Origin of the sequence: Streptosporangium sp. NBC_01755 (assembly GCF_035917995.1) — a bacterium.
GTDB lineage: Bacteria > Actinomycetota > Actinomycetes > Streptosporangiales > Streptosporangiaceae > Streptosporangium.
This window is the reverse complement of record NZ_CP109131.1, coordinates 1-57,671: the sequence shown is the minus strand read 5'-3', so window position 1 is coordinate 57,671 and position 57,671 is coordinate 1. Positions and strand designations below refer to the sequence as shown.

Below are 57,671 nucleotides of genomic sequence, written 5' to 3'. Positions count from 1 at the left end.
GAAATCCGACCGATCTACTTTGTAAAGGTGTCGGATCAGTTCAAAACTGTCCCGCAGCGGCAGATCCCACCACAGGGTCGTCCGCTGGCCGAACACCACCCCGATCCTGCGCGCCAGCGCGGTGCGGCGGCGCGTCGGGTCGAGCCCGGCCACCCGGATGCTGCCGGAGGTCGGCGCCAGGATGCCGGTGAGCATCTTGATGGTGGTGGACTTGCCCGCGCCGTTGGGGCCGAGGTAGCCGACGAACTCCCCGGCCTTCACGCTGAACGACAGATCCCGTACGGCGTGCACGGTCTTTCTGGCCCTGCGGCGGCCCGCGGTGAACGAGCGGCCGACCCGGTCAACTTCGATCATGTGTCAACTCCCCGTCGAGCGGTAGCGGCGGATGCCCGTCCGCCAGGCGAGGGCGGCGAGGGCGGCCAGGGCGACGGCCGCCAGGGGCGAGGCGAAGCGGAGCCAGTACGGCAGGCCGAAGGGGTCCTCACGGTCGAGCACGAACAGTGCGGGCTGCCAGTTCACGAACGCCAGCGGTACGACGAAGGTGACGCCCTTGACGAGTTCGGAGCCGTAGACGCTCAGCGGGTACTGGGTGAGGGTGCTGCCGCCGTAGGTGAAGGCGTTGGCCACCTCGGGGGCGTTGATCAGCAGGAACTGCATGGCCCTGCCAAGGGTGAAGACCGAGGCGAAGATGACGATCCCGCACAGGACCATCAGCGGGATCATCCAGATCCTGCCCTGGTCGAGGCCGAGCCGGGGTAGCGCGACGGCGAGCACGACGGCGGCCTGTGCCGTCCTGCCGAAGCGGTGCACGCTGAAGCGGTCGACGGCCATCTGCGTGAACGCGCTCGCCGGACGGATCAGCATGGTGTCGAAGCTGCCGCTCCTGATGTGCTGGCTGAGCCGGTCGACGTTGCCGAAGAGCATGTCGGCCAGGGCGAAGGACAGGCCGGCGGTGCCGTACAGGAACATCACCTCGGCCAGGCCGAAGCCGCCCAGTGACCCGGTGTGCTCGAAGATCACCCAGATCGCCGCCACGTCCAGCGCGTTGACCGCGAACGAACCCAGCAGCATCATGATCAGCGGCCCCGGGTACTGTGCCGAGGCTCGTAGCCAGGTCCAGGCCAGCAGGAGGTACGTCCTCACCATCGGCTGTCCCGCCCGGCAGCCTTCCGCGCGTCGTCACCCACCCTGGATCACGACCTTTCTGCGGGCGGCGCCGGTGGCCAGGGCTCCCAGGATCAGCAGCGCCACCGCCCAGGCGGCCTGGAACCCCAGGGCCTCCAGGACCTCTCGCTTGCCGAGGTAGAGGTCGGCGGGGACCTGGACCATGGCCGACCAGGGGAGCGCCTCGGCCAGGGTGCCGAGCCAGCCGGGGAAGAGGTTGAGTGGCAGGACCATGCCGCTGAAGAAGAGCGTTGTCACCAGCGACAGCGACTGCACGCCCCGGTCGTCGACCACCCAGCAGGCGGACAGTGCGACCAGATAGCGCAGGGCGAAGCTGACGACCACCCCGAGGCCGAGGCCGGCGGTGAACGACACCCAGGTCATCGGGTCGACCGGCACGACGAGGCCGAACAGCATGGCGCCGATGGCCGTCGGAGGCAGGCTGCGCAGCAGGAGGAGGTAGGCGGCCCGGCCGAGATCGTCGGCGAGGCTCCACATCTGCAGGGACGCGGGGCGGACCAGGTCCAGGGCCACGTCTCCGCTGCGTACGCGTTCGGAGAGCTCCAGGCCGCCGCCGAAGACCTGCATCGGGCCGATGAAGGCCTGGCTGAGGAAGCAGAAGGTGACGGCGTCGGCGAGGTCGTATCCGGCGAGGCCGGGGCGGGCCTGCCAGAGGGCGATCAGGACGTAGGCGCGGAGGATGCCGAAGACGGTGTTGGTGAAGGCTCCGGCGATGGCGGCGGCGCGGTAGGTGGAGTGGCGGCGGAAGCCGTACCCGGCGATACGCGCGTAGAGCAGGAAGGCTGCCTCCCGGTGGGTGTCAGGACAACCCTCCCATCTTCCTGGGTGGCATGGGGAGGGGCAATGGATTTTCGGCGCATCGGATGCGGGCCCGTCGCGGGATCCGGGTGGCGTGCGGTGGTCGGGTCCGATGTCGGGCTTCGGCGGGGGTGCCGCCTGGATCCGGTCGTGTTTCCAGGGGGGACATCTGTTCGATACATGTTTGCAATCTTCTTGATATGTGTATCGCCACTAAAAGTGTGTTATGAGGGGAATGTCCTTTTGTGGAGGTCCCCCATGCGCTATGAGATAAATACGGACGTCAGCCCGGCCTACCCCTTCAGCTGGCAGGCGGCGACCCTCAACGCGATCATGCGCGGCACCTTCAAACCCGCCTCCCAGTTTCTGCTGAGAACCGACATCGGTTTCGTCGCGGCCTCCCGCATCGCCGCTCTGGCGGGCAGGGTCCCGCTCCGCCTGCCGGTCCACGTACGCGTGACACCTGACGAGGCCGGGCCGTGCCCGGGGGAGTGGGTCCGCGCGGGCGAGGAGCTCGACGAGCGCAAGGTCCTGCTCTACTTCCACGGCGGGGGCTATTTCGCCGGCTCCCCGGCCACCCATCGGCCGATCACCTGGCGCCTGTCGGCCGCGACCCGGCGGCCGGTGCTGGCGGTCGACTACCGTCAGGGCCCGGTCCACACGCCGGCCGAGGCCCTTGCGGACGCGATCGCCGCCTACCGGTGCCTCCTGGAGCACGGTTACCACCCCGCCGACATCGTCTTCGGCGGGGACTCAGCCGGCGGCCACCTCACCCTGGCCACGCTCCTGGCGCTCCGCGACCAGGACATGCCGTTGCCGGCCGCCGCCGTGTGTCTGTCGCCGTGGACGGATCTCACCGACGTGCCCCGCAGGGTCAACCGGACGCTCGACCCGATGATCCCGGCCGGCAGCGTCGAATGGCTCGCCCGCCGCTGGACCGCGGGTCTCGACCCCCACGACCCTTTGCTCTCCCCGGTCCTCGGCGACTACACCGGCCTGCCGCCGCTGATGGTCGTCACCGGCTCCACCGAGGTCCTGCGCGACGAGGGCCGCCGGGTGGCCGAGCGGGCCCGCGCGGCCGGGGTGTCGGTCATGTACGAGGAGTGGCCCCGCATGCCTCACGTCTTCGCCATCCTCGCCGACGTCGTCCCCGAGGCCCGCGAGGTCTATCCGCACATCGCCCGCTTCCTCGACGCCGCGCAGGACCTCCTGCCCGACCAAGAGGTCGCCGCGCAGGACCTTCTCGCCCGAGACGTACCCGACCAGGGCCTCGCCGCCCAGGATCTCGTGGCCTCGGATCTTGCCGTGTCCGACCTTCCGGCGCCAGGCCTTCCCGGCGAGGACGTCTCCGCTCTCCGGATCCCGCCCGTACAGTCCGGTTCCACGGCCGCCTGATCGCCGCGATCGCTTGATCGCCGCGATCGCTTGAGCGCCGCGATCGCCTGAGCGCGCCACGGCCGCTTGAGCGCGCCGAGACTGCGGGCTCGCCGCGGCCCGGGTTCCCGATGTCCGGCGGCGACTCGTCCGGCCGTGCTCGGCAGCGCGGGCCTTTCCCGCTGGTCACGCCGTCCCGTCCAGGCTCAAAGGCATCCTGTGCACCACGGATTTCTTACCCCCGGGGATCATTCGCCTTACCTCTCATATCCCTTCTGGCCTGTCGGGAGCGAAGAGCGCTCGAATCCCGTCACAGTGTGCTTGCCGTAGCCCGCGCACGAGAGGCTCAACGAGGATGGCACGTGGGGGAACAGATCCCATGAACGGTATGCCGGCCGGTGTGCGGCCGCTGACCGTCGGGGACCCGGTCATCATCGGCCGTTATCTTCTGCTCGGCCGCCTCGGAACAGGCGGCATGGGCATCGTCTATCTGGCCGAACATCCGCAGGGCGGAGTGGTGGCGATCAAGACCCCGCATCCGATGCACCTCAACGATGCCACGCTCCGCGCCCGTTTCGCCGAGGAAGTGAGATTCTCCCGGAGAGTGGTGCCTTTCTGTACCGCCGCGGTCATCGAGGACGGTACGGACAAGGACCGCCCATATCTGGTGTCGGAGTACGTTCCGGGCCCCGCGCTCTCCCAGGTGGTCTCCGCGCACGGCCCGCTCACCCCCGATCTGGCCTACGGCGTCGCCCTGGGGGTGGCCGCCGCGCTGGTCGCGGTGCACGAGGCGGGGTTGGTTCACCGAGATCTGAAACCGGGCAACGTGCTGCTGTCGGACACCGGTCCCCGGGTGATCGACTTCGGCATCGCCAGGGACATCGACGTCCTCGCCGCGCACACGCAGGCGGGGCAGGTCATGGGCAGTCCCGGCTGGGTCGCCCCGGAGCGGCTCACCGGCGGGCTCGCGCTGCCCGCCTCCGACATCTTCGCCTGGGGCTGCCTGGTGGCCTACGCGGCCGGTGGCCACCACCCCTTCGGCACGGGCGAGGTGGACGTGCTGACCCGGCGCATCATGGTCGAGCCGCCGAGGGTGGCCTCGGTGCCCGCGCTGCTGCGCCCGGCCGTCGAGGCCTCCCTGGCCAAGAACCCCGCCGACCGGCCGGGGGCCGCCGACCTGCTCGGCGCGCTGCTCGCCGCGGGTGGTGTGGGTGATCCGTGGGACCTGCGCGAGGCGGTCGCGGAGGTGCTGGCGGAGATCTGGACGCCGGTGCCCCACACGCCGGGAGCCGGGAGGGTGCGACTCGCGGTTCCGTCCTCGTTCCATGACGAGCCCTCGGTTCCGGTGGAGGCCTCCGCCAGGGCTTCGCGCAGGGCCAGGCCGAGCAAGGGCGCGCACCTGTCGCAGGCCGGCTTCGCGGCGCTGGCCACGGTCTCCATGGCGGCGGTCACCGTGGCCGCCGCGGCCGGCGGCGGGATCGGCTCCGGCGGCACCGGTTCGGGGATGCCCGAGCCGGTGCCGCCGGTCCTGCCCGCCGACGGCACGCCCTCCGGCTCCGTCTTCCACGGTGGCACCCGGCCGTCCGCCGGCAGGCCGCGGACAGCCCTTCCGGTCACCCCCTCCACGGTCCAGATCACCACCACCCGGACCGTCTCGCTGCCCATCGCCGGCCACGACGGCCGAGGCGGCCGAGGCGGCCATGACGGCCGTGACGGCCGCGAGGAACCGATGCCGGAGCGTCCGCGCGGCTCAGGCGGCTCTCCCGGCGGCGGTGACGACGGGCAGGACTGCGCGGACACGACCGCGAAGGGCAGGGGCAGGAACAGGGACTGCCCGACGGCATCGGGTGGTCCCAAGCCCTCCTTCACCCAGATCCCGCAGACCGGGGACGGGGAGAGTCCGTCCCCGACGCCCACCGCTCCCGCTCCCTCGGGGACGACCATCACTCCGCCCATTCCCAGCCCTTCTGTGCAGATGGGCTGAATAGCCTGTTTCGGGTGATTTACGGGAAAATATTGCTGGATCGGGTAAAGCGGGCGCCGCGAACCGAGGCGGAGGGGAGACCGATGGGCGAGCCTGTGCCCGGTGCGGTGGAGTTGAGCGGCGTCGGTCCGGGTGGTCGGCCGGACCCTGCTGGACGGCATCGGAAGCACGGATCCACACCGGCCCGGGAGGCCGGGGAGGCCGTCCTGACGGCCTCAGGTTTTCGGCCGCGCGTTCGCGCCCTCCGGTGAGGAGCGGAGCAGTAGCGGGTTCCGTGAGGTGTTTGCCCCAGTCATCGCGGCAATCTACCCAATAGGCCTCCTTCAAGAGGCGGCCGGCCGGGGGAGAGAAAGCCGCGTCGTATGCATCCACTCGCGGCGAGGAGGGCGAAACCATGACCGATGCCCGGGAAGTGCGCGACAGGTACACCGCCGCGTTCAACGCCCATGACATGGATGCGCTGCTGCGCACCGTCAGTCCGATCGGGGTGACCGTCAGCCCAGAAGGCCTGTCCCAAGGGCACGAAGAACTCGCCTCATACCTAGAACAGTTTTGGGAAGCCTTTCCGGACGTTCGCGCAGTGGTCGTGGAGTCGTTCGACGTCGAGGATGTGACGATCGACGAGCTGTTGATGGTGGGCACCCATATGGGACCGTACATGTTGCCCGATGGCCAAGTGATCACGGCGACGGGTCGCTCCGTGTCGATACGCTGCTGCTATATCTGCACGATTGAGAACAGGCTCATCGTGAGCCTGCGCCTCTACTTCGATCAGTCAGAGTTGCGCGCCCAACTCGGTCTCCCATGTGAGTGACCTCCTACTCGACGGCCGCCGGTCCGCACGCGCGGTACGCGACTGAGAGCCCGCACACGTCGAAGCGGAGCGGCTCCCTCCGGAAACGCCGGATCAGCGGGTGATGCGGATTCGCACGATGTCGGTGCGGTGCAGGGCGACGCCGTAGACGAGCGGCACGTCACCGTGTCCGAAAACGGTCTGCAGCGTCCGGGCCAGGGGATAGCCCACGGGGACGCGCAACGCGTCGGCCCCCTGATCGGAGGCGAGCACGGCTTCGAGGTCGGTGATCACCTGGGCGGCCGGGCGCAGGACGACCCGGTCGAGGAACATGAACAGGTCGGTGTCGATACCGAGCATCGGACTCGGGTCGATCTCGTTGGCGCCGATCTTCAGCGGTACGTAGTCCCGCATGTACGCGGCCCGCACGTCGTCGACGCTGAAGATCCGCGTCACCTGCCACACGGGCGACCGCGCCGGTAGGCCCAGCGCCTCGGCCGCCGCGGGCGGGCTCGGCACGGTGTCGCACGACGACGTGACCAGCTCGGCCGTGTGCCCCGCCATCTGGATACGGTCACGGTAGGCGAGGATCTTCGACATGCTCAGCGGCGCCAGGTCGCGGGTGCCGGCGAGGAACGTGCCGATTCCCCAGCGCCGGACCACCGCGCCCTCGATGGCCAGGACGCCCAGCGCCTCGCGGACGGTGCCGCGGCTCACGTCCAGCATCTCGGAGAGATCCTGCTCGGTCGGCAGCCGGTCTCCTGGCTGGACCTTAAACGTCTGAGGTGCAACCTTCCTTGGGAGACGTCTGGGCTACAAGAAGCTCGATGTGACATTCGGGTCACGGCGGCCAGGTGTACGGCACGGGTCCCGGGGGTGTCCGGTGGCGAAATACGGGGCGGGGGCGGAGTTTTCGCGCGGGTCGCCGGGATGACGGAGATCTGTGGGCGTGAGTGAGATCACACTTGGTGGACCGGACGGGAGCTCGCACGGTGGTCGTATCCGCGCGGACCATGACCCACAGGACCGTGCCCCGCGGGGTCGTGACCTAAGGGTGTCAGTCCTTCTTACGCTGGCGGATCAGGCCCATGAACCCCGGGCTGGGCTTGAACTTCGCCGTCCAGGTCTCCGCGATCTCCAGTGGCTCGCCGGTCTGCGGGTTGCGCCCGGTCCGTGCGGGTTTGTGGACGATCTCGAAGGATCCGAACCCGGGGATCGCCACCTTGTCCTCGGCCGCCACCGCCGTCTGGATCGTCCCCAGGATGGCGTCGAGAGCCGCGGCCGTCTGCCGTCGGGTGAGCCCGGCCTCTGCGGCGGCCTTCTCGATCAGCTCGCGCTTGTTCATGGGGACAGTTAACGCCATCACCGCCCGGTGAATCGAGCCCCGTCCTTCATCGGTCGCCGGTGGGACGGGTGCCCGCCCGGTTCGTGGGACGGGCACCCGCCCCCGTTCAGCGGTCGGGCTGGGCGGCCAGCCGTTCCGCCTCGGTGTGCAGTGCCTCGACGAGGATGAGCTCCAGGCGGAGATCTTCGTCAACGAGGCCGACCAGAACATCCATCGAGCCTCCCTGACCATTCTGACGCCCCAGCGGTCGCAGAAGTTGACAGCCGTACCGGACTGGACTCGGCTGTGTGCCGACCCTGAGCGTTCGCATAGGTGGGGTCCGCTACGCCGGGACGAGCTCCGCCAGATCGACGTGCTCTCCAACCTCGCGGATGCTCATGCAGTACGCCACGAGAACCCGCCGCCCGTCGATCCGGCGGGTGACCAGCAGACAGGGGCCGTCGTGAACCACGATGGCCTCAACCTCTATGCCCTGAGGGCTTCGCCAGATACCCATGAGCCCGAGGCTACGGAGGGCCGGGTAAGGGCGGGGTAACCAAACAGGCATATCGTGATGCACAGTACGGACCTTATGGATCTATCCGTAGGCTCTCCGATGATTAACCCAGTCGCTTTGGGTAACAGGACGCTGGAATTACCGTCATCAGGGAGAAAACACCATGGCTTTGCCCAAGCTCACCCCCGAACAGCGTCAGGCCGCCCTGGTCAAGGCCGCCGAGACCCGCACGGCCCGTGCCAAGCTTCTCGCCGAGGTCAAGAACGGCGCCCTCAGCCTGGAGCAGCTGCTTGGCCGCGATGACGACATCGCCAGGCGGATCAAGGTGTCGCAGGCTCTCCGGGCGCTGCCCGGAGTTGGAACGGTCAAGGCCGCGCAGCTGATGGCGCAGGCCGACGTGGACGAGGCACGCCGCCTGGGCGGCCTCGGCGCTCAGCAGCGCCGCAAGCTCATCGAGGCCGTCGGCCGCTGAGGCGCTGCCCCTCCCCCCGCGATCGCGCGCGGGGCACGCCGCCCTCACACCGGTCATGCCGCGGAGCGCGGGACGGATACGGGGAGGCCCCGCCGTACGGATTCGGGGGAGATCCGTACGGCGGGGCCTCATCCGACGACCTGATCATCGCGCTCGCCCGGGGAACCGTTCCATGCCCCGGAAGTCGTCTGGGCGAGCTCGGTCCGGAGAGTCAGTGAGCCTCTGCGAACTGCTCCTCCTCCGTCGACCCCTTCAGGGCCGTGGTGGAGGAATCCGGCGCGATGGCCGTGCTGACCAGGTCGAAGTATCCGGTGCCGACCTCGCGCTGGTGGCGGGTGGCGGTGTAGCCGCGAGCCTCGGCGGCGAACTCGGCCTCCTGGAGCTCGACGTAGGAGGTCATGCCGTCCTCGGCGTAGCCTCGGGCGAGGTTGAACATCGAGTGGTTCAGCGAGTGGAAGCCCGCCAGCGTGATGAACTGGAACTTGTAGCCCATGTGACCGAGTTCGCGCTGGAACTTGGCGATGGTGGAGTCGTCCAGGTGCTTCTTCCAGTTGAACGAGGGCGAGCAGTTGTAGGACAGCATCTGGTTGGGGTACTCGGCCTTGATGGCCTCGGCGAACTCGCGGGCCACGTCCAGGTCCGGGGTGGAGGTCTCCATCCAGAGCAGGTCGGAGTGGGGCGCGTAGGCCAGGCCGCGGGCGATGCAGGCGTCCACGCCGTTGCGGACCCGGTAGAAGCCCTCCGCGGTGCGGTCGCCGGTGGTGAACGCCTGGTCACGGGGGTCGACGTCGGTGGTCAGGAGCGTCGCGGCCTGGGCGTCGGTCCGCGCGATGACCAGGGTCGGCACGCCCAGCACGTCCGCGGCCAGGCGGGCGGCGCTGAGGGTCTTGATGTGCTGGCCGGTGGGGATGAGCACCTTGCCGCCCAGGTGGCCGCACTTCTTCTCCGAGGCGAGCTGGTCCTCCCAGTGCACGCCCGCGGCACCCGCGGCGATCATGCCCTTCATCAGCTCGAAGGCGTTCAGCACGCCGCCGAAGCCGGCCTCCGCGTCGGCCACGATCGGCGCCAGCCAGTGCGGCGCGTCGTGGTCGCCCTCCGACCAGGTGATCTGGTCCGCGCGGAGCAGCGCGTTGTTGATCCGGCGGACCACGGCCGGAACCGAGTTGGCCGGGTAGAGGCTCTGGTCGGGGTAGGTCTGCGCGCCGAGGTTGGCGTCCGCGGCGACCTGCCAGCCTGACAGGTAGATCGCCTTCAGGCCGGCCTTGACCTGCTGCACGGCCTGGTTGCCGGTCAGTGCGCCCAGGGCGTGCACGTAGTCCTCGTTGTTCAGCAGGTCCCACAGCCGCTCGGCGCCGAGCCGGGCGAGAGTGTGCTCCTCCTGGACGGACCCCCTGAGTCGAACCACGTCCTCGGCCGTGTACGTCCGCTCGGTGCCCTTCCAGCGAGGGTTGTTCTCCCACTCGCGCCGCAGCTCGTCTGCGGCTCCCTTGAGGCGATCACTCATGGTGTAACTCCTTTTCGTCCCCTGGGTGCCTTACTTCGAGTGTGTGCCCCGACGAAACGGTCAAACAAGGCCGGTTCTCGCGAAAAAATGAAGATTCTTCTCCTGTTGTCAATACTCGCCGGTATTCAGATGGGAAGAACTTCATAGTTTTCGCTATGGACTAGACCAATTCCGGTGGCGCGCTTTGCGGCTTGCCGGCTGCGAGCCGCAGGAGGTCGTCGCTCCGGGATTTCGCCCCCCGGCACCCTTCGGCGCCGACCTTCGCGTCGCCTTGAAGATCACGGTCTCGCCTCCCCGCCCTGAGGAGCCGACCGGCACTCCCGGCGCGGGTACGGCGGCGCTCTCTCAGGTGGCAGGTGAGGTGGTGAAATTTCCCGGGAAATTTCGTTTAGCATCGTGCTATGGCATCTTTGGTGGGTGAAGAACCGCTTTCCTTGACGCAGGAGCTCGATCTCATCGCGTTCGGCCAGCGCCTCCGGCACTTGCGCAAGCAGCGCGGCCTCACCCTGTCCGACCTGGGAGAACGCGTGAACCGCGCGCCCAGCCAGCTTTCCCTGCTGGAGAACGGCAAACGCGAGCCGAAGTTGTCGCTGCTGAAGTCCCTGGCCGCCGCGCTCGGCGTGCCGATCGAGGAACTGCTCCGCAGGCAGGCCCCGAACCGCCGGGCACAGCTGGAGATGGCCCTGGAGGAGGCGCAGCGTGACCCCCTGTACGCCGGGCTCGGCCTGGCCAGGCTGAAGGTCTCCGCTCGCGTCCCCAACGACGTGCTCGAACACATCCTCGGCCTCTACGGGGAGCTGCGCTCACGCCAGGCCAGAGGGACCGCCACCCCCGAGGAGGCCCGTGCCGCGAACGCCGAGCTCCGCCGCAAGCAGCGTGAGCAGGGCAACTACTTCGCGGAGATCGAGCAGGCCGCCGCCGAGGCGCTCGCCGCGGTCGGCTACCGTTCCGGAGCGCTGTCGCAGAGCACCGTCCAGGCGCTGGTCGGCCACTTCGGTTACACCGTGCAGACGGTCCAGGACCTGCCGCTCACCGTGCGCTCCATCTCCGACCTGCGCAACCGGCGGATCTACGTCAAGCACGAGCAGGTCGGCATGCACACCCCCCGCACGATCCTGCTGCAGACCCTCGGACATCTCTCCCTCGGCCACCACAAGCCCCGCGACTTCGCGGACTTCCTGCGTCAGCGGACCGAGGCCAACTATTTCGCCGCCGCCATCCTGGTGCCCGAGGCGGCCGCCGTGCCGTACCTGAGGGAGGCCAAGAAGGACCGGGCGCTGAGCGTGGAGGACCTGCGCGACGTGTTCGCCGTCTCCTACGAGATGGCCGCGCACCGTTTCACCAACCTGGCCACCCACTTCCTCGACCTGAGCTGCCACTTCGTCCGCAACAACGCCGGCGGGATCATCTACAAGGCGTACGAGAACGACGGCATCGTCTTCCCCGCCGACGAGCAGGGCGCGATCGAGGGCCAGCGCATGTGCCTGCAGTGGTCCGGACGCCAGGTCTTCCTGTCACCCGACCGCTTCTCCGTCTACTACCAGTACTCCGACTCGCCCACCGGCACCTATTTCTGCGTCGCCCACGTCGACCCGTCGCGCGAGCGCGACTTCGCCATCACCCTGGGCGTCCCGTACCGGGAGTCGCGCTGGTTTCGCGGGCGCGAGACCACCAGCCGTACCAAGTCGGACTGCCCCACCGGAGACTGCTGCCGCCGCCCGCCCGCCGAGTTGACCCAGCGCTGGGAGGGCTACGCCTGGCCCTCGGCCCGGGGCAACTCCCACATCCTGGCCGCGCTGCCGCCCGGATCCTTCCCCGGTGTCGACGAGGCCGATGTCTACACCTTCCTGGAGCGCCACGCCATCAGCTGAGCACGCGGTCCGGGCACGGTGTGTCATCCCGAGGGCGGGGCCGTCCGGCGCAGCGTCAGGGACGGGTGGCCGTGGAACCGGTAGGCGCCCGCGCTGTCGGGGTCCTGCCCGCGCATGGACCGCAGCACCTCGGCCGGGGGCTCACCGGTGAAGCAGCGCCGGTAGAACTCCCGCGCCAGGCCCCCGCCGACCGGCCAGAGCGGTTCGACGACCCCGCTCGCGCCCGCGAGCAGGAACGCCTGGGCGTCCCCCGGTTCCTCCAGGAAGACGAACGGGGCACCGGTCAGGTCACGGCCCAGCGCCTCGGCCGCGGATCCGCCGGCCGTGAGGTGGACGATGTCCGGCCCCTGGCCGAGTACGCCCAGGATGTCGCCGAGCGCGGGGGAGACCTGCACGGCGCCGTACTCGGTCACCAGCGGATGTGCCTGTGCCTCGTCGTACACCACCGCGACATGATCCGCCCGTGCGCTCACCGGGGGAGGCAGTTCGGGGCGCCGGCCGCCGAGGGGCCAGCGGCCGGTCACCGTCTGGCAGTTCAGATAGCGGGGGAGCGACGGGTCGTACGGGTGCTCCAGTGCGGCCAGTTCCCAGGGCACGTGCGGTTCCTGGGAGAGGATCAGCACGCTCGGCCGGCGCGGTGCCACCCGGCCGGCCACCGCGTTCAGCAGTTCCCAGAACCCCCGAGGCACACGCGAGCCGACCTTCCGTCCCAGTTCCTCGGAGAGGCGGCCCTGCCCGGTCAGGTTCCGGCCGAACTCCGAGGCCCGCATGCCGAGGTCGCAGAACTCGGCCCGGTCGGGGGTGACGAAGTGCGGCGACCGGTAGGTCCACCACAGCCGCCCCGGCTCATCACCGTGGACGATGACCGCCGTGACGTCCGCCGGCTCGCCCAGGAGGGCCGGACGGATACGGGTGCCGGAGACCGGCTCCGGCGCCTCCTCCAGGCCGAGCCTGCCGGGCGAGCCGTGGACCGTGATCGCACGCAGGCCGAACCCGACCACCTGGCCGCGCACCGAGTGGATCGTCTGGATCTGCCGGGCGACCTCGGGCCCCTCCTGCGCGAGGGCGATGAGGTTGACCGCCGCGCGGGGGTACGGTGACGCCGCGTCTGCGCGCAGCCGCACCCGCCACCCAGCCGGTGCGTCGAAGCCCTCGGCGACGAGCTGGATGTCCAGCTCGACCGGCTCGCGCGGTGCCGCGGTGCCGTCCCGCCCCTGGCCGGGGGCGACGCCGATCGACACCTCCGTGCCCCAGCCCGAGACCGACTCGGTGGGTGCCTCGATCAGCGGGACCCCCTCCCACTCGGACCCGGGCGCCGGGGCGGGCGCATCCCCGCGCCGCCTGCGGAAGGCCCCGGTCAGCCGGTCGAGCACCGAGGGGCCTCGGTTCCCGGCGGGAACCCGTGAGGCGGCGAGCGGCTCGGGCGGCGTCGGTGGTGCCTGTGCCTGCGGTGCCTGCGGTGCCTGCGGTGCCTGCGATGCCTGCGATGACGCGGGGCCCGCCGCATGGCCGGGGGGTATCCAGTCGACGCTCATGGCGCCGGTGGAGGGTATGTCGTCGTATCCACCGTCGTACGCGTCCCCGCCCCGGTCCTGCGGCGGGTGCGTCTGCCCGCCCGTGTCGGCGAGCATGGGGATCACCTGCTCGGCGGCGAGGCCGTGCTCCAGGTTCAGCAGTGCGGAGAGCCGGTTCCAGGCGGGGCCGTACTGGGCGATCAGCATGACGATCGCGTCGGCCAGTTGCCCGGGAGGACGGCTGCCGGCCTCGGCCAGCAGAGGATCCAGCCGGTCGCGAAGCTCAGCGGAGGCACCGCCCATCAAGCTGTCAAGCTCGTCGCGGACAGCGCGCGCCGCCCGCATCACGGCTACCGGGTCCATGCCTTCCCTCCTCGTGCCGGACTGGACTGATCTTCCCACCTGTGGGGCGAGGACGGGAGCCGGTACTTGTACGGAATCAGCGCCACATAAGGTGATACCCGTAAGTACCGAGGTGATGGGAAGGGTGGGCTGTGCTGCCTGAGGTCGAGGCATGGCTGAGCGGGCGCACCTCATCCTCGGGCGACTGGTCGCTGCCGGAGCTGCTGAGAGCCAAGGGTGAGACGACGATCAGCGTCGTGTTGCCCGCACGCGACGAGGAGGAGACGGTCGGGGAGATCGTTACCGCGATCCGCCACGATCTCATGGAGGCCGCGCCGCTCGTCGACGAGCTCGTGGTCATCGACTCCCGCTCCGTCGACGACACCGCCGGAAGCGCCGCGCGTGCCGGGGCGACGGTGATCGCGCAGGACGAGGTCCTGCCCGACCTCAAGCCGTTGGACGGCAAGGGCGAGGCACTGTGGAAGTCCCTCGCTGTGACCTCCGGTGACCTGATCGTGTTCATCGACGCCGACCTGCGCGAGTTCCGTACGTCCTTCGTGACCGGGCTGCTCGGCCCGCTGCTGGCCGATCCGGCGGTGGTCTACGTCAAGGGCTGCTACGACCGGCCCCTGCAGAACGTGCAGAGCGGCGGCGGCCGGGTCACCGAGCTCGTCGCGCGCCCCCTGCTCAACCTGCACTGGCCGCTGCTGGCCGGATTCGTGCAACCCCTCGCCGGAGAGTACGCCGGGCGCAGGTCCGTGCTGGAGAGCGTTCCCTTCGTCACCGGCTACGGCGTGGAGCTCGGCTTGCTGATCGATCTGCTCGACCTCGCCGGGCTCGACGCCCTGGCCCAGGTCGACCTGGGCCGCCGGGTCCACTCCCATCAGTCGACGGAGGCGCTTGGCGGGATGGCCGCCCAGATCCTGCAGACCTCCTGGTCGCGCCTGGAGCGCCAGAACATGATGGTGTCCCTGCACAGCCCCTCTCCCCGCCTGGCCCAGTTCCGCCGGGGCGCGAGCGGCCACCAGGTGAGCGTCCGGGACGTCGCCGTTGCCGAACGCCCGCCGATGATCACTGTTCCCGCCTATCGCTCCGCTCGCTGACCACGCCGTACGAGCGTGCTTCCGGGCGGTGCACGGAGCCCTCGACGCGGGCGATGGCCGTTTGGCCGGTGGGGCGGCAGAGGCGCCGTTAACAGCCTTCGCGCCGAGATCGGGCGCGGCGATCGTCGGTCAGCCGCAACCGCCCGCGTGGCCGGCGTCTCCGGCTGCGGCCGGCGGCACCACCGTCTCGATCGGCTCGGGCTGCGGCGCCCATGTGCCACGGACCGATGCCACGAAGTCCAGTACCCGGTCGGCGCCCCAGAACTTGTCGCGCCCGTTCATGAACATGGGCACTCCGAACACGCCGTCCTTCTCGATATTCTTCAGGTAGGCAACGCTCCGCGCCTGCATCAATGGATCCTCATGGGCACCCGCGATGCGGACCGGGTCGAGGCCGATCTCCTTGGCGACAGCGGCGACAACGTCAGGATCGGAGATGTTGAGGCCGTTCTCCCAGCGGGCGCGGTAGGTCGCCGCGACGAACTCCTCGCCCTTGCCCTCGTCCAGCGCCGCCAGGTAGCCGAGGTGTGCCACGTCCCATTCCGGGTCCTTGTCGACAGGCCAGGTCATGGTCAGCCCTCTGGCCCGGGCCAGCCGACGTACGTCCTGGAGGATGTAGAGGTGTTTTGCCTTGGACATGACCGTGTAGGGCAGTTCGATCCCCTGCTCGGCCACCAGACGCGAGCACTCCTCACCGGGTTCCCACATCGGTAGCCACTCTACGGCGGCCAGAACGTCCGGGTGGTGCGCGAGCAGGTCACGATAGGCGATCCAGGAATACGGGCTACGCAGTGAGAAGTACCACTTCAGCCGCTTGGGTTTGGCCATCGAATCATCAGTCCGTTTCTATCGCGTTCATTGACTGCACAACGTCTCCTGCGGCAAGAAGATTGGACCGAGGCCGGCTTCTACGCGGGCGCCCCACTCCCGCACGGCCGATACCCCGAGAGCCGCCGCTGACAATGGCGACCCTGGACTCAATGGTCATGTCCGCCTGTCGCTGCACGCAGTTGTTCGGCGGGGCGGTAGGCCACCACCATTTTGGACACGGTGAACACGAGCTCGCCGCGCACGACGCATTCACCTTCAAAGATCACGGTCTCGCCCGCCTCCGCCGGCGCCGTGAGAAGCGCTCCGCGATGCACCACCTCCACCACGCACATGCCGGGGAAGATCGGGAATCCGGGGTAGTGACCGGCGAACACCGGCTCGTCCGGGCTGATCGTGATCGCCACCTCGTTGCCGGACAACAGGTGTATCTGTCCGGTAACCGGGCTGATCGTGATCGTCACCTCGTTGCCGGACAACGGGTGTATCTGTCCGGTAACCGGGCTGATCGCACTACGATTCACCGGCGGCGTCATGTCATCTCGCCAATCGGAGCAGGGCGCAGGCCACAACGCCGTGGTTGTCGACGGCTGTGACGACCGCGAGTTTTCCGGCGGCCTCCGGCGAACGCCTGGCCACACTGAGCACCGTCGCGATGCGAAACGCCGACGACGCTGCGCCGGTGTCGCCCAATAGGTCTGTCGCCGGCAGCCGCTGCACGGCGTCATCACCGAACATTCGCCGCAGGACCGCCTGCTCGTGGTCGCCCTCGATGCCCGTCATCGAGCCCGATGCAGCCCAAACGTCACCCGGCGCGGCCGGCACGCTGGACAGTGCGCCGCGGACAAGCGACTCGAGTGTGGCCCGCGGGTCTTGGTCCAGGTAGACCCGCGACCCGATGGCCAGCACCTCGGCCAGCGGCTCACGGCCCTCGCCGATGCCGGCCAGCGGCTCTACGAGGAAGAACGCGCAGCCCTCGCCGAGGGTGGAGGTTCCACCGTAATGGTGGTGCAGCCAGGCCCGTACGCTGGAGTACTCCTCCGCCGCGCCGACAAGGACCTTGCGTGCCCGGTTGTTGTCGAGCAGTCGGCGGGCGTAGTCCATCGCGAGCAGACCCGCGGTGTCACCGCCGGCGAGCGTGGCGTTGGGTCCGCGTAATTGGTGCCAGATAGCGCATTGGCCCGCGGCGCTGTTCATCACCGTGTTCAGCATCCGGCCCGGGTCCACTTGGTAGGGCAGTTCGGCGGCGGAGGACTCCCGGGCGAAATCCATCGCAGACTGCGCGCTGCCCATTGTGGTGCCCAGCACCAGTGCTGTGTCGGTGCCCGTCTCTACGACCTGATTGCCCTCGGCGTCGCTCAACACCAACCTGACCGTGCTCACCGCCAGGCCCGTCACCCGATCCATCGAACGGGTTCCCTTGCGCCCCAAGACGTCCTTCGCGGAGAAGTCCGGGACCAGGCAGGCGGTGGTCGCAGGTCCCGGCCACAGCTCGCGGTCGAGCGGAGCCACGGTGGGCTTGGCCGTGGAAACACCGTCCACGAAGGACTGCCGGCCGAGGCCGAACGGCGACACCGCGGACCATGCCGTGATCACAGGCCGGGCGGAGAGCAGAGGTGGGGCGTTCACCGGCCATCCTCTTTGACGTATTTGCCGAGGATCACGCTGGCGTTGTTGCCGCCGAACGCCAGCCCGTTGTTTTGCACCACGCGCAAGTCGGCGGCGACCGACGTGTTGGGCACGCAGTCGATCTCGCACCCGGGGTCGGTGACTCGATGGTTGATGGTCGGCGGGATGAATCCATGCGTGATGGCCAGTGCGCACGCGATGGAGCCCAGCGCGCTCGCGGCGCCCATGGTGTGGCCCAGCATGGACTTGATCGAGACGGTGCGCGGCGGCTTGTCGCCGTAGACCTGGCGGACGGCCCGAGATTCGGTGATGTCGTTGGCCTGCGTGCCGGTGCCGTGCGCGGAGACCAGGTCCACCTCGTGGGGCTTGACTCCTGCGTCGTCCAGCGCCAGCCTCATGCAGCGCTCGATGCTGGATTGGTTCGGCGCCACCTGATGGTATGCGTCGCAGTTCAGGCCGTAGCCAAGCACCTCGGCGTAGATGCGGGCACCACGTGCCAGCGCGGAGTCCAGGCTCTCCATCACCAGCACGCCCGCGCCCTCACCGGTCAGGATGCCTCTACGATCAGCGTCAAAGGGTTGGCAGACCTGCGGTGCGATGGCGCCCAGCCGGTAGAACGAGGCAAAGGTCTTGCGGCACATGGCGTCCGCGCCACCGCACAAGGCGAACTCGACGTCACCCGAGCGCACGGCATCGAAGCCGTCGCCGATGGCGTAGTTGCCCGCAGCGCAGGCCGTGCCGATGGTGTATGCGCTGACGTTGCTCATACGCAGCTCGCGAGCGATGGAGATGGACAACATTAGAGGGGGGACCCAGCGGCTCGTCGCCGGGGCCGTTGCCCTCACCCCCTCAGCGATCCGTGGCTCCATCAACACGTCGAGGTCGAACGGCTCTCCGTTGGTGGTGCCGACGGTGACCAGTCCACGCTTGCCGGCCAGTTCTTTCTCGTCCAGTCCCGCGTCGGTGACCGCCATCCTCGCCGCGGCGGCGGAGAACTGACTTGCCCTGCCCAACGTGGCCGGATCGATGTTGCGCAGCCAGACGGTCGGGTCGAATCCCATGACCTGGCAACCGTTGGCGTGCTCGAAGCCCGAGGTGTCGAACACGGAGATCGGCCTGGCGCCGCTACGGCCGGCCCGTAGTCCCTTCGCGAACTCCGCGCTCCCCAAGCCGATGCTGGATACCACCCCAAACCCGGTAAGCACCACCCTGTTCACGGGGCTTCCTCCTGCTTTCGCGGTTTCGGGCCTACCAGCCGGCAGCTTCGGCGGTTACCTCGTAGACGCCGTTGATGTTGATCATTCTGGGCAGTTCGGACTGCTCGATGACGATCCGGAACTCCTTCTCCAGCGCGGCGAGGATCTCGATCGCCCGCAGTGAGTCGGCCTCGTGGTCCTCGATGAACAGACTGGATTCGGTAACCTCGTCCTCTTCAAGCTCCAGGACCTCGCAGACGATCTCCCTGATCCTGGCGGCACGCTCGTTGGTTATGGCGGTCATCTTGTGCTCCTTGATCTCTGCCGGAAGGAAACGCGGTTCGTTCAGGTGTTGTGCAGGGCTATCAGTGACAGGGGCCGCATGTCGGTCCAGTTCTCGGTGACGAACCTCAGCGCCTGCTCCCGGCTGCCCGGCCCGAACACCTGACGCCAGCCGTCGGGCACGGCTGCGAACTCCGGCCACAAACTGTGCTGGCCCTCGGCGTTGACCAACACCAGGTACGTGCCGGCCTCGTCATCAAAAGGATTGGTCATCCAAGTGCTCCCTATCTCTCAGTGGACGGCAAAGTCGCGGGTGACGGCGACCACCGAATCGGTGACGTCCCTTGACTCATCAGAAGCCGGCCACAGCACGGCCCGCGCGACGTCACGCGCCCGCGTCGGCCGGTTAGTTGATTGGCTCGCTGTGAACACCCGCTCACTGACGTCCACTGCGTCTGCGATAGTTACTAGTTGCCGCCGACGCCGGCTCGGGTAGCCGCCGCGCGTCCAGCCTTCCGTGGGGCTGGTACCGCCGTGCCGGACATGAACGACTCCCTAGGCTCACGACGAAAGTGACTATATCGAGGACCAATCAAGGAAATCACTAGTGATTCCCTTAGAAGCGACCGGATATCGTACGCTTCGGTGAGTCAAGCCTCCGTTGAGGGCCACTTTCTGTGATTGAGGGTCGTCTATGTCCGGTAAGGCGGCGGCGCCGACTTTCTCCGTTATATCCGGCACTCAGGTAAGTCATGCGCTGGTTCGACGAGATCGGTGTGCACGGCGGACTTGTGGCGGTCGACGGGTTCTTCCATGAGTTGACGCGTTACGGCAAGGGCTGAGGCTGCAGAAGAGGACCATGGCGTGCCAATCATTTCCGCTCCACAGGACTTTCACGTCGAAGATCTTTACGTTGCGTTGGAGGGGCTGCTCGGCCGGGCACTTCATCTGAAGTGCGAGGGGTTCAACTTCGCGGGCTCCGGGAAGCTCAAGGCCGCTTCGGAAATGATCTCGGCCGCCGAGCACAGTGGTTTGCTCGATCACAGCTCGGTGCTCATCGAGTCGTCGTCGGGCAACATGGGTGTGGCGCTGAGCATGATCGCGGCGAGCAGGGGTTACACGTTCGTGTGTGTCACCGATCCTCGGTGCAACCTGACCACCAAGCGGCTGATGGAGTCTTTGGGCAGTCAGGTGCATACGATTACCGAGCCGGACGACGACGGGGGCTTTCTTGGCGCACGGTTGTCCTATATCCGTACGTTATGTGCGTCTGATGATCGTTACCTCTGGCTTGACCAGTACCGCAACCCCAATAACTGGCAAGCGCATTATCGGCGGACGGCGCCTGCGATCAGTCGCCGGTTCCCGGAGTTGGACGTGCTGTTTGTCGGTGCGGGTACGACCGGGACGTTGATGGGCTGTGCGCGCTGGTTTGGTGAGTTCGCGCCGCAGGTGCGGGTGGTTGCTGTGGACAGTGTCGGTTCGGTGACGTTCGGCGGGCCGCCCGGTCGGCGTATGATCCCTGGTCTTGGTACCAGCGAGCGGCAGGTCCAGGTCGACGAGTCCTATCTGTGCGATGTGGTGTATGTGTCCGAGCCGGACACGGTCCGGATGTGCCATCGGCTCGCGAAGAAGGGGTTTTTGTTCGGGGGGTCGACCGGGACCGTGTGCAGCGGTGCGTTGCAGTGGCTCCAGGTGCACGATCCTGGTCATCACCTGTCCTCGGTGGCGGTTTCACCTGACCTTGGTGAGCGCTATCTGGACACGGTTTACCAGGAGAGCTGGGTGCGTGACGTCTACGGCGATGACGTGCTCGCGGGGGACCGGCGCGAGCCGGTTGGGTGAGTCCAGGGTTTCTACGCGTGTCGAGGAGCTTGTGGAAGATGAATGAGCTGCAGGGGTCAGGTTCTAGTTTGCCGTTGTCGGCTGCTCAGCTGGAGGTTTGGTTTGCCCAGCAGTTTGATCCTGATAATCCGATCTGGAATATCGCGGAGTATTACGTTATTGAGGGTGAGCTTGATGTAGCGCTGTTGGAGCGGGCTGTGCGGGTGGCCGTGGGGGAGGCGGAGTGCCTGCGGGTCCGGTTCGGCATTGTTGGTGATGAAGTGCGGCAGACGGTGGTTCCTTGTGAGGATTGGGAGTTCTCGGTCGTTGATTTCACGGGCGAGGTTGATCCTGATGGGGCGGCGCTGGGGTGGATGCGGGCTGATGCCGGGACTGCGGTGGCGTTGGATGCGCCGGTGTTGTTCCGGTTCGCGTTGCTGAGGGTTGGCCCGGATCGTGCGGTGTTGTATCAGCGTGCTCATCATTTGTTGTGGGATGGTTTTAGTGAGGCTTTGTTTGTCGCTCGTGTGGCGGGGATTTATACCGCGGTTCAGGAGGGCCGGTCGTACGGGGATGGTGTGTTTCCGCCGTTGGCGGGTTTGATCGAGGAGGAGCTGGCCTACCGGGAATCGGCGCGGTTCGAGAAGGATCGCGGGTTCTGGGCGGGGAGGTTCGCGGGGCCGGTGGAGTTGACGAGCATGTCGAGTCGGCCGATCACCGCGGTGCGCACCTTCGTGCGTCGTGGTGTGACTTTGGGGGTGGGGGTTGCGGAGCGGATGCGGGCGGTGGCGTGGGGGCATCGTGTCGCGTGGCCGACGTATCTGATCGCGGCGACGGCGTGTTATGTGCAGCGGGTTACCGGGGTTCGTGATGTGGTGTTGTCGTTGCCGGTGACCGCGCGTACGTCGGCTGTCGCCAAGGCGACTCCTGGCATGCGTGCGAATTTGGTGCCGTTGGTGTTGGCTGTTCGGCCGGGGATGGGCCGGGGTGATGTGCTGGCGCACGCGTCGCGGGAGGTGGGTCTCGTTGTGCGTCATCAGCGTTTCCGCACCCGGGAGATCCGGCAGATGATGGGACTGGGCCGCCACCGGATCGGCCCTGAGCTTAACGTGGCGAATATCTTCGGCCAGATGAGCTTCGGCACCGCGACGGTGAAGGTGTTCGACCTGACAACCGCGCCCAGCGACGATCTCACGATCATGGTGCACGACAGTGAGGACGGCGGCCTGCGCGTAGAGATAAATGCGAACACCGACCTGTATGACGAGGCTGATGTGGAGGCGCACCTCGCGCGTTTCACCGCCTTTCTGGACACGTTTACCGCTGCGCCTGCGGACCAGCCGCTGAGCGCCATTGATGTGCTCGGGCCGCAGGAGCGTCGCCGGTTGTTGGTGGAGTGGAATCCGCCTGCGGTCGAGGGTGGTTTCGCGGGTGTGGTGGAGCGGGTTCGTGAGCGGGCTGTGGCTGCCCCGGATGGTGTCGCGGTGTCGGATGATGCGGGTTCGGTGACGTATCGGGAGTTGGTGGGTCGGGCGAACGCGGTGGCCAAGAGGTTGCCGGCGGGTGCGTTGGTGGGGTTGCTGGGCGATCCGGGTGTCCGGTATGTGTCGGCGGTGCTGGGGGTGCTCGGTGCTGGGGGTGCGTATGTGCCGTTCGATCCGGATGCGCCGGTGGCCCGCACCGCGGCCCTGGTCGCCGACAGCGGCATCGGGGTGCTGATCGCGGCGCCGGAGTATTTGGATCTGGCCCGCGAGGCCGTCGGGGCCGGTGGTGTGCGGGTGCTGGTGTTCGACGATGCGGTGGACGGTGATCTGGCCCCGGCGCGCGGGGCTGAGGATGATCTGGCGTATGTGATGTTCACCTCGGGGTCGACGGGCCGGCCCAAGGGGGCGATGGTGCACCGGCGCGGGATGGTCAATCATCTGCTGGCCCAGGTGGAGAATCTTGGGCTGGACTCCTCGGATGTGGTGGTGCAGAACGCGCCGCTGACCTTCGTCGTCTCGGTGTGGCAGATGCTGGCCGCTCTGATCGTGGGGGGGCGGGTGCGGGTGGTCTCCCGGGAGACCGCGATGGATCCGCAACGGTTGTTCGGTGTTCCGGGTGTGACGGTGCTGGAGGTGGTGCCGTCCCTGTTGCGGGCTGCCCTGGATGTCGGGGTGACGGTGCCCGGGCCGGGGTTGCGGTGGCTGCTGGTCACCGGGGAGGCGTTGCCGGCGGAGTTGTGCCACCGGTGGCTCCAGCGTTTCCCGGCCGTTCCGGTGATGAACGCCTACGGCTCGACCGAGTGCTCCGATGATGTCACCCATGCGGTGATCCGTCACGCTGATGACGCCACGGGGTCGCGTACCCCGATCGGGCGGCCCATCCGCAACACCCAGCTCTATGTACTCGGTGATGACCTGCAGCCGGTTCCGGTGGGGGTGCCGGGTGAGTTGTATGTGGGCGGTGTGGGTGTCGGCCGCGGGTATCTGAACGACCCGGCCCGGACCGCGGCGGTGTTCGTGGCCAGCCCGTTCGGCCAGGGCCGGCTGTATCGGACCGGTGACCGGGTGGTGTATCGGCCGGACGGCCGGCTGGAGTTCCTGGAGCGCCGCGACTTCCAGGTGAAGATCCGCGGGCATCGGATCGAACTGGGTGAGATCGAGACCGCGATCCGGTCGGCCGACGGGGTGCGGAACGCGGTGGTGACCGCCGGTGAGCAGCATCTGGTCGCCTATGTGGTGGGCCAGGTCGAGCCTGACGCGCTCCAGGCACACGTCGCCACTCTGCTGCCGGACTACATGGTTCCCGCGGTGGTCATGGTCCTCGACGCATTACCGCTGAGCCCGAACGGCAAACTGGATCGTAAAGCGTTGCCGGCGCCGGACTTCACGGCCCTGTCTTCGGGTCGTGCCCCGCGCAACCCGCGGGAGGAGGCCCTGTGTTCGGTGTTCGCCGAGGTCCTCGATGTGGACTCGGTGGGCGTCGACGACAGTTTCTTCGACCTGGGTGGGCATTCACTGCTCGCGGTGAGGTTGATCAGCCGGATCCGTGGCGCGTTGGGTGTTGAGCTGTCGGTGCGGGATGTGTTCGACGCGCCGACGGTGGCGGGCCTGGCCGGGCGGATGGGTGATGAGGGTCGGCGCCGGCCGGTGCTGGTGGCCGGACCGCGGCCGGGCGAGTTGCCGTTGTCGTTCGGCCAGCGGCGGTTGTGGTTCCTCAACCTGCTCGAAGGGGCCTCGGCGACCTACACCATCCCGATGCTGCTCCGGCTGAGGGGCAGCCTGGACCGGGACGCCTTGGCCGCCGCCCTGGCCGATGTGGTGGAGCGGCACGAGGTGCTGCGCACGGTGTATCCGGAGGTCGACGGCCGGCCGGTGCAGGTCATCAGGAGCGACCGGCCTGAACTCGTGGTCAGGTCTGCCACCGAGACGGACCTCCCGGCCGCGATCGAGGCCGCATGCTTGGCCGGGTTCGATCTCACCGGCGAGTTGCCGATCCGCTCTCAGCTGTTCATCCTCGGTCCGACCGAGTCCGTGTTGCTGTTGGTGTTGCACCACATCGCCGGTGACGGCTGGTCGATGGCGCCGCTGGCGCGGGATTTCGCCGCGGCGTATGAGGCGCGTTGTTCGGGGACGGTGCCGGGGTGGAAGTCGTTGCCGGTGCAGTATGTGGATTACGCGTTGTGGCAGCGGGAGCTGCTGGGCGGTGAGGATGACGAGCGGAGTCTGATCTGCGAGCAGCTGGGGTTCTGGACCAAGGCGCTGGAGGGTCTGCCGGAGGAGATCGCGCTGCCGGCCGATCGGCCGCGTCCGGCGATCGCCAGCTACCGGGGTGACGCGTTTGAGTTCGTGCTCACTTCGGAACTCACGTCCGGGCTGGGCGTGCTGGCCAGGGAGAACAACGCGAGTCTGTTCATGGTGTTGCAGGCCGGGTTGTCTGCGTTGTTGAGCAAGCTGGGTGCGGGCACCGACGTCCCGCTGGGCAGCCCGGTCGCGGGCCGGACCGATGACGCCCTGGATGATCTTGTCGGGTTCTTCGTCAACACGCTGGTGTTGCGCACCGACTTGTCCGGTGATCCGACGGTTCGGGAGTTGCTGGGCCGGGTGCGAGATGCCGATTTGGCGGCGTTCGCGCATCAGGATGTGCCGTTCGAGCGGCTGGTCGATGTGCTCAACCCGGCCCGGTCCAGGTCGCGGCACCCGTTGTTCCAGGTGATGATGGTGCTGCAGAACAACGCGGCCGCACGGATCGAGCTGGCCGGCCTGGACGCCGGTGTCGACCCGCTCCGCCCCTCGGTTACGGACTTCGACCTGAATTTCGATTTCACCGAGCACGGTGATGGCAGCATCGGTGTGCTGGTCACGTATGCCACCGACCTGTTCGACCGCCCGACGGTTCAGCGGATGTCGGAGCAACTGGTCCGCGTTCTCGACAGCATGGCGTTTGATGCGGATGCGCCGTTGAGTGCGATCGATGTGCTCGGGCAGGAGGAGCGTCGCCGGTTGTTGGTGGAGTGGAATCCGCCGGCGGTCGAGGGTGGTTTCGCGGGTGTGGTGGAGCGGGTCCGTGAGCGGGCTGTGGCTGCTCCGGATGGTGTCGCGGTCACCGATGATGCGGGGTCGGTGTCGTATCGGGAGCTGGTCGCTCGGGCGAACGCGGTGGCCAAGAGGTTGCCGGCGGGTGCGTTGGTGGGGTTGCTGGGCGATCCGGGGGTCCGGTATGTGTCGGCGGTGCTGGGGGTGCTCGGCGCCGGGGGTGCGTATGTGCCCTTCGACCCGGGCGCGCCGGTGGCCCGCATAGCGGATCTGATCGCCGACAGCGGCATCGAGGTGTTGATCGCGGCGCCGGAGTATCTGGACTTGGCCCGTGAGGCCGTCGGGGCCGGTGGCGTGCGGGTGCTGGTGTTCGACGATGCGGTGGACGATGATCTGGCTCCGGTGCGGGGGGTTGGGGACGATCTGGCGTATGTGATCTACACGTCGGGGTCGACGGGCCGGCCCAAGGGGGCGATGGTGCACCGGCGGGGGATGGTCAATCATCTGCTGGCCAAGGTGGAGGATCTCGGGCTGGATTCGTCGGATGTGGTGGTGCAGAGCGCGCCGTTGACGTTCGACATCTCGGTGTGGCAGATGCTGGCCGCTCTGATCGTGGGGGGGCGGGTGCGGGTGGTCTCCCGGGAGAGCGCGATGGATCCGCAACGGTTGTTCGGTGTTTCGGGTGTGACGGTGCTGGAGGTGGTGCCCTCTCTGCTGCGGGCTGCTCTGGATGTGTGGGATGGGGGTGTCTCGGTTCCTGAGTTGGGGTTGCGGTGGCTGGTGTCGGCTGGGGAGGCGTTGCCGGCGGAGTTGTGCCGCCGCTGGCTTCAGCGTTACCCGGCCGTCCCGGTGATGAACGCCTATGGCCCGACCGAGTGCTCCATCGACGTCACCCACGCGGTGATCGCCAACCCCGATGACGTCGCGGGGCTGCGTACCCCGATCGGCCGGCCCATCCGCAACACCCAGGTCTATGTGCTGGGTGATGACCTGCAGCCGGTTCCGGTGGGGGTGCCGGGTGAGTTGTATGTGGGCGGTGTGGGTGTCGGCCGCGGGTATCTGAACGATGCCGCCCGGACTGCGGCGGTGTTCGTGGCCAGCCCGTTCGGTGGGGGCCGGTTGTATCGGACCGGTGACCGGGTGGTGTATCGGCCGGACGGCCGGCTGGAGTTCCTGGAGCGCCGCGACTTCCAGGTGAAGATTCGTGGGCACCGGATCGAGCTGGGTGAGATCGAGACCGCGATCCGGTCGGCCGACGGGGTGCGGAACACGGTGGTGACCGCCGATCGGCAGCGCCTGGTCGCCTACGTGGTACCGGCGGCCGGGCCGCTGGATACCGCTGTGTTGAGGGAGTATCTGACCGGTTTGCTGCCGGAATACATGCTGCCTTCGGTCTATGTCACGCTGGATGAGCTGCCCTTGTCGTCGAACGGCAAGCTGGATCGTAAAGCGTTGCCGGCGCCGGACTTCACGGCCCTGTCTTCGGGGCGTGGCCCGCGCAACCCGCGGGAAGAGGCCCTGTGTGCGGTGTTCGCCGAGGTCCTCGATGTGGACTCGGTGGGCGTCGACGACAACTTCTTCGATCTGGGTGGGCATTCGCTGATCGCGGTGAGGTTGACCAGCCGGATCCGTGGCGTGTTGGGTGTTGAGCTGTCGGTGCGGGATGTGTTCGACGCGCCGACGGTGGCGGGTCTGGCCGGGCGGATGGGTGATGAGGGTCGGCGCCGGCCGGTGCTGGTGGCCGGGCCGCGGCCGGGTGAGTTGCCGTTGTCGTTCGGTCAGCGGCGGTTGTGGTTCCTCAACCTGCTCGAAGGGGCCTCGGCGACCTACAACATCCCGATGCTGCTCCGGCTGAGGGGCAGCCTGGACCAGGACGCATTGGCGCAGGCCCTGGCCGATGTGGTAGAGCGGCACGAGGTGCTGCGCACGGTATATCCGGAGGTCGACGGCCGGCCGGTGCAGGTCATCAGGAGCGACAGGCCCGAACTCGTGGTCAGGTCTGCCACCGAGGCGGAACTCCCGGCCGCGATCGAGACTGCTTGCTCGACGGGTTTTGACCTGACCGCGGAGTTGCCGGTGCGGGCCGAGCTGTTGGTGCTCGGCAAGTCTGAGTATGTGCTGCTTGTCGTGTTGCACCACATCGCCAGTGACGGCTGGTCGATGGCGCCGCTGGCGCGGGATTTCGCCGCGGCGTATGAGGCGCGCTGTTCGGGGATGGCGCCGGGGTGGAAGTCGTTGCCGGTGCAGTATGTGGATTACGCGTTGTGGCAGCGGGAGCTGCTGGGCAGCGAGGATGACGAGCGGAGCCTGATCTCCGAGCAGCTGGCCTTCTGGACCAAGACGCTGGAGGGGTTGCCGGAGGAGATCGCGCTGCCGGCCGATCGGCCGCGTCCGGCGATCGCCAGCTACCGGGGTGACGCGTTTGAGTTCGTGCTCACTTCGGAACTCACGTCCGGGCTGGGCGTGCTGGCCAGGGAGAACAACGCGAGTCTGTTCATGGTGTTGCAGGCCGGGTTGTCTGCGTTGTTGAGCAAGCTGGGTGCGGGCACCGACGTCCCGCTGGGCAGCCCGGTCGCGGGCCGGACCGATGACGCCCTGGATGATCTTGTCGGGTTCTTCGTCAACACGCTGGTGTTGCGTACCGACTTGTCCGGTGATCCGACGGTTCGGGAGTTGCTGGGCCGGGTGCGGGATGCCGATTTGGCGGCGTTCGCGCATCAGGATGTGCCGTTCGAGCGGCTGGTCGATGTGCTCAACCCGGCCCGGTCCAGGTCGCGGCACCCGTTGTTCCAGGTGATGATGGTGCTGCAGAACAACGCGGCCGCACGGATCGAGCTGGCCGGCCTGGACGCCGGTGTCGACCCGCTCCGCCCCTCGGTTTCGGACTTCGACCTGACTTTCGGTTTCACCGAGCACGGTGATGGCGGTGTCGGTGTGCTGGTCACGTATGCCACCGACCTGTTCGACCGCGCGACCGTTCAGGAGATTTCAGCCCGGCTGGAGCGGGTGTTGAACGGCATGGCATCTGGCGTGGACGCGCCGTTGAGTGCGATCGATGTGCTCGGGCAGGAGGAGCGTCGCCGGTTGTTGGTGGAGTGGAATCCGCCGGCGGTCGAGGGTGGTTTCGCGGGTGTGGTGGAGCGGGTTCGTGAGCGGGCTGTGGCTGCTCCGGATGGTGTCGCGGTCACCGATGATGCGGGGTCGGTGTCGTATCGGGAGCTGGTGGGTCGGGCGAACGCGGTGGCCAAGAGGTTGCCGGCGGGTGCGTTGGTGGGGTTGCTGGGCGATCCGGGGGTCCGGTATGTGTCGGCGGTGCTGGGGGTGCTCGGCGCCGGGGGTGCGTATGTGCCCTTCGACCCGGGCGCGCCGGTGGCCCGCATAGCGGATCTGATCGCCGACAGCGGCATCGAGGTGTTGATCGCGGCGCCGGAGTATCTGGACTTGGCCCGTGAGGCCGTCGGGGCCGGTGGCGTGCGGGTGCTGGTGTTCGACGATGCGGTGGACGATGATCTGGCTCCGGTGCGGGGGGTTGGGGACGATCTGGCGTATGTGATCTACACGTCGGGGTCGACGGGCCGGCCCAAGGGGGCGATGGTGCACCGGCGGGGGATGGTCAATCATCTGCTGGCCAAGGTGGAGGATCTCGGGCTGGATTCGTCGGATGTGGTGGTGCAGAGCGCGCCGTTGACGTTCGACATCTCGGTGTGGCAGATGCTGGCCGCTCTGATCGTGGGGGCGGGTGCGGGTGGTCTCCCGGGAGAGCGCGATGGATCCGCAACGGTTGTTCGGTGTTTCGGGTGTGACGGTGCTGGAGGTGGTGCCCTCTCTGCTGCGGGCTGCTTTGGATGTGTGGGATGGGGGTGTCTCGGTTCCTGAGTTGGGGTTGCGGTGGCTGGTGTCGGCTGGGGAGGCGTTGCCGGCGGAGTTGTGCCGCCGCTGGCTTCAGCGTTACCCGGCCGTCCCGGTGATGAACGCCTATGGCCCGACCGAGTGCTCCATCGACGTCACCCACGCGGTGATCGCCAACCCCGATGACGTCGCGGGGCTGCGTACCCCGATCGGCCGGCCCATCCGCAACACCCAGGTCTATGTGCTGGGTGATGATCTGCAGCCGGTTCCGGTGGGGGTGCCGGGTGAGTTGTATGTGGGCGGTGTGGGTGTCGGCCGCGGGTATCTGAACGATGCCGCCCGGACTGCGGCGGTGTTCGTGGCCAGCCCGTTCGGTGGGGGCCGGTTGTATCGGACCGGTGACCGGGTGGTGTATCGGCCGGACGGCCGGCTGGAGTTCTTGGAGCGCCGCGACTTCCAGGTGAAGATTCGTGGGCACCGGATCGAGCTGGGTGAGATCGAGACCGCGATCCGGTCGGCCGACGGGGTGCGGAACACGGTGGTGACCGCCGATCGGCAGCGCCTGGTCGCCTACGTGGTACCGGCGGCCGGGCCGCTGGATACCGCTGTGTTGAGGGAGTATCTGACCGGTTTGCTGCCGGAATACATGCTGCCTTCGGTCTATGTCACGCTGGATGAGCTGCCCTTGTCGTCGAACGGCAAGCTGGATCGTAAAGCGTTGCCGGCGCCGGACTTCACGGCCCTGTCTTCGGGGCGTGGCCCGCGCAACCCGCGGGAAGAGGCCCTGTGTGCGGTGTTCGCCGAGGTCCTCGATGTGGACTCGGTGGGCGTCGACGACAACTTCTTCGATCTGGGTGGGCATTCGCTGATCGCGGTGAGGTTGACCAGCCGGATCCGTGGCGTGTTGGGTGTTGAGCTGTCGGTGCGGGATGTGTTCGACGCGCCGACGGTGGCGGGTCTGGCCGGGCGGATGGGTGATGAGGGTCGGCGCCGGCCGGTGCTGGTGGCCGGACCGCGGCCGGGCGAGTTGCCGTTGTCGTTCGGCCAGCGGCGGTTGTGGTTCCTCAACCTGCTCGAAGGGGCCTCGGCGACCTACACCATCCCGATGCTGCTCCGGCTGAGGGGCAGCCTGGACCGGGACGCCTTGGCCGCCGCCCTGGCCGATGTGGTGGAGCGGCACGAGGTGCTGCGCACGGTGTATCCGGAGGTCGACGGCCGGCCGGTGCAGGTCATCAGGAGCGACCGGCCTGAACTCGTGGTCAGGTCTGCCACCGAGACGGACCTCCCGGCCGCGATCGAGGCCGCATGCTTGGCCGGGTTCGATCTCACCGGCGAGTTGCCGATCCGCTCTCAGCTGTTCATCCTCGGTCCGACCGAGTCCGTGTTGCTGTTGGTGTTGCACCACATCGCCGGTGACGGCTGGTCGATGGCGCCGCTGGCGCGGGATTTCGCCGCGGCGTATGAGGCGCGTTGTTCGGGGATGGTGCCGGGGTGGAAGTCGTTGCCGGTGCAGTATGTGGATTACGCGTTGTGGCAGCGGGAGCTGCTGGGCGGTGAGGATGACGAGCGGAGTCTGATCTGCGAGCAGCTGGGGTTCTGGACCAGGGCGCTGGAGGGTCTGCCGGAGGAGATCGCGCTGCCGGCCGATCGGCCGCGTCCGGCGATCGCCAGCTACCGGGGTGACGCGTTTGAGTTCGTGCTCACTTCGGAACTCACGGCCGGGCTGGGCGTGCTGGCCAGGGAGAACAACGCGAGTCTGTTCATGGTGTTGCAGGCCGGGTTGTCTGTGTTGTTGAGCAAGCTGGGTGCGGGCACCGACGTCCCGCTGGGCAGCCCGGTGGCGGGTCGGACCGATGACGCCCTGGATGATCTTGTGGGGTTCTTCGTCAACACGCTGGTGTTGCGTGCGGATCTGTCTGGTGATCCGACGGTTCGGGAGTTGCTGGGCCGGGTGCGGGATGCCGATTTGGCGGCGTTCGCGCATCAGGATGTGCCGTTCGAGCGGCTGGTCGATGTGCTCAACCCGGCCCGGTCCAGGTCGCGGCACCCGTTGTTCCAGGTGATGATGGTGCTGCAGAACAACGCGGCCGCACGGATCGAGGTGGCCGGCCTGGACGCCGGTGTCGACCCGCTCCGCCCCTCGGTTACGGACTTCGACCTGACTTTCGGTTTCACCGAGCACGGTGATGGCGGTGTCGGTGTGCTGGTCACGTATGCCACCGACCTGTTCGACCGCGCGACGGTTCAGCGGATGTCGGAGCGACTGGTCCGCGTTCTCGACAGCATGGCGTTTGATGCGGATGCGCCGTTGAGTGCGATCGATGTGCTCGGGCAGGAGGAGCGTCGCCGGTTGTTGGTGGAGTGGAATTCGTCGGCGGTCGAGGGTGGTTTCGCGGGTGTGGTGGAGCGGGTTCGTGAGCGGGCTGTGGCTGCTCCGGATGGTGTCGCGGTCACCGATGATGCGGGGTCGGTGTCGTATCGGGAGCTGGTCGCTCGGGCGAACGCGGTGGCCAAGAGGTTGCCGGCGGGTGCGTTGGTGGGGTTGCTGGGCGATCCGGGTGTCCGGTATGTGTCGGCGGTGCTGGGGGTGCTCGGCGCCGGGGGTGCGTATGTGCCCTTCGACCCGGGCGCGCCGGTGGCCCGCATAGCGGATCTGATCGCCGACAGCGGCATCGAGGTGTTGATCGCGGCGCCGGAGTATCTGGACTTGGCCCGTGAGGCCGTCGGGGCCGGTGGCGTGCGGGTGCTGGTGTTCGACGATGCGGTGGACGATGATCTGGCTCCGGTGCGGGGGGTTGGGGACGATCTGGCGTATGTGATCTACACGTCGGGGTCGACGGGCCGGCCCAAGGGGGCGATGGTGCACCGGCGGGGGATGGTCAATCATCTGCTGGCCAAGGTGGAGGATCTCGGGCTGGATTCGTCGGATGTGGTGGTGCAGAGCGCGCCGTTGACGTTCGACATCTCGGTGTGGCAGATGCTGGCCGCTCTGATCGTGGGGGGGCGGGTGCGGGTGGTCTCCCGGGAGAGCGCGATGGATCCGCAACGGTTGTTCGGTGTTTCGGGTGTGACGGTGCTGGAGGTGGTGCCCTCTCTGCTGCGGGCTGCTTTGGATGTGTGGGATGGGGGTGTCTCGGTTCCTGAGTTGGGGTTGCGGTGGCTGGTGTCGGCTGGGGAGGCGTTGCCGGCGGAGTTGTGCCGCCGCTGGCTTCAGCGTTACCCGGCCGTCCCGGTGATGAACGCCTATGGCCCGACCGAGTGCTCCATCGACGTCACCCACGCGGTGATCGCCAACCCCGATGACGTCGCGGGGCTGCGTACCCCGATCGGCCGGCCCATCCGCAACACCCAGGTCTATGTGCTGGGTGATGATCTGCAGCCGGTTCCGGTGGGGGTGCCGGGTGAGTTGTATGTGGGCGGTGTGGGTGTCGGCCGCGGGTATCTGAACGATGCCGCCCGGACTGCGGCGGTGTTCGTGGCCAGCCCGTTCGGTGGGGGCCGGTTGTATCGGACCGGTGACCGGGTGGTGTATCGGCCGGACGGCCGGCTGGAGTTCTTGGAGCGCCGCGACTTCCAGGTGAAGATTCGTGGGCACCGGATCGAGCTGGGTGAGATCGAGACCGCGATCCGGTCGGCCGACGGGGTGCGGAACACGGTGGTGACCGCCGATCGGCAGCGCCTGGTCGCCTACGTGGTACCGGCGGCCGGGCCGCTGGATACCGCTGTGTTGAGGGAGTATCTGACCGGTTTGCTGCCGGAATACATGCTGCCTTCGGTCTATGTCACGCTGGATGAGCTGCCCTTGTCGTCGAACGGCAAGCTGGATCGTAAAGCGTTGCCGGCGCCGGACTTCACGGCCCTGTCTTCGGGGCGTGGCCCGCGCAACCCGCGGGAAGAGGCCCTGTGTGCGGTGTTCGCCGAGGTCCTCGATGTGGACTCGGTGGGCGTCGACGACAACTTCTTCGATCTGGGTGGGCATTCACTGATCGCGGTGAGGTTGACCAGCCGGATCCGTGGCGTGTTGGGTGTTGAGCTGTCGGTGCGGGATGTGTTCGACGCGCCGACGGTGGCGGGTCTGGCCGGGCGGATGGGTGATGAGGGCCGGAGCCGGCCGGTGCTGGTGGCCGGGCCGCGGCCGGGTGAGTTGCCGTTGTCGTTCGGTCAGCGGCGGTTGTGGTTCCTCAACCTGCTCGAAGGGGCCTCGGCGACCTACACCATGCCGTTGGTTTTGCGGTTGAGCGGTGAGCCGGACCGGGACGCATTGGCGCAGGCCCTGGCCGATGTGGTAGAGCGGCACGAGGTACTGCGCACAGTGTATCCGGAGGTCGACGGCCAACTAGTGCAAGAGATCAAGGGCCAGGGGCCTGTGCTGGTGGTCAGAGCGATAACTGAGGCTAAGTTGCCGGGCGCGATCCAGACCGCATGCTTGGCCGGGTTCGATCTCACCGGCGAGTTGCCGATCCGCTCTCAGCTGTTCATCCTCGGTCCGACCGAGTCCGTGTTGCTGTTGGTGTTGCACCACATCGCCGGTGACGGCTGGTCGATGGCGCCGCTGGCGCGTGATTTCGCCGCGGCGTATGAGGCGCGCTGTTCGGGGATGGCGCCGCAGTGGAAGCCGTTGCCGGTGCAGTATGTGGATTACGCGTTGTGGCAGCGGGAGCTGCTGGGCAGCGAGGATGATGAGCGGAGCCTGATTTCGGAGCAGCTGGCCTTCTGGACCAAGGCGCTCGACGGTCTGCCGGAGGAGATCGCGCTGCCGGCCGATCGGCCGCGTCCGGCGATCGCCAGCTACCAGGCTGACGCGTTCGAGTTCGTGCTCACTTCGGAACTCACGTCCGGGCTGGGCGTGCTGGCCAGGGAGAACAACGCGAGCCTGTTCATGGTGTTGCAGGCTGGGCTGTCTGTGTTGTTGAGCAAGCTGGGCGCGGGCACCGACATCCCGCTGGGCAGCCCGGTCGCGGGCCGGACCGATGACGCCCTGGATGATCTTGTCGGGTTCTTCGTCAACACGCTGGTGTTGCGCACCGACTTGTCCGGTGATCCGACGGTGCGGGAGCTGCTGGGCCGGGTGCGGGATGCCGATCTGGCGGCGTTCGCGCACCAGGACGTGCCGTTCGAGCGGCTGGTCGAGGTGATCAACCCGGCCCGGTCCAGGTCGCGGCACCCGCTGTTCCAGGTCGTGATGGTGCTGCAGAACAACGCGGCCGCACAGGCCGAACTGGCCGGACTGGAGGCGATCGCCAAACCGCTCACCACTCCGACCGCTGACGACGACTTGTATTTCGATTTCACCGAACACGACGACGGCGGTATCGGTGTGCTGGTCACGTACGCCACCGACCTGTTCGACCGCCCGACAGTTCAGCGGATTTCGGCCGGGCTGGAGCGGGTGTTGAGCGGCATGGTGTCTGATGTGGACGCCCCGCTGAGCGCGATCGATATGTTCGGCCGGCCCACCTCGGCGACGAGGTAGCGGAGATCTGGTTTTCCCGGCCAATCAAGGGCGGCCTGAAGTTGACCGGTGGCAAGAATTCGTGGCTCATTTCCCGCCATGATAAGCAGATGCCGCCCTGTTAAATGAAAATCATGTGAACACGATTCAGGTTCCGGTGAACTAATCCGGTGTGTTTACTAGTGATTTCCTTAGAAAAGTCCGGATATGGTGAGCAAGCCTCAGTCGAGGGCCGTTTCATGGCGATGGGAGTCGTCTGTGTCCGGTGAGGCGGCGCCGGCTGGATGGAAGAAGACGGGTAGTCGATCTGGTAGATGCGGCGTACAGGATGCACGGTCAAGGCGATACGGATAGTCCTACCCGGTCGACGCATGATCCTGGTCTTGGTGTCGGCGGGTGGCGGGTCCAGTTCGATGAGCCCCAGCGTGTCGAGGAGCTGTGGAAGATGAATGAGCTGCGGGGTTCAGGTTCTGGTTTGCCGCTGTCGGCTGCTCAGCTGGAGGTTTGGTTTGCCCAGCAGCTTGATCCTGATAATCCGATCTGGAATATCGCGGATTATTACGTTATTGAGGGTGAGCTTGATGTAGCGCTGTTGGAGCGGGCTGTGCGGGTGGCCGTGGGGGAGGCGGAGTGCCTGCGGGCCCGGTTCGGCATTGTTGGTGATGAAGTGCGGCAGACGGTGGTTCCTTGTGAGGATTGGGAGTTCTCGGTCGTTGATTTCACGGGCGAGGTTGATCCTGATGGGGCGGCGCTGGGGTGGATGCGGGCTGATGCCGGGACTGCGGTGGCGTTGGATGCGCCGGTGTTGTTCCGGTTCGCGTTGCTGAGGGTTGGCCCGGATCGTGCGGTGTTGTATCAGCGTGCTCATCATTTGTTGTGGGATGGTTTTAGTGAGGCTTTGTTTGTCGCTCGTGTGGCGGGGATTTATACCGCGGTTCAGGAGGGCCGGTCGTACGGGGATGGTGTGTTTCCGCCGTTGGCGGGTTTGATCGAGGAGGAGCTGGCCTACCGGGAATCGGCGCGGTTCGAGAAGGATCGCGAGTTCTGGGCGGGGAGGTTCGCGGGGCCGGTGGAGTTGACGAGCATGTCGAGCCGGCCGATCACCGCGGTGCGCACCTTCGTGCGTCGTGGCATGACTCTGGATGCGGGAGTCGCGGAGCGGATGCGGGCGGCGGCTTGGGGGCATCGTGTCGCGTGGCCGACGTATCTGATCGCGGCGACGGCGTGTTATGTGCAGCGGGTTACCGGGGTTCGTGATGTGGTGTTGTCGTTGCCGGTGACCGCGCGTACGTCGGCTGTCACCAAGGCGACGCCTGGCATGCGTGCGAATTTGGTGCCGTTGGTGTTGGCTGTTCGGCCGGGGATGAGCCGGGGTGATGTGCTGGCGCACGCGTCCCGGGAGGTGGGTCTCGTTGTGCGTCATCAGCGTTTCCGCACCCGCGAGATTCGGCAGATGATGGGACTTTCACCCGAGGACCGTCGCCCGGTTGGTCCCGAGGTCAACCTAATGAATTCCCTCGGTGGGATGCGCTTCGGCACCGCGACGGTGAAAACGTTCAACCTGACAACCCCGCCCAGCGACGATCTCACGATCATGGTGCACGACAGTGAGGACGGCGGCCTGCGCGTCAAAATAGACGCGAACACCGACCTGTATGACGAGGCTGATGTGGAGGCGCACCTCGCGCGTTTCACCGCCTTTCTGGACACGTTTACCACCGCGCCTGCGGACCAGCCGTTGAACGCGATCGATGTACTCGGCGAGCAGGAGCGTCACCGGCTGTTGGTGGAGTGGAATCCGCCGGCGGTCGAGGGCGATTTCACGGGTGTGGTGGAGCGGGTCCGTGAGTGGGCTGCCACTGCCCCGGATGGTGTCGCGGTCACCGATGATGCGGGGTCGGTGACGTATCGGGAGCTGGTCGCTCGGGCCAACGCGGTGGCCAAGAAGCTGCCGGCGGGCGCGTTGGTGGGATTGCTCGGCGACCCGGGTGTCCGGTACGTGTCGGCGGTGCTGGGCGCTCTCGGTGCTGGGGGTGCGTATGTGCCGTTCGATCCGGATGCGCCGGTGGCCCGCACCGCGGCCCTGGTCGCCGACAGCGGCATCGAGGTGCTGATCGCCGCACCGGAGTATCTGGACCTGGCCCGCGAGGTCGCCGGGGCCGGTGGTGTGCGGATGCTGGTGTTCGACGACGCGGTGGACGATGATCCGGCCCCGGCGCGGGGGGGCGCGGACGACCTGGCCTACGTGATCTACACGTCGGGGTCGACGGGCCGGCCCAAGGGCGCGATGGTGCACCGGCGCGGGATGGTCAACCATCTGCTGGCCAAGGTCGAAGACCTCGGCCTGAACCCCTCCGACGTGGTGGTGCAGAACGCGCCGCTGACCTTCGACATCTCGGTGTGGCAGATGCTGGCCGCCCTGATCGTGGGCGGGCAGGTCCGGGTGGTCTCCCGCGAGACCGCGATGAACCCGCAACGGCTGTTCGGCATTCCGGGCGTGACGGTGCTGGAGGTGGTGCCCTCCCTGCTGCGAGCCGCCCTGGACGCCAAGGTGACGTTGCCCGGGCCGGAGTTGCGGTGGCTGCTGGTGACCGGTGAGGCGCTGCCGCCGGAGCTGTGCCACCGGTGGCTCCAGAGTTACCCGGCCGTCCCGGTGATGAACGCCTACGGCCCGACCGAGTGCTCCGACGACGTCACCCACGCGGTGATCGCCAACCCCGATGACGCCACGGGCTCGCGTACCCCGATCGGCCGGCCCATCCGCAACACCCAGCTCTACGTCCTCGGTGATGACCTGCAACCGGTTCCGGTCGGTGTGCCGGGTGAGCTGTATGTGGGCGGTACCGGCGTCGGCCGCGGCTACCTCAACGACCCCGCCCGCACCGCGGCCGTGTTCGTGGCCAGCCCGTTCGGCCAGGGCCGGCTGTATCGGACCGGTGACCGGGTGGTGTATCGGCCGGACGGCCGGCTGGAGTTCCTGGAGCGCCGCGACTTCCAGGTGAAGATCCGCGGGCACCGGATCGAGCTGGGTGAGATCGAGACCGCGATCCGGTCGGCCGACGGGGTGCGGAACGCGGTGGTGACCGCCGGTGAGCAGCATCTGGTCGCCTATGTGGTGGGCCAGGTCGAGCCTGACGCGCTCCAGGCACACGTCGCCACTCTGCTGCCGGACTACATGGTTCCCGCGGTGGTCATGGTCCTCGACGCATTACCGCTGAGCCCGAACGGCAAACTGGATCGTAAAGCGCTGCCGGCGCCGGACTTCACGGCCCTGTCTTCGGGTCGTGCCCCGCGCAACCCGCGGGAGGAGGCCCTGTGTTCGGTGTTCGCCGAGGTCCTCGATGTGGACTCGGTGGGCGTCGACGACAGCTTCTTCGACCTGGGTGGGCATTCACTGCTCGCGGTGAGGTTGATCAGCCGGATTCGTGGCGCGTTGGGTGTTGAGCTGTCGGTGCGGGATGTGTTCGACGCGCCGACGGTGGCGGGCCTGGCCGAACGGATGGGCGAGGGCGGCCGGAGCCGGCCGGTGCTGGTGGCCGGGCCGCGGCCGAGTGAGTTGCCGTTGTCGTTCGGTCAGCGGCGGCTGTGGTTCCTCAACCTGCTCGAAGGGGCCTCGGCGACCTACACCATCCCGATGCTGCTCCGGCTGAGGGGCAGCCTGGACCGGGGTGCCTTGGAGCAGGCCCTGGCCGATGTGGTGGAGCGGCACGAGGTGCTGCGCACGGTGTATCCGGAGGTCGACGGCCGGCCGGTGCAGGTCATCAGGAGCGACAGGCCCGAACTCGTGGTCAGGTCGGTCACTGAGACGGAACTCCCGGCCGCGATCGAGACTGCTCGCTCGGTCGGTTTTGACCTGACTGCGGAGTTGCCGATGCGGGCCGAGTTGTTGGTGCTCGGCCCGTCTGAGTGTGTGCTGCTTGTCGTTATGCACCACATCGCCAGTGACGGCTGGTCCATGATGCCGTTGGCGCGGGATCTGGCTGCGGCGTATGAGGCGCGTTGTTCGGGGATGGCGCCGCGGTGGAAGCCGTTGCCGGTGCAGTATGTGGATTACGCGTTGTGGCAGCGGGAGCTGCTGGGCAGCGAGGATGACGAGCGGAGCCTGATCTCCGAGCAGCTGGCCTTCTGGACCAAGGCGCTCGACGGCTTGCCCGAGGGGATCACACTACCGGCCGATCGGCCGCGTCCGGCGATCGCCAGCTACCGGGGCGACACGTTCGAGTTCGTGCTCACTCCGGAACTCAAGTCCGACCTGGATAGCCTGGCCAGGAAGAACAACGCCAGCCTGTTCATGGTGCTGCAGGCCGGGCTGTCCGTGTTGCTGGGCAAGCTGGGCGCGGGCACCGACGTCCCGCTGGGCAGCCCGGTCGCCGGCCGGACCGATGACGCCCTCAACGATCTCGTCGGGTTCTTCGTCAACACGCTGGTGCTGCGCACCGACTTGTCCGGTGATCCGACGGTGCGGGAGCTGCTGGGCCGGGTGCGAGATGCCGATCTGGCGGCGTTCGCGCACCAGGACGTGCCGTTCGAGCGGCTGGTCGAGGTGCTCAATCCGGCTCGGTCCCAGTCGCGGCAGCCGCTGTACCAGGTGATGGTGGTGCTGCAGAACAACGCGGCCGCACAGGTCGAGTTGCCCGGCCTGGACGCCGGTGTCGAGCCCCTCAACGCGCCCGCCGTGGACTTCGATCTCGAATTCGACTTCACCGAACACGATGATGGCAGCATCGGCGTGCTTGTCACGTACGCCACCGACCTGTTCGACCGCGCGACCGTTCAGGAGATTTCAGCCCGGCTGGAACGGGTGTTGAACGGCATGGTGCCTGGCGCGGACGCGCCGTTGAGTGCGATCGATGTACTCGGCCAGGAGGAACGCCGCCGGTTGTTGGTGGAGTGGAATCCGCCGGCGGTCGAGGGCGATTTCACGGGTGTGGTGGAGCGGGTACGTGAGTGGGCTGCCACTGCCCCGGATGGTGTCGCGGTCACCGATGATGCGGGGTCGGTGACGTATCGGGAGCTGGTCGCTCGGGCCAACGCGGTGGCCAAGAAGCTGCCGGCGGGCGCGTTGGTGGGATTGCTCGGCGACCCGGGTGTCCGGTACGTGTCGGCGGTGCTGGGCGCTCTCGGCGCCGGGGGGGCGTATGTGCCCTTCGACCCGGCCGCGCCGGTGGCCCGCACCGCGGCCCTGGTCGCCGACAGCGGCATCGAGGTGCTGATCGCCGCACCGGAGTATCTGGACCTGGCCCGCGAGGTCGCCGGGGCCGGTGGTGTGCGGATGCTGGTGTTCGACGACGCGGTGGACGATGATCCGGCCCCGGCGCGGGGGGTCGCGGACGACCTGGCCTACGTGATCTACACGTCGGGGTCGACGGGCCGGCCCAAGGGCGCGATGGTGCACCGGCGCGGGATGGTCAACCATCTGCTGGCCAAGGTCGAAGACCTCGGCCTGAACCCCTCCGACGTGGTGGTGCAGAACGCGCCGCTGACCTTCGACATCTCGGTGTGGCAGATGCTGGCCGCCATGATCGTGGGCGGGCAGGTCCGGGTGGTCTCCCGCGAGACCGCGATGAACCCGCAACGGCTGTTCGGCGTTCCGGGCGTGACGGTGCTGGAGGTGGTGCCCTCCCTGCTGCGGGCCGCCCTGGACGCCAAGGTGACGTTGCCCGGGCCGGAGTTGCGGTGGCTGCTGGTGACCGGTGAGGCGCTGCCGCCGGAGCTGTGCCACCGGTGGCTCCAGAGTTACCCGGCCGTCCCGGTGATGAACGCCTACGGCCCGACCGAGTGCTCCGACGACGTCACCCACGCGGTGATCGCCAACCCCGATGACGCCACGGGCTCGCGTACCCCGATCGGCCGGCCCATCCGCAACACCCAGCTCTACGTCCTCGGTGATGACCTGCAACCGGTTCCGGTCGGTGTGCCGGGTGAGCTGTATGTGGGCGGTACCGGCGTCGGCCGCGGCTACCTCAACGACCCCGCCCGCACCGCGGCCGTGTTCGTGGCCAGCCCGTTCGGCCAGGGCCGGCTGTATCGGACCGGTGACCGGGTGGTGTATCGGCCGGACGGCCGGCTGGAGTTCCTGGAGCGCCGCGACTTCCAGGTGAAGATCCGCGGGCACCGGATCGAGCTGGGTGAGATCGAGACCGCGATCCGGTCGGCCGACGGGGTGCGGAACACGGTGGTGACCACCGGCGAGCAGCACCTGGTCGCCTACGTGGTACCGGCGGCTGGGACGCTGGACACCGCTGTGCTGAGGGAGTATCTGACCGGTTTGCTGCCGGAATACATGCTGCCTTCGGTCTATGTCACGCTGGATGAGCTGCCCTTGTCGTCGAACGGCAAACTGGATCGTAAAGCGTTGCCGGCGCCGGACTTCACGGCCCTGTCTTCGGGCCGTGCCCCGCGGAACCCACGGGAGGAGGCCCTGTGTGCGGTGTTCGCCGAGGTCCTCGACGTGGACTCGGTGGGCGTCGACGACAACTTCTTCGACCTGGGTGGCCATTCACTGCTCGCGGTGAGGCTGATCAGCCGGATTCGTGGCGCGTTGGGTGTTGAGCTGTCCATCCGGGATGTGTTCGACGCGCCGACGGTGGCGGGCCTGGCCGAACGGATGGGCGAGGGCGGCCGGAGCCGGTCGGCGCTGGTGGCCGGGCCGCGGCCGAGCGAGTTGCCGTTGTCGTTCGGCCAGCAGCGGTTGTGGTTCCTCAACCTGCTCGAAGGGGCCTCGGCGACCTACAACTTGCCGATTGCCTTGCGGTTGAGCGGTGAGCTGGACCGGGACGCCTTGGCGCAGGCTCTGGCCGATGTGGTGGAGCGGCATGAGGTGCTGCGCACGGTGTACCCGGAGGTCGACGGCCGGCCGGTGCAGGTCATCAGGAGCGACAGGCCCGAACTCGTGGTCAGGTCTGCCACCGAGACGGAACTCCCGGCCGCGATCCTGGCCGCTTGCTCGGTCGGTTTCGACCTGGCTGCGGAGTTGCCGATGCGGGCCGAGTTGTTGGTGCTCGGCCCGTCTGAGTGTGTGCTGCTTGTCGTGTTGCACCACATCGCCAGTGACGGCTGGTCGGCGACGCCGCTGGCACATGATTTCGCTGCGGCCTATGAAGCACGCAGTTCGGGGATGGCGCCGCGGTGGAAGCCGTTGCCGGTGCAGTATGTGGATTACGCGTTGTGGCAGCGGGAGCTGCTGGGGAGTGAGGATGACGAGCGGAGCCTGATCTCCGAGCAGCTGGCCTTCTGGACCAGGACGCTCGACGACCTGCCCGAGGAGATCACACTACCGGCTGATCGGCCGCGTCCGGCGATCGCCAGCTACCGGGCTGACGCGTTTGAGTTCGTGCTCACTCGGGAGCTCAAGGCCGGGCTGGACGTGCTGGCCAGGGAGAACAACGCGAGCCTGTTCATGGTGTTGCAGGCCGGGTTGTCGGTGTTGCTGGGCAAGCTGGGTGCGGGCACGGACGTCCCGCTGGGCAGCCCGGTGGCGGGTCGGACCGATGACGCCCTGGATGATCTTGTCGGGTTCTTCGTCAACACGCTGGTGTTGCGTACCGACTTGTCCGGTGATCCGACGGTGGAGGAGTTGCTGGGCCGGGTGCGAGATGCCGATTTGGCGGCGTTCGCGCATCAGGACGTGCCGTTCGAGCGGCTGGTCGAGGTGCTCAACCCGGCCCGGTCCAGGTCGCGGCACCCGTTGTTCCAGGTGATGATGGCGCTGCAGAACAACGCGGCCGCACAGGTCAAGATGACCGGCCTGGACGCCGGTGTCGACCCACTCCGCCCCTCGATTACGAACTTCGACCTGACTTTCGATTTCGCCGAGCACGGTGATGGCAGCATCGGTGTGCTGGTCACGTATGCCACCGACCTGTTCGACCGCGCGACAGCTCAGCGGATGTCCGAGCGACTGGTCCGCGTTCTCGACAGCATGGCGTTCGACGCGGATGCGCCGTTGAGTGCGATCGATGTACTCGGCCAGGAGGAACGCCGCCGGCTGTTGGTGGAGTGGAATCCGCCGGCGGTCGAGGGTGGTTTCGCGGGTGTGGTGGAGCGGGTCCGTGAGCGGGCTGTGGCTGCCCCGGATGGTGTCGCGGTGTCGGATGATTCCGGGTCGGTGTCGTATCGGGAGCTGGTGGGTCGGGCGAACGCGGTGGCCAAGAGGCTGCCGGGGGGCGCGTTGGTGGGGTTGCTGGGCGATCCGGGTGTCCGGTATGTGTCGGCGGTGCTGGGCGCTCTCGGCGCCGGGGGCGCGTATGTGCCCTTCGATCCGGGCACGCCGGTGGCCCGCACCGCGGCCCTGGTCGCCGACAGCGGCATCGGGGTGCTGATCGCGGCGCCGGAGTATCTGGATCTGGCCCGTGAGGCCGTCGGGGCCGGTGGCGTGCGGGTGCTGGTGTTCGACGATGCGGTGGACGATGATCTGGCCCCGCCGCGCGGGACCGTGGACGATCTGGCGTATGTGATGTTCACGTCGGGGTCGACGGGCCGGCCCAAGGGTGCGATGGTGCACCGGCGCGGGATGGTCAACCATCTGCTGGCCAAGGTCGAGGATCTTGGGCTGGGGGCGTCGGATGTGGTGGTGCAGAACGCGCCGGTGACGTTCGACATCTCGGTGTGGCAGATGCTGGCCGCTCTGATCGTCGGCGGGCGGGTCCGGGTGGTCTCCCGGGAGACCGCGATGGATCCGCAACGGCTGTTCGGTGTTCCGGGCGTGACGGTGCTGGAGGTGGTGCCGTCCCTGCTGCGGGCCGCTCTGGATGTGTGGGATGGGGGTGTCTCGGTTCCCGAGTTGGGGTTGCGGTGGCTGGAGTCGGCCGGTGAGGTGCTGCCGGCGGAGTTGTGCCGCCGGTGGTTCCAGCGTTTCCCGGCTGTGCCGGTGATGAACGTTTACGCCCCGACGGAGTGTTCCGACGGTGTGACGGGTGCGGTGATCCGTAGCTCCGATGACGTCGCGGGGCTGCGTACCCCGATCGGCGGGCCTATTCGTAACACCCGGGTGTATGTGCTGGGTGATGATCTGCAGCCGGTTCCGGTGGGGGTGCCGGGTGAGTTGTATGTGGGCGGTGTGGGTGTCGGCCGCGGGTATCTGAACGACCCTGCCCGGACCGCGGCGGTGTTCGTGGCCAGCCCGTTCGGTGGGGGCCGACTGTATCGCACCGGTGACCGGGTGGTGTATCGGCCGGACGGCCGGCTGGAGTTCCTGGAGCGCCGCGACTTCCAGGTGAAGATTCGCGGGCACCGGATCGAGCTGGGTGAGATCGAGACCGCGATCCGGTCGGCCGACGGGGTGCGGAACGCGGTGGTGACCACCGGTGAGCAGCATCTGGTCGCCTATGTGGTGGGCCAGGTCGAGCCTGGCGCGCTCCAGGCACACGTCGCCACTCTGCTGCCGGACTACATGGTTCCCGCGGTGGTCATGGTCCTCGACGCATTACCGCTGAGCCCGAACGGCAAACTGGACCGCAAGGCGCTGCCGGCGCCGGACTTCACGGCCCTGTCTTCGGGTCGTGCCCCGCGCAACCCGCGGGAGGAGGCCCTGTGTGCGGTGTTCGCCGAGGTCCTCGATGTGGACTCGGTGGGCGTCGACGACAGCTTCTTCGACCTGGGTGGGCATTCGCTGATCGCGGTGAGGTTGACCAGCCGGATTCGTGGCGCGTTGGGTGTTGAGCTGTCGGTGCGGGATGTGTTCGACGCGCCGACGGTGGCGGGCCTGGCCGAACGGATGGGCGAGGGCGGCCGGAGCCGGCCGGTGCTGGTGGCCGGGCCGCGGCCGGGCGAGTTGCCGTTGTCGTTCGGTCAGCGGCGGTTGTGGTTCCTCAACCTGCTCGAAGGGGCCTCGGCGACCTACACCATCCCGATGCTGCTCCGGCTGAGGGGCAGCCTGGACCGGGACGCATTGGCCGCTGCCCTGGCCGATGTGGTGGAGCGGCACGAGGTGCTGCGCACGGTGTATCCGGAGGTCGACGGCCGGCCGGTGCAGGTCATCAGGAGTGACAACCCCGAACTCGTGGTCAGGTCTGCCACCGAGGCGGAACTCCCGGCCGCGATCCAGGCCGCGTGTTCGGTCGGCTTTGATCTCACTGCCGAGTTGCCGGTCCGCTCTCACCTGTTCGTCCTCGGTCCGACTGAGTCTGTGTTGCTGTTGGTGTTGCATCACATTGCTGGTGATGGCTGGTCGATGATGCCGTTGGCGCGGGATTTCGCCGCGGCGTATGAGGCGCGTTGTTCGGGGATGGTGCCGGGGTGGAAGTCGTTGCCGGTGCAGTATGTGGATTATGCGTTGTGGCAGCGGGAGCTGCTGGGCGGTGAGGATGACGAGCGGAGCCTGATCTCCGAGCAGCTGGCCTTCTGGACCAAGGCGCTCGACGGTCTGCCGGAGGAGATCACACTACCGGCTGATCGGCCGCGTCCGGCGATCGCCAGCTACCAGGCTGACGCGTTTGAGTTCGTGCTCACTCCGGAACTCACGTCCGGGCTGGACGTGCTGGCCAGGCAGAGCAACGCGAGCCTGTTCATGGTGTTGCAGGCCGGGTTGTCGGTGTTGCTGGGCAAGCTGGGTGCGGGCACCGACATCCCGTTGGGCAGCCCGTTCGCCGGTCGGACCGATGACGCCCTGGATGGTCTTGTCGGGTTCTTCGTCAACACGCTGGTGTTGCGTGCGGATCTGTCTGGTGATCCGACGGTGCGGGAGTTGCTGGGCCGGGTGCGGGATGCCGATTTGGCGGCGTTCGCGCATCAGGACGTGCCGTTCGAGCGGCTGGTCGAGGTGCTCAACCCGGCCCGGTCCAGGTCGCGGCACCCGTTGTTCCAGGTGATGGTGGTGCTGCAGAACAACGCGGCCGCACGGATCGAGCTGGCCGGCCTGGACGCCGGTGTCGACCCGCTCCGCCCCTCGGTTTCGGACTTCGACCTGACTTTCGGTTTCACCGAGCACGGTGATGGCGGTGTCGGTGTGCTGGTCACGTATGCCACCGACCTGTTCGACCGCGCGACCGTTCAGCGGATGTCCGAGCGACTGGTCCGCGTTCTCGACAGCATGGCGTTTGATGCGGATGCGTCGTTGAGTGCGATCGATGTGCTCGGGCAGGAGGAGCGTCGCCGGTTGTTGGTGGAGTGGAATTCGTCGGCGGTCGAGGGTGGTTTCGCGGGTGTGGTGGAGCGGGTTCGTGAGCGGGCTGTGGCTGCTCCGGATGGTGTCGCGGTGTCGGATGATTCCGGGTCGGTGTCGTATCGGGAGCTGGTCGCTCGGGCGAACGCGGTGGCCAAGAGGTTGCCGGCGGGTGCGTTGGTGGGGTTGCTGGGCGGCCCGGGGGTCCGGTTTGTGTCGGCGGTGCTGGGGGTGCTCGGTGCTGGGGGTGCGTATGTGCCGTTCGATCCGGATGCGCCGGTGGCCCGCACCGCGGCCCTGGTCGCCGACAGCGGCATCGGGGTGCTGATCGCGGCGCCGGAGTATCTGGATCTGGCCCGCGAGGCCGTCGGGGCCGGTGGCGTGCGGGTGCTGGTGTTCGACGACGCGGTGGACGATGATCTGGCCCCGGCGCGCGGGGCTGAGGATGATCTGGCGTATGTGATGTTCACCTCGGGGTCGACGGGCCGGCCCAAGGGGGCGATGGTGCACCGGCGCGGGATGGTCAACCATCTGCTGGCCAAGGTGGAGGATCTCGGGCTGGACTCCTCGGATGTGGTGATGCTGAACGCGCCGTTGACGTTCGACATGTCGGTGTGGCAGATGCTGGCCGCTCTGATCGTGGGCGGGCGGGTGCGGGTGGTCTCCCGGGAGAGCGCGATGGATCCGCAACGGCTGTTCGGTGTTCCGGGCGTGACGGTGCTGGAGGTGGTGCCGTCCCTGTTGCGGGCTGCCCTGGATGTCGGGGTGACGGTGTCCGGGCCGGGGTTGCGGTGGCTGCTGGTGGCCGGGGAGGCGCTGCCGGCGGAGCTGTGCCACCGGTGGCTCCAGCGCTACCCGGCCGTCCCGATGATCAACGCCTACGGCCCGACCGAGTGCTCCATCGGCGTCACTCAGGCGGCGATCCGTCACGCTGATGACGCCACGGGGTCGCGTACCCCGATCGGGCGGCCCATCCGCAACACCCAGCTCTATGTACTCGGTGATGACCTGCAGCCGGTTCCGGTGGGGGTGCCGGGTGAGCTGTATGTGGGCGGTGTGGGTGTCGGCCGCGGCTATCTGAACGACTCGGCCCGCACCGCGGCGGTGTTCGTGGCCAGCCCGTTCGGCCAGGGCCGGCTGTATCGGACCGGTGACCGGGTGGTGTATCGGCCGGACGGCCGGCTGGAGTTCCTGGAGCGCCGCGACTTCCAGGTGAAGATCCGCGGGCATCGGATCGAACTCGGTGAGATCGAGACCGCGATCCGGTCGGCCGACGGGGTGCGGAACACGGTGGTGACCACCGGCGAGCAGCACCTGGTCGCCTACGTGGTACCGGCGGCTGGGACGCTGGACACCGCTGTGCTGAGGGAGTATCTGACCGGTTTGCTGCCGGAATACATGCTGCCTTCGGTCTATGTCACGCTGGACGCGCTACCGCTGACCTCGAACGGCAAACTGGACCGCAAAGCGTTGCCGGAGCCGGACTTCACGGCCCTGTCTTCGGGTCGTGCCCCGCGGAATTCGCGGGAAGAAGTGTTGTGTTCCGCGTTCGCCGAGGTACTCGATGTCGAGACCGTGAGCATCGATGACAGCTTCTTCGATCTGGGTGGCCATTCGCTGCTGGCGGTGAGGTTGATCAGCCGGATTCGTGGCGCGTTGGGTGTTGAGCTGTCGGTGCGGGATGTGTTCGACGCGCCGACGGTGGCGGGCCTGGCCGAACGGATGGGCGAGGGCGGCCGGAGCCGGTCGGCGCTGGTGGCCGGGCCGCGGCCGAGTGAGTTGCCGTTGTCGTTCGGTCAGCGGCGGCTGTGGTTCCTCAACCTGCTCGAAGGGGCCTCGGCGACCTACAACATCCCGATGCTGCTCCGGCTGAGGGGCAGCCTGGACCAGGACGCATTGGCGCAGGCCCTGGCCGATGTGGTAGAGCGGCATGAGGTACTGCGCACGGTATATCCGGAGGTCGACGGCCGGCCGGTGCAGGTCATCAGGAGCGACAGGCCCGAACTCGTGGTCAGGTCTGCCACCGAGGCGGAACTCCCGGCCGCGATCGGCACTGCTTGCTCGACGGGCTTCGATCTCACTGCCGAGTCGCCGATGCGGGCCGAGCTGTACGTACTCGGCCAGTCCGAGTATGTGCTGCTTGTCGTGTTGCACCACATCGCCAGTGACGGCTGGTCCATGATGCCGTTGGCACGTGATTTCGCTACGGCCTATGAGGCGCGCTGTTCGGGGATGGCGCCGCGATGGGCGTCGTTGCCGGTGCAGTATGTGGATTACGCGTTGTGGCAGCGGGAGCTGCTGGGCAGCGAGGATGACGAGCGGAGCCTGATCTCCGAGCAGCTGGCCTTCTGGACCAAGACGCTGGAGGGGTTGCCGGAGGAGATCGCGCTGCCGACTGATCGGCCGCGTCCGGCGATCGCCAGTTACCGGGGCGACGCGTTCGAGTTCGTGCTCACTCCGGAACTCAAGTCCGACCTGAATAGCCTGGCCAGGAAGAACAATGCCAGCCTGTTCATGGTGTTGCGGGCCGGGTTGTCGGTGTTGCTGGGCAAGCTGGGTGCGGGCACGGACATCCCGCTGGGCAGCCCGGTGGCGGGCCGGACCGATGACGCCCTGGATGATCTTGTCGGGTTCTTCGTCAACACGCTGGTGTTGCGCACCGACTTGTCCGGTGATCCGACGGTGCGGGAGCTGCTGGGCCGGGTGCGGGATGCCGATCTGGCGGCGTTCGCGCATCAGGATGTCCCGTTCGAGCGGCTGGTCGAGGTGCTCAATCCGGCTCGGTCTCAGTCGCGGCAGCCGTTGTTCCAGGTGATGGTGGTGCTGCAGAACAACGCGGCCGCACGGGTCGAGCTGCCCGGCCTGGACGCCGGTGTCGAGCCCCTCAACGCGCCCGCCGTGGACTTCGATCTCGAATTCGACTTCACCGAACACGACGACGGCGGTATCGGTGTGCTGGTCACGTATGCCACCGACCTGTTCGACCGCGCGACCGTTCAGGAGATTTCAGCCCGGTTGGAACGGGTGTTGAACGGCATGGCATCTGGCGTGGACGCGCCGTTGAGTGCGATCGATGTGTTGGGAGAGCGGGAGCGTCGCCGGCTGTTGGTGGAGTGGAATTCGTCGGCGGTCGAGGGTGATTTCACGGGTGTGGTGGAGCGGGTTCGTGAGTGGGCTGCCACCGCTCCGGATGGTGTCGCGGTCTGCGACGATTCCGGCTCGGTGACCTATCGGGAGCTGGTCGCTCGGGCCAACGCGGTGACCAAGAAGCTGCCGGCGGGCGCGTTGGTGGGGTTGCTGGGCGACCCGGGAATCCGGTACGTGTCGGCGGTGCTGGGCGTGCTCGGCGCCGGGGGCGCCTATGTGCCCTTCGACCCGGGCACGCCGGTGGCCCGCACCGCGGCCCTGGTCGCCGACAGCGGCATCGGGGTGCTGATCGCAGCGCCGGAGTATTTGGATCTGGCCCGCGAGGCCGTCGGGGCCGGTGGCGTGCGGGTGCTGGTGTTCGACGACGCGGTGGACGATGATCTGGCTCCGGTGCGGGGGGTTGGGGACGACCTGGCCTACGTGATCTACACGTCGGGGTCGACGGGCCGGCCCAAGGGTGCGATGGTGCACCGGCGCGGGATGGTCAACCATCTGCTGGCCCAGGTCGAAGACCTCGAACTGGACTCATCGGACGTGATGGTGCAGAACGCGCCGCTGACCTTCGACATGTCGGTGGGGCAGATGCTGGCCGGTCTGATCGTGGGCGCGCAGGTCCGGGTGGTCTCCCGCGAGACCGCCATGAACCCGCAACAGCTGTTCGGCGTTCCGGGCGTGACCGTGCTGGAGATGGTGCCCTCCCTGCTGCGGGCCGCTCTGGATGTGTGGGATGCGGGTGTCCCGGTTCCTGAGTTGGGGTTGCGGTGGTTGCTGGTCGGCGGGGAGGCGCTGCCGGCGGAGCTGTGCCACCGGTGGCTCCAGCGTTACCCGGCCGTCCCGGTGATGAACGAATACGGCCCGACCGAGTGCTCCGTCTGTGTGACGAGTGCGGTGATCCGTAACCCCGATGACGCCACGGGGCTGCGTACCCCGATCGGCCGGCCTGTCCGCAACACCCAGCTCTATGTACTCGGTGATGACCTGCAGCCGGTTCCGGTGGGGGTGCCGGGTGAGCTGTATGTGGGCGGTACCGGCGTCGGCCGCGGCTACCTCAACGACTCGGCCCGCACCGCGGCCGTGTTCGTGGCCAGCCCGTTCGGCCAGGGCCGGCTGTATCGGACCGGTGACCGGGTGGTGTATCGGCCGGACGGCCGGTTGGAGTTCCTGGAGCGCCGCGACTTCCAGGTGAAGATCCGCGGGCACCGGATCGAACTCGGTGAGATCGAGACCGCGATCCGGTCGGCCGACGGGGTGCGGAACACGGTGGTGACCACCGGCGAGCAGCACCTGGTCGCCTACGTGGTACCGGCGGCCGGGCCGCTGGACACCGCTGTGCTGAGGGAGTATCTGACCGGTTTGCTGCCGGAATACATGCTGCCTTCGGTCTATGTCACGCTGGATGAGCTGCCCTTGTCGTCGAACGGCAAACTGGACCGCAAAGCGCTGCCGACGCCGGACTTCACGGCCCTGTCTTCGGGCCGTGCCCCGCGGAACCCACGGGAGGAGGCCCTGTGTTCGGTGTTCGCCGAGGTCCTCGACGTGGACTCGGTGGGCGTCGACGACAACTTCTTCGACCTGGGTGGCCATTCACTGCTCGCGGTGAGACTGATCAGCCGGATCCGTGGCGCGTTGGGTGTTGAGCTGTCCATCCGGGATGTGTTCGACGCGCCGACGGTGGCGGGCCTGGCCGGGCGCGCGGATGTCAGTGGCTCGGTCAACTCGTTTGAGGTGTTGCTGCCACTGCGGGTGACAGGGCATCATACGCCGATTTTCTGCGTGCACCCGGTGGGCTGCGTCGCCTGGCCGTATATCGCGCTGACCGCGCAGCTCGGCCCGGACTTCCCGGTGTACGGCCTGCAGGCGCGGGGCATGCTGGAGCCGGACCGGGTACCGGAAAGTGTCGAGCAGATGGCGGCCGACTATCTCGAGCAGGTCCGCACCGTCCAGCCCGAAGGGCCCTACCACCTGCTGGGCTGGTCATTCGGCGGTGTGGTCGCCCATGAGATGGCGCGGCAGTTGCAGCAGGCAGGGCAGACCGTCGCGTTGCTGGCCAGCCTGGACAGCCACCCGGTGGCCGAGGCAGGCGAGGTGGAGCTGACCAGCGATACCGAACTGCTGCGAGCCATCCTTGCCCTCTTCGGGCATGCGGCGCCGCAGCGGCCTTCGGCGGCCGAGGTACTGGAGATCCTCAGGCACGAGCACAACCTCGCGGTGCTGGCGACAGAGGAACAGTTGATGAACGTGGTCGCCGCATGGCGTGCGAACGTCGAGCTGAACCTGGCTCACCGGCCCGGCAGGGTCGGAGGCCGGATGTTGCACTTCGTGGCCGGCCGCGAAAACACCCCGGGCGATTGGACGCCGTTCGCGGAGACCGTCGACAACCACCGAATCGACTGCGGGCACGATGAGATGCTGCAGCCCGAGCCGCTGGCTGAGATCAGCCGAGTCCTCGCCAAGGAGATCATCCCGAAGGAATAGGAGGCCGATCGTGCCTGACGCGCTGATCCCGTGGCGGGGCAAAACCATTGTCGCGACAGCGGATCGTGAAAGAGATTCTGAATAGGAAAGGTGTGGAGCACTACCACCCTTTCACGGCACATGGACCGAACGTTTGGTTCATCTGAATAGGAAAGGTGTGGAGCACTACCACCCTTTCACGGCATATGGACCGAATGTTTGGTTCACCGGATTCCGGCTGGAGAAAATGTCATGACTACCACTAATTCTGGCTCGTTCGTCGATGAGGAGCGCCGCGCGCAGATCAAGGAGATCGTCTGCGAGATCCTTGAAATCGACCTGGATGAGATGACCGGCGACAGCCTGTTCAAGGAGGACCACGGCGCCGACTCGATGGGCGCCATCGAGATCCTCTCCTCGCTGGAGCGCACCCTCGGGGTGGACATCGACCAGGGCGAGCTGGTCCGGATGGTCAACCTGGACGGTGTCGTCGCCGTCGTCGACGAGGCAGCCGCCGCCAAGTAGCAGGCAGGCGACGGCGGCCAGGAAATCGCCACCGACAAAGAGATGGAGCACTAAGTGTACGACGAACGCCAGCCACCGCGCCGGGTGGTGATTACAGGTCTTGGCGTGGTCACCAGTATCGGCGTCGGTGTCTCCGACTTCCTGGCCGGCCTGCGGTCCGGTCGTAGCGGCGTCAAGCCGATCACGTCGTTCGACACGAGCGGCTACGCGTACGCGAACGGTACCGAGATCACCGGGTTTCGTGCGGAGGACTGGATCGTCAACGTCGATCCCGGCCGGCTCGGCCGGGCCGGTCAGTTCTCCGCCGCGGCCGCCAACCTCGCGGTGGCCGACGCGTCGATGTCGCTCAAGGAGGTGCGCGCCAGGCGGGTCCTGGTCTCCATCGGTACGACGGATGGAGAGTCAAGGGATCTGGACAACCTGGCCGTCGAGCAGTTCGAGTCGGGTCCCGAGCGGCTCAGCCCGGTGCTGGCCGGCCGGATCCAGGCAGGCAGACTCTCCACGAGCATCGTGCGCGAGCTTGGCCTGACCGATGTGGAGGCGGTCACCATCCCCACGGCGTGCGCGGCGGGCAACTACGCGATCGGCTACGGCGTGGACGCGATCCGCGCCGGTGACGTGGAGATGGTGCTCGCCGGCGGCGTGGACGCCTTGTGCCGTAAGACCTTCGCCGGGTTCTACCGGCTCGGCGCGATGGCACCCGAGGTGTGCCAGCCGTTCGACAAGGACCGCAAGGGCATCCTCACCGGTGAGGGGGCGGGCATCTTGGTGATGGAGAGTCTGGAGTCGGCGAAGGCCCGCGGTGCCCGGATCTACGCCGAGTTACTGGGCTACGGGCTGAACTGTGACGCGCTCAGCCCGGTCGCGCCGGACCGCAGCAGCCTTGCCCGGTGCATGCAGCTGGCGCACCGCAACGCGGGTGTCAAGCCGCAGGACATCGATTTCATCTCCGCGCACGGCACAGGGACGAGGGCCAACGACCAGACCGAGGTCGAGGCGATCATGGAGGCGTTCGGCGACACGCCGCCGCCGACCGTGTCCATCAAGGGCATGCTGGGCCACACGATGGGGGCCGCGAGCGCGCTGGCCACCGCGGCGTGCGCGCTGGCGATCACCGAGGGATTCATTCCGCCGACGATCAACCACAACGAGACCGACCCGGCGTGCCAGGTGGACTGTGTGCCGAACGTGGCGCGGGCCGCGGAGGTCCGAGTGGCGCAGAACAACTCGCTGGCGTTCGGCGGTAACAACGCGGTGGTCATCGTCGGGCGGCACGAGGAGGCGTGATCTGTGGCACCAGCGAGTGTCCGGCGGCCAAGGCGCAGGCGGCCGGCCGGCGGCAAGCCAGTGGCCCGGGTGCTGTTGTTGCACGGACTGGGCTGCACGACCAGCATGTGGGAGCCGCTCGACCGGTACCTGCCCGATGACGTCGAGTTGTGGGATGTGAAACTTCCCTGGCACGGTATCGAAAGCGCGGACTGGAGTCGGCAGTGTGATCCGGTCTCCCTGCTGGTCGACTCGATGGACACCGGTGAGGCGGGCCGATTCGACGCTGTCGTCGCGCACTCGTACGCGGCGAACCTGCTGATCGAGGCGATGTCGGAGGGCAGGCTCGCGCCGGGGGCCGTGGTGCTGGTCAGCCCGTTTCACCGGCACAGCGCCGCCGACTTCGACTGGCCGACGATCTCCTACTACCTCAACGATTTCCACCGTATCTTCGCTGAGGCGCTGGACATCGGCGCCCGCGGCATCCCGGAGGTGTGGCGCGCCGCGGCCGCGCTGCACGTCCGAGACCAGATCGGCGTATACGGCTGGATGCGCTTTTTCGAGGCGTATCTTCGGTCGCCGTTCGTTGATCTGTCCACGATTGACGCTTCGGTGCTCGTTATCACCGGGCAAGACGACATCGCCACCCGGGCCTCCGACGGCAGGCAGCTGGCCGCGGCCCTGCCGGAGGGCCGGTTCGAGCTGATCGAGGACTGCGGTCATTTCCCGATGGCCCAGCAACCGGGCCGGTTCGCCTCACTCGTGCACGGCTTCCTGCGTGAGGCCCTGTCCCTGCCGATTGTTTCTCCCATCACCATGCCTGGAGTCGATGTGAACCCGACAGCCCCTCAGACCCCGATCGCGGCGGGCCTCGCCGCGGGGGAGCCGACCACCACCACGCTCAGGCCCCGGTATGAGGGGTCGAACATCTGCACCTGGATCGGTTTCAAGCACGTCAACTATCTGGTCGAGGAAGCGGTGCTCGATCACCTGAGGCAGCGCGGGTATCCGGCGGGCGAGCTCTATGAGCGGTACGGCATCTGCGTTGACATCGCAGACATCGACACTCGCATGTGGACCGCGTACCACATCGACGACGTCGCCGTGGCAACCGTGCGGCCGGTCGCCTCGAAGGGCGGTGCGCAGCTGCGGTTCGTGGTCGAGATGATCGCCCAGCGTGAGACGCCGGTGAAGACCGTGACCTCGAAGGTCGCTGTCACCCTGCGAAACGATCCGCGGGGGTTTCCGGCCGAGGCCGCGCCGGCCGAGCTGGGGCCGCACATCGTCGAGCGGCTCGGCGAGCGGCTCGGCGAGCGGCTCGGCGAGCCGGTCGCGCCGATCGAGATCATCGGCGATGACCCGCTCAAGCAGCTGATCGGCGACGCCAACGCCTTTGGCTGGGTCTGGCGGATGCCGTACTTCTACTGCCACTTCACCGAGCGTGTGCAGATGACCGGCTACCTGCGGCTGATGGAGGAGGTCGTCGACCTGTTCCTCCAGGAGCGCGGCGTGTCCATCAAGACACTGCTCGATGAGCAGAACTGGATCCCGGTGGTGCCCTCGTCCAAGGTCAGGATCTTGGACGAGGCGTGGATGGAGAACGAGGTCTACACGGTTTTCACCGTGGAGGAGGTGTTCAAGCGATTGACCTACACCGCGCGGATGGACTGCTACGTCAAGCGGGACGGAAAGCTGGTCCAGGTCGCCACCGGTAAGATCACCCATGGTTACGCGGTGATCGAGAACCGGCGTGACTGGAGCCAGGTCGACTTCGACGACCGGCTGGCCAAGGCGCTCACCGGTGGCGCGGGCTCGGCGGCACGGGCGGGGCGAGGTCAATGAGCGCGCCGACGGTTTCCTCCACTGTGGACGGCAAGACATCGGCGGGGCAGCTTGTCTTGTCGGCCTGGTCCACGCTTTCTCCCTACGGGGTGGGCGGCGAGGCCTTCAGTGCGGGCATTCGTGCCGGCCGAAGCGCCGTCCGCCCGTTGGACCGGGATGCGTTTCCCGGACCGTTCACGCGGGGCGGTGTGCTGGCCGACTTCTCACCTGCCGGGTTCCTCGGTAAGCGAGGCACCCGTGCGATGGACCGGCTGACCGCGCTGGCGATCGGCACGCTGGGCCTGATCGTCGAGGAATGCGGTCCGCAGCTGACCGCGGACGCCGAGCGGATCGGCCTGGTGCTTGGAACCGGTTCGGGCAGCATTCAGTCCATCATGGACTTCACCCGGGACTCGCTGGCCGGCAGGAAGCCCTACCACGTCGACTCGGCCCTGTTCCCGAACACCGTGATGAACAAGGCCGCCGGGCAGAGCGCGATCTGGCACGGCATCAAGGGGCCGAACACCACCATCACCGGTGACTGGAGCACGTGTCTGCTCGCGCTGAGCTACGCGATACGACTGGTCCGCGGCGGGCAATGCGATCGTGTTCTTTGTGGAGCGGTCGAGGAGCACTCGGCTCAACGGGCCTGGCTGGAGTGGCATGCGGGCGCGAGCCACAGCCAAAGGCCCGCGCTTGCCGAGGGGGGCGCGTTCTTCCTGCTGGAAACGTTGGCTGGAGCAAGGAACGCGGGGCGTACCCCGGTCGCCCGGGTGCTGTCGACGCGATTTCGTGGCGTCGGCGACCCCGCGGACCCGAGGGCGGCGCTGGCCGCTTGCGTCAAGGCGGCTGTGGAACAGGCGGGCGTGCGCGGTGAGGACGTGCGTGTTGTGGCGCCGTCCGCTGCCGAGGGGGACATCGGTAGCGCGGAGAAAGCCGGAATCACCGACGTGCTCGGCGCGACGGCGAAGTGGGTGGGCTGCAGGTCGCTCATCGGGGACGCCTCCTCGGTGTCCACCGGGTTTCAGATCGCGGCGGCGCTGTCGGTCGCCGAATCGTTCGGTGACAACGATCTGGCGTTGGTCACCACGATCGACCGTGACGGCACGGTCGGGTGCGCGTTGCTCGGCGGATACGGAGCCGGGTCATGACGGCCGCGCAGGTGAGCGGAGTCACTGTCACCGTGGACGTTTCCCCGGACGATCCGGTGTTCGCCGGCCATTACCCGGGCTTTCCGATCCTGCCCGGCCTGTTCCTGGTGGAGTACGTCAACTCGGCCTTTCGTGATATGTGCGCCGCCCGCGGCGCGGATCCGGTGCGCCCCGTCGCGCTGGAGAGGGTCCGGTTCATGCGGCCGGTCTACCCCGGCGACCAGGTGAGGCTTGAGCTGGCCGTCGAGCAGGTGGGCGGGTTCACCCGGTGTTCGGCGTCGGCCGTGGTCAACGAGGAGCGGGTCGCTGAGATCCGCGTGCGCTACCCGGCGGTGACGGCATGATCGGAGTCGCGGAGATCAAACAGATCATTCCGCACCGGTACCCGATTCTTCTCCTGGACCGGGTAATCGAGGTGCGGCCGGGTGAGAGTCTGGTGGCGCACAAGGCGATCACGTGCGCTGAGCCGTGCTATCAGAACACCGACGATTACGCGTATCCGGTGAGCTTGTTGGTGGAGTCATGGGCGCAGGCGGCCGTGTTGCTGGCGTGCTGGGAGACACCGAATCCGGACGTGCTGGCCGGTAAGGTCGAGCTGGCCGCCGGGATCAAGAACGTGGACCTGCTCGAGCCGGTGTTCCCGGGTGAGGTGCTGGAACATCACGTACAGATCCTGCGTAACGTCGCAGACGCGGCGATCGTCGCGGGCAGCAGCTTCGTGGGCGGCCGTAAAGTCCTTGAGGTGGGCAGTTTCTCCGTGGCGTTGCGTGGTGTCGAGGTCTTGATGCGTCCTGGAGGTGACTGACATGCGTCCTGTGGCATTGGTGACGGGTGGTTCACGCGGGATCGGCGGCAGTGTCGTGACCCGTCTGGCGGCCGATGGATATGATGTCGCGTTCTGCTACCGCTCCAACAAGGAGGCCGCCGACCTGGTCGTCGGGCAGGTTGCCGAGGGTGCTTCGGTGCTCGCCGAGCAGGTGGATGTCACGGAGTTGGGTGCGGTCAGGCAATTCGTCCGCCGGGCCGAGAAGGAACTCGGCCCGCTCGGCGCGGTGGTCTCGTGCGCGGGGATCATCCGCGACAACCCGCTCGTGATGATGAGCGAAGAGGACTGGCACACGGTATTGCGTACCAATCTCGACTCCACGTACAACGTTTGCAGTGTGGCGGTGTTCGGGATGATCAAGCGTAGGGCGGGTTCGATCGTCACGCTGTCTTCTGTGGCGGGTGTGTATGGGAACGCCGCGCAGACCAATTACTCGGCGTCCAAGGCGGGCATTATCGGTTTCACTCGTGCGCTGGCCAAGGAGTCGGGCCGGTATGGTATCCGGGCCAATGTCGTGGCGCCCGGTCTTATCGAGACCGACATGACGGCGTCCATGGCGGGTAAGGCGCGTTCGGGAATCGCGGAGCGGATTCCGCTTGGCCGGTTCGGTAGGCCGGAGGAGGTCGCCGATCTGGTGTCCTTCCTCGTTTCGGAGCGTTCCAGCTATATCACCGGTCAGGTATTGGGGATCGACGGCGGTCTCGTTGTCTGAGTGTTAGGGGGGCATGATGTCCGGGGGGTTGCCGGTGAACGGTCTCGAACTGCGGGAGTTACGCGATCTCGCGCGGGCGTTCTGTGGGAAGGAGTTGGTGCCCAATCAGGAGCGTTGGGCGTCGCAGAGGTGTGTCGATGCGCGGCTTTGGCGGGCCGCGGGTGATACGGGCCTGCTTTGTATCGGGATTCCCGGGCGGTACGGCGGTGGTGGCGGTACTTTCGAGCACGAGATGGTGTTGATCGAGGAACAGGCCATGGCCGGGGACACTTCGTGGGGTGTCAGTGCGCACGGCGTCGTCGCGCACTAC

30 protein-coding genes and 3 pseudogenes (1 of these 33 running past the window's edge) are annotated in these 57,671 nt (G+C 67.6%); 18 read left to right on the top strand and 15 right to left on the bottom strand.

Features of this window, described 5'->3' with window-relative positions; translation table 11 throughout:
- The 3 genes in view from OG884_RS00165 to OG884_RS00155 are tightly spaced (at most 33 nt apart) and all read right to left on the bottom strand, a layout consistent with a single transcriptional unit that may run on beyond the window.
- Positions 1-354, bottom strand: partial view of an ABC transporter ATP-binding protein gene (locus OG884_RS00165; RefSeq protein ID WP_326640890.1) — the beginning only. 396 nt of this gene lie to the left of the window's left edge; the window shows 354 of its 750 coding nt (coding positions 1-354); the start codon lies at positions 352-354; the stop codon falls past the left edge of the window.
- 3 nt (positions 355-357) lie between these two features.
- Positions 358-1,146, bottom strand: a complete 789-nt coding sequence (locus tag OG884_RS00160; RefSeq protein WP_326640888.1) for an ABC transporter permease — start codon at positions 1,144-1,146, stop codon at positions 358-360.
- Between the two features lie 33 nt (positions 1,147-1,179).
- A complete protein-coding gene (locus OG884_RS00155) occupies positions 1,180-1,845 on the bottom strand; it encodes an ABC transporter permease (RefSeq protein ID WP_326647111.1) in 666 nt (221 codons plus the stop codon).
- A 396-nt stretch (positions 1,846-2,241) separates the two neighbouring features.
- Between OG884_RS00155 and OG884_RS00150 the strand changes: the two genes are divergently transcribed.
- From OG884_RS00150 to OG884_RS00140, 3 genes are all read left to right on the top strand, one after another.
- Positions 2,242-3,378 carry an alpha/beta hydrolase fold domain-containing protein gene (locus OG884_RS00150; protein WP_326640886.1) on the top strand — a complete coding sequence of 379 codons (1,137 nt, stop codon included), beginning with the start codon at positions 2,242-2,244 and terminating at the stop codon, positions 3,376-3,378.
- 358 nt (positions 3,379-3,736) lie between these two features.
- A complete protein-coding gene (locus OG884_RS00145; protein WP_326640884.1) occupies positions 3,737-5,341 on the top strand; it encodes a serine/threonine-protein kinase in 1,605 nt (534 codons plus the stop codon).
- Between the two features lie 394 nt (positions 5,342-5,735).
- Complete coding sequence (locus OG884_RS00140) at positions 5,736-6,155, top strand: ester cyclase (RefSeq protein WP_326640882.1); 420 nt, start codon at positions 5,736-5,738, stop codon at positions 6,153-6,155.
- 93 nt (positions 6,156-6,248) lie between these two features.
- On the opposite strand, the gene OG884_RS00135 is transcribed toward OG884_RS00140, so the two are convergent.
- The 4 genes and pseudogenes from OG884_RS00135 to OG884_RS00120 all read right to left on the bottom strand — a co-directional run bounded on the left by OG884_RS00135 (position 6,249) and on the right by OG884_RS00120 (position 7,975).
- A complete protein-coding gene (locus OG884_RS00135; RefSeq protein ID WP_326647110.1) occupies positions 6,249-6,698 on the bottom strand; it encodes a UTRA domain-containing protein in 450 nt (149 codons plus the stop codon).
- A gap of 78 nt (positions 6,699-6,776) precedes the next feature.
- Positions 6,777-6,893 (bottom strand): annotated as a pseudogene (locus OG884_RS00130) (GntR family transcriptional regulator); the annotation flags it as partial.
- Between the two features lie 298 nt (positions 6,894-7,191).
- Positions 7,192-7,479, bottom strand: coding sequence for an HU family DNA-binding protein (locus OG884_RS00125; RefSeq protein ID WP_030909250.1), 288 nt, complete (start codon positions 7,477-7,479; stop codon positions 7,192-7,194).
- 322 nt (positions 7,480-7,801) lie between these two features.
- Positions 7,802-7,975, bottom strand: a complete 174-nt coding sequence (locus OG884_RS00120) for a hypothetical protein (RefSeq protein ID WP_326640877.1) — start codon at positions 7,973-7,975, stop codon at positions 7,802-7,804.
- Positions 7,976-8,138: 163 nt separating this feature from the next.
- On the opposite strand from OG884_RS00120, the gene mihF reads away from it, so the two are divergent.
- Complete coding sequence (gene mihF / locus OG884_RS00115; protein ID WP_326640874.1) at positions 8,139-8,447, top strand: integration host factor, actinobacterial type; 309 nt, start codon at positions 8,139-8,141, stop codon at positions 8,445-8,447.
- A gap of 211 nt (positions 8,448-8,658) precedes the next feature.
- Here mihF and aceA read toward each other — a convergent pair whose 3' ends face one another.
- Positions 8,659-9,951: an isocitrate lyase gene (gene aceA / locus OG884_RS00110; RefSeq protein WP_326640872.1), complete on the bottom strand. Its 1,293-nt coding sequence runs from the start codon at positions 9,949-9,951 to the stop codon at positions 8,659-8,661.
- 401 nt (positions 9,952-10,352) lie between these two features.
- Between aceA and OG884_RS00105 the strand changes: the two genes are divergently transcribed.
- The gene (locus tag OG884_RS00105) at positions 10,353-11,822 is read left to right on the top strand and encodes a helix-turn-helix domain-containing protein (RefSeq protein WP_442811608.1); all 1,470 of its coding nucleotides are present in this window, start codon (positions 10,353-10,355) and stop codon (positions 11,820-11,822) included.
- A 23-nt stretch (positions 11,823-11,845) separates the two neighbouring features.
- Here the strand turns inward: OG884_RS00105 and OG884_RS00100 are convergent, their stop codons facing one another.
- The gene (locus tag OG884_RS00100) at positions 11,846-13,699 is read right to left on the bottom strand and encodes a hypothetical protein (RefSeq protein ID WP_326640868.1); all 1,854 of its coding nucleotides are present in this window, start codon (positions 13,697-13,699) and stop codon (positions 11,846-11,848) included.
- Positions 13,700-13,830: 131 nt separating this feature from the next.
- On the opposite strand from OG884_RS00100, the gene OG884_RS00095 reads away from it, so the two are divergent.
- Complete coding sequence (locus tag OG884_RS00095; RefSeq protein ID WP_326640866.1) at positions 13,831-14,781, top strand: glucosyl-3-phosphoglycerate synthase; 951 nt, start codon at positions 13,831-13,833, stop codon at positions 14,779-14,781.
- Positions 14,782-14,910: 129 nt separating this feature from the next.
- Here OG884_RS00095 and OG884_RS00090 read toward each other — a convergent pair whose 3' ends face one another.
- The 6 genes from OG884_RS00090 to OG884_RS00065 all read right to left on the bottom strand — a co-directional run bounded on the left by OG884_RS00090 (position 14,911) and on the right by OG884_RS00065 (position 18,989).
- Positions 14,911-15,609, bottom strand: a complete 699-nt coding sequence (locus OG884_RS00090; RefSeq protein ID WP_326640864.1) for a 2-hydroxychromene-2-carboxylate isomerase — start codon at positions 15,607-15,609, stop codon at positions 14,911-14,913.
- A 149-nt stretch (positions 15,610-15,758) separates the two neighbouring features.
- On the bottom strand, positions 15,759-16,145 hold the full coding sequence (locus OG884_RS00085) for a hypothetical protein (protein WP_326640862.1): 387 nt from the start codon (positions 16,143-16,145) through the stop codon (positions 15,759-15,761).
- 1 nt (position 16,146) lies between these two features.
- The gene (locus tag OG884_RS00080; protein WP_326640860.1) at positions 16,147-17,238 is read right to left on the bottom strand and encodes a beta-ketoacyl synthase N-terminal-like domain-containing protein; all 1,092 of its coding nucleotides are present in this window, start codon (positions 17,236-17,238) and stop codon (positions 16,147-16,149) included.
- On the bottom strand, positions 17,235-18,455 hold the full coding sequence (locus OG884_RS00075; RefSeq protein ID WP_326640858.1) for a beta-ketoacyl-[acyl-carrier-protein] synthase family protein: 1,221 nt from the start codon (positions 18,453-18,455) through the stop codon (positions 17,235-17,237). Before OG884_RS00075 ends, OG884_RS00080 begins: the two co-directional genes overlap by 4 nt.
- Positions 18,456-18,486: 31 nt before the next feature.
- Positions 18,487-18,738, bottom strand: a complete 252-nt coding sequence (locus OG884_RS00070; protein ID WP_326640856.1) for an acyl carrier protein — start codon at positions 18,736-18,738, stop codon at positions 18,487-18,489.
- 41 nt (positions 18,739-18,779) lie between these two features.
- On the bottom strand, positions 18,780-18,989 hold the full coding sequence (locus OG884_RS00065; RefSeq protein WP_326640854.1) for an MbtH family protein: 210 nt from the start codon (positions 18,987-18,989) through the stop codon (positions 18,780-18,782).
- A 591-nt stretch (positions 18,990-19,580) separates the two neighbouring features.
- Between OG884_RS00065 and sbnA the strand changes: the two genes are divergently transcribed.
- The 12 genes and pseudogenes from sbnA to OG884_RS37355 all read left to right on the top strand — a co-directional run.
- Complete coding sequence (gene sbnA, locus OG884_RS00060; RefSeq protein ID WP_326640852.1) at positions 19,581-20,561, top strand: 2,3-diaminopropionate biosynthesis protein SbnA; 981 nt, start codon at positions 19,581-19,583, stop codon at positions 20,559-20,561.
- 38 nt (positions 20,562-20,599) lie between these two features.
- Positions 20,600-29,881: pseudogene (locus OG884_RS00055) on the top strand (AMP-binding protein); the annotation flags it as partial.
- 22 nt (positions 29,882-29,903) lie between these two features.
- Positions 29,904-34,379 carry an amino acid adenylation domain-containing protein gene (locus tag OG884_RS00050; protein WP_442811755.1) on the top strand — a complete coding sequence of 1,492 codons (4,476 nt, stop codon included), beginning with the start codon at positions 29,904-29,906 and terminating at the stop codon, positions 34,377-34,379.
- Positions 34,380-34,686: 307 nt separating this feature from the next.
- Entirely contained in the window at positions 34,687-51,081 is a 16,395-nt protein-coding gene (locus OG884_RS00045) for a non-ribosomal peptide synthetase (RefSeq protein ID WP_326640846.1), read from the top strand.
- Positions 51,082-51,312: 231 nt separating this feature from the next.
- Positions 51,313-51,585 carry an acyl carrier protein gene (locus OG884_RS00040; protein WP_326640844.1) on the top strand — a complete coding sequence of 91 codons (273 nt, stop codon included), beginning with the start codon at positions 51,313-51,315 and terminating at the stop codon, positions 51,583-51,585.
- 54 nt (positions 51,586-51,639) lie between these two features.
- Positions 51,640-52,872: a beta-ketoacyl-[acyl-carrier-protein] synthase family protein gene (locus tag OG884_RS00035; RefSeq protein ID WP_326640843.1), complete on the top strand. Its 1,233-nt coding sequence runs from the start codon at positions 51,640-51,642 to the stop codon at positions 52,870-52,872.
- Between the two features lie 3 nt (positions 52,873-52,875).
- Positions 52,876-54,693, top strand: a complete 1,818-nt coding sequence (locus tag OG884_RS00030) for an alpha/beta fold hydrolase (RefSeq protein WP_326640841.1) — start codon at positions 52,876-52,878, stop codon at positions 54,691-54,693.
- Positions 54,690-55,823 carry a beta-ketoacyl synthase N-terminal-like domain-containing protein gene (locus OG884_RS00025; RefSeq protein WP_326640839.1) on the top strand — a complete coding sequence of 378 codons (1,134 nt, stop codon included), beginning with the start codon at positions 54,690-54,692 and terminating at the stop codon, positions 55,821-55,823. The genes OG884_RS00030 and OG884_RS00025 overlap by 4 nt, the downstream gene beginning before the upstream one ends.
- Positions 55,820-56,167: a 3-hydroxyacyl-ACP dehydratase FabZ family protein gene (locus OG884_RS00020; protein ID WP_326640837.1), complete on the top strand. Its 348-nt coding sequence runs from the start codon at positions 55,820-55,822 to the stop codon at positions 56,165-56,167. Before OG884_RS00025 ends, OG884_RS00020 begins: the two co-directional genes overlap by 4 nt.
- On the top strand, positions 56,164-56,628 hold the full coding sequence (locus OG884_RS00015) for a 3-hydroxyacyl-ACP dehydratase FabZ family protein (protein WP_326640835.1): 465 nt from the start codon (positions 56,164-56,166) through the stop codon (positions 56,626-56,628). The genes OG884_RS00020 and OG884_RS00015 overlap by 4 nt, the downstream gene beginning before the upstream one ends.
- A 1-nt stretch (position 56,629) precedes the next feature.
- Positions 56,630-57,361 (top strand): 3-oxoacyl-ACP reductase FabG, encoded by a 732-nt coding sequence (gene fabG / locus OG884_RS00010; RefSeq protein WP_326640833.1) that lies wholly within the window; start codon positions 56,630-56,632, stop codon positions 57,359-57,361.
- 13 nt (positions 57,362-57,374) lie between these two features.
- Positions 57,375-57,644: pseudogene (locus tag OG884_RS37355) on the top strand (acyl-CoA dehydrogenase family protein); the annotation flags it as partial.
- Positions 57,645-57,671: the final 27 nt, after the last annotated feature.

Coding starts and splice junctions, on each gene's coding strand:
- OG884_RS00160 (WP_326640888.1), bottom strand. CDS start 1,146: ATGGTGAGGACGTACCTCCTGCTGGCCTGGACCTGGCTACGAGCCTCG.
- OG884_RS00150 (WP_326640886.1), top strand. CDS start 2,242: ATGCGCTATGAGATAAATACGGACGTCAGCCCGGCCTACCCCTTCAGC.
- OG884_RS00145 (WP_326640884.1), top strand. CDS start 3,737: ATGAACGGTATGCCGGCCGGTGTGCGGCCGCTGACCGTCGGGGACCCG.
- OG884_RS00140 (WP_326640882.1), top strand. CDS start 5,736: ATGACCGATGCCCGGGAAGTGCGCGACAGGTACACCGCCGCGTTCAAC.
- OG884_RS00135 (WP_326647110.1), bottom strand. CDS start 6,698: ATGGCGGGGCACACGGCCGAGCTGGTCACGTCGTCGTGCGACACCGTG.
- OG884_RS00125 (WP_030909250.1), bottom strand. CDS start 7,479: ATGAACAAGCGCGAGCTGATCGAGAAGGCCGCCGCAGAGGCCGGGCTC.
- OG884_RS00120 (WP_326640877.1), bottom strand. CDS start 7,975: ATGGGTATCTGGCGAAGCCCTCAGGGCATAGAGGTTGAGGCCATCGTG.
- mihF (WP_326640874.1), top strand. CDS start 8,139: ATGGCTTTGCCCAAGCTCACCCCCGAACAGCGTCAGGCCGCCCTGGTC.
- aceA (WP_326640872.1), bottom strand. CDS start 9,951: ATGAGTGATCGCCTCAAGGGAGCCGCAGACGAGCTGCGGCGCGAGTGG.
- OG884_RS00105 (WP_442811608.1), top strand. CDS start 10,353: ATGGCATCTTTGGTGGGTGAAGAACCGCTTTCCTTGACGCAGGAGCTC.
- OG884_RS00100 (WP_326640868.1), bottom strand. CDS start 13,699: ATGGACCCGGTAGCCGTGATGCGGGCGGCGCGCGCTGTCCGCGACGAG.
- OG884_RS00090 (WP_326640864.1), bottom strand. CDS start 15,609: ATGGCCAAACCCAAGCGGCTGAAGTGGTACTTCTCACTGCGTAGCCCG.
- OG884_RS00085 (WP_326640862.1), bottom strand. CDS start 16,145: ATGACGCCGCCGGTGAATCGTAGTGCGATCAGCCCGGTTACCGGACAG.
- OG884_RS00070 (WP_326640856.1), bottom strand. CDS start 18,738: ATGACCGCCATAACCAACGAGCGTGCCGCCAGGATCAGGGAGATCGTC.
- OG884_RS00065 (WP_326640854.1), bottom strand. CDS start 18,989: ATGACCAATCCTTTTGATGACGAGGCCGGCACGTACCTGGTGTTGGTC.
- OG884_RS00045 (WP_326640846.1), top strand. CDS start 34,687: ATGCACGGTCAAGGCGATACGGATAGTCCTACCCGGTCGACGCATGAT.
- OG884_RS00040 (WP_326640844.1), top strand. CDS start 51,313: ATGACTACCACTAATTCTGGCTCGTTCGTCGATGAGGAGCGCCGCGCG.
- OG884_RS00025 (WP_326640839.1), top strand. CDS start 54,690: ATGAGCGCGCCGACGGTTTCCTCCACTGTGGACGGCAAGACATCGGCG.
- OG884_RS00020 (WP_326640837.1), top strand. CDS start 55,820: ATGACGGCCGCGCAGGTGAGCGGAGTCACTGTCACCGTGGACGTTTCC.
- OG884_RS00015 (WP_326640835.1), top strand. CDS start 56,164: ATGATCGGAGTCGCGGAGATCAAACAGATCATTCCGCACCGGTACCCG.
- fabG (WP_326640833.1), top strand. CDS start 56,630: ATGCGTCCTGTGGCATTGGTGACGGGTGGTTCACGCGGGATCGGCGGC.